We start from the raw sequence: 56,128 nt of genomic DNA on the forward strand, positions 1-56,128 counted from the left end.
CGCGGTCCGCTACTGGCCCATCCTCACGAGCACGTCATTGATGACAAAGGCCGTCGCGGCCGACGCGTCGCAGCTCCCGCCGCGCGCATAGATGCAGGCATCGCTGAAGCCGACGCGGGCACAGCTTTGCTGCGAAAAATCCGCCGGCAGATCGCCTGCGGCCTCGGGCCGCGCAAGGATGCGATTGAAGGCCGGCCTGGTCGCCTGCAGCAGCAGCGGCGGCAGGATCATCTCGGCAACCGGATCGGCGGGCTGCAACGCATAGAGCGGCACCGGGCCGACCAATCGTTCCCGCCCCGGCAGCTGCTGGAAGCGAACGTTGTAAAGCGCAAGGCCGCACATCTGCGGATCGCTGCGCAGTTCGGCGGCGAGCCGCGCAGCGCCGACGCCGCGCGTCCAGTATTCGCGCATGCCTTCGCTGGCACCGGCCAGCGCCACGGACAGCAGCGCCCAGCCGCCGAGGACGGTCGGCAATGCAAAGCGGCGCCACGTGGCTTTCGCGCGCAGCCATTGCACCCAATCGGCCGACCCCATCGCCGCGACGATGGTGAACAGCACCACCGACAGGAAGACGAAGCGGTATTCCTTGTGCACGATCAGGCTGTGGAAGACGAGGTTGACCAGCGCGACGCTCAGCAGCAGCGGCGCGTGCCGCCAGCCGCGCCAGATCGCGGCGAGCGGCAGCAGGATCGCCACCGACCACACGGTCAGGAAGTCGATCAGATAGGCCGAGGGCGGCGAGACGCCGAATTCGACGGCCCGATCGTGGACGAGGTTTGCCTTGATGTTCGCGATCAGCCAGGCGAACGGCACGGCGCCATGTGCAAGATCGATCGCAGCGGCAAGCAACAGCGCAACGAGCCCGCCGGCGAGCAGCGGGACGAGGTTTCGCCAGCGCATCCAGCACGCCCCGAGGGTCAGCACGGCGATCGCCGGCGCATACTGGAAGCGGCAGACAAAGGCGAAAGCGAGCAAGGCACCGCCGATCGCGAGACGCCGCTGTGACGGACCATCGGTGATCAAGAGCGCCGCCGGCAGGATCAGCGCCGTCGCCAGCGGCTCGCCCAATGTGTGTGGCGCGAGCATGACCAGTTCGAACCACGTCGCGGCGGCAAACGCCGCCACGACGGCGTGGGTTCGCGAGACCCGCGCGCCAAAGAACCAGGCGCTGACCACGATCGACAGCGAGGCGCATGCGGCGATCAGACGCGGCACCAGGAAGGCGCCCGCGCCACCTGGCGCGATCGCGTCACCCAGCGCAACCGGCCCTGCCATCAATGTCGGCAGGAACCAGCCGCGAATGCCCTCGCGCCATTCCCACGTCAAAACGCCGTCATGGCCGAGCATCCGCCACGCCGGCTCGAGATACTGAAACACCTCGTCGGGATAGATCACGTTGGGCCAGACGGCGGCCGCGAGGCGGATCGCCAGCGCCAGCAGCAGCAACGCAAACAGCGGATGCAAGCGCCCGCTCGCGAGCCCGACCATGCCGGCGCTGCCAGGCGCGGCTTCGGCGCTCGTGCTGGTCATCGTTCCGTCGATCGTCTTCTGGAGCAGCATGCCGGCGACCAGATAGCGGGCAAAGCCTTTAAGATGCGTGACCGGAAGATGCGTGACCGGACGTTGCCGAGGTCACACAGCGCCGGCCGCAACATGCTTAACTAAACCTTAAGATTCCGGATGCGCCGGACCGCGACGATGGTATGCTCGCTCGTGGGGGTTGGTGGCGTCATGGCGGGGCGTGGGTACACCATTTTCGACACGGCAGTCGGCCGATGCGGCATCGCATGGGGCGAAGCCGGCGTCGCCGGTGTCCAGCTTCCCGAGCTCCGCGAGATCGAAACCCGCAAGCGGCTGTTCCAGCTCTATCCCGATGCGCGCGAGATGCGGCCGCCCGAGGAGATCGAGGCCGTGGTCGAGGGGATCGCAGCGACCCTGCGTGGCGGCGATGGTGACCTTGCAGGGGTTGCGCTCGACATGAGCGGCATCCCCGCCTTCAACCAGCGCGTCTACCAGACCGTGCGCGCCATTCCCCGCGGCGAGACCCGGACCTATGACGAGGTCGCCAGCGCGCTGCGTGCAACCGGCGCGGTCTACTCGGTGGCGCAGGCGCTCGGCCGCAATCCCTTCATGATCATCGTGCCCTGCCATCGGGTGCTCGAGGCAGGCCACTATCCGGACCGGATCTCGCCGAACGGCGGCAGCGTCTCCAAGCGGCGGCTGCTCTCGATCGAAGGCGGCCAGCCGGCCGCCAGCAAGACCCTGTTCGACGTGCTGCTGCCCGTTGCGCGGCCCCGGCCGCAAGCCTAAATCTGGGATATGACCCGGACCACACTGTTGCAGCGCGATCGCATCACCGTGAACGAGTTTCGCTGCACGGCGGAGCCCGGCGACAAGCCGTTCGTCGAGCAATTCGCCTGCCACTCGGTGTCCTATGTGCGCAGCGGCAGCTTCGGCTGCCATTGCCGCGGCCGCTTCCATGAACTGGTGGCAGGCTCGATCCTGGTCGGCCATCCCGGCGATGAATATACCTGCACGCACGACCATGTGGTCGGCGACGAATGCCTGTCGTTCTTCCTCGACCCGGAGCTGGTCGAGACGATCGGCGACCGCACGGACGTCTGGCAGGTCGGCTCGGTGCCGCCGCTGCCGGAATTGATGGTGATCGGCGAGCTCGCCCAAACGGCGGCAGGTGGCAACAGCGATGTCGGCCTCGACGAGGTCGGCCACATCCTCGCCAGCCGCCTTGTCGAGCTCGTATCCGACCGCAAGGCAAAGCCGCTCACCGCCGGCCTGCGCGATCGCCGCCGCGCCGTCGAGGCGGCGCTGTGGATCGACGCCAACTCGCATCACCAGATCGATCTCGACGATGCCGCCGAACAGGCCGGGCTGAGCAGCTTCCATTTCCTGCGGCTGTTTTCCGCCGTGCTCGGCGTGACGCCGCATCAATATCTGGTGCGCTCGCGGCTGCGTCATGCGGCGCGACGGCTGGTGGATGACGACAGCCCGGTCACCGACATCGCCTACGACGTCGGCTTCGGCGATCTCTCCAATTTCGTGCGCAGCTTTCACCGCGCGGCCGGCGCCTCGCCGCTGAAGTTCCGGCAGGCCTCCCGCGGCGACCGCAAGATTCTCCAAGAACGCCTTGCGCTGCAATAGCTAGGTTGCTCCGGTCCGCGCGTCCGTCGACGCGCGCAATGACTGGAGACCTCATCATGTACGACCACATCGGATTGCGCGTCGCCGACCTCGACGCCAGCGTGCGCTTCTACACCGCGGTGCTGGCGCCGCTCGGCTTCGTGCTGTGCTCGCGCGACGACAGCGGCGCCGGCTTCGGCCCGAAGGGTGAACCCGCGCTCTGGCTGCATCTGCACAAGGGCAAGGCGCAAGGCGGCGCGCACATCGCGTTCCGCGCGCCGAGCCACGAGGCGATCAAGACATTCCACGGCGAAGGCCTGAAGGCCGGCGGCAAGGACAATGGCGCGGCAGGCCACCGCAAGGACTACAGCCCGACCTATTACGCGGCGTTCCTGCTCGACCCCGACGGCAACAATGTCGAGGCGGTGTCGACCTGAGATCAATTCATAAAAGGACCCAATCCCCATGGCTTCGATTCACAAGGACATTCCGATCGACGCGCCGGCAGATCACGTCTGGGACGCGCTGCGCGATTTCGGCGCGTTGCATACGCGGCTGGTGCCGGGCTTCGTCACCGACACGCAGCTCGACGGCGACGTCCGCACCGTCACTTTCAGTAACGGCACCGTGGCGCGCGAGACGCTGGTCGATTGCGACGACAAGCGGCAACGGCTGGTCTATGCGATCACGAGCGAACGGCTGAAGCAGCATTCCGCCTCGGTCCAGGTGTTCGCCGAGGGCGATGCGCGATGCCTTGTGGTGTGGATCGCCGACGTGCTGCCGCACGAGATCGCGCCCTACATGTCCGCGCAGATGGACCTCGGCGCAGCAGCGATGCAGGCCGCGCAGGCGAAATCTGCCAGGGAGAAGAGCGCGGCGTGACGCTGCCGTTCGCGCGTTCTACGACAGCGCCGGCTGCGCCTCGGCGACCGGCGCGGACTTGCCCCAGCGCGTCAGGATCACGCTGAGGCAGGAGAGCACGCCGAGCACACCCATCGAGGCGGCGGCGAGTGCGAAGAAGTTTTGCGCACTCGCCTCGTGGGTCGACAGCCACCAGCCGCCGGTGCCGATGAAGATCAGCCGCGCGGTCTGTGCCAGCACCGGGCCCAGCACTTTGGCGGCGCCCTGCGAGGAGAAATACATCGACATCGCCAGACCAATGAAGGCGTACATCGGCGCGGCGGTCGAAAGATATTGATGGCTGGTCGCCCGCACATGCGGATCGCTGGTGAACAAGTTGACCCAGAGGTCGGGGAACACGGCGATGAAGCTGCCGACCACGCCGACCGAAAGGAACGACACCGTTCCTGCGGTCCAGGCGATGCGCCGGGCGCGCGCGACGCGCTCGGCGCCGACCGCCATTCCGATCATCGGCACCGAGGCGATGCCGACCGCGAAGGCCACCGACGTCAGCATGAATTCGAGCCGCGCGCCGATACCGTAGCCCGCAAGCACCGCGGTGCCGAACTGCGCCAGCATGTGGGTGAAGATCGAGATCGTCAGCACCGATTGCAGCGGCGAGAAGCAGGAGACGGCGCCGACCTTGAGGATGTCGATGAACATCGCCCACTGCACGCGCAGCCCCTTGAGCCTCGGCTTGACGCGGGCGCGGCCCGAGAACAGGTACCAGCCCATCACGCTGATGCTGATCGAATAGGCGATCAGCGAGCCCGCGGCGACGCCGCGCATGCCGAATTGCGGCACCGGGCCGAGGCCGAGCCCGAGCGTGCCGCCGAGGATGATCTGACACACCGCCGAGGACAGGATCATGGTCGACGGCAGCTTCATGTTGCCGGTGCCGCGCAGGATGCCGGCCATCGTGTTCATCAGCCAGGGCAGGATCGCACCACCGAAGAAGACCTGCGTATAGGCGATCGCCTGGGCCAGCACATTGCCGCGGCCGCCGAGCAGTTCGAGCAGGCGCGGACCGAAGATCAGCATGCCCAGCATGAACGTGACGCCGAAGGTGAGGCCGATCAGCAGCGCATGCATCGCCAGCGTCGAGGCGCGCTCGATCTGGCCGGCGCCGAGCGCACGCGCGATCGCGGACGCGACGCCGCCGCCCATCGCGCCGCCGGACATCGTCATGGTCAGGATCACGCAGGGAAACACCAGCGCCATCGCCGCCAGCGACTCGACGCCGAGCCGGCCGATATAGGAGGTCTCGGCAATGACGACGCAGGTGCCCGCGGAGAGCGCGATCACGTTCGGCCAGGCCAGCCACAACAGCGTGCGCAGAATCGGCCCGTCGAGCAGCGCGTTGCGCGCAGGCTTGGTCACCGGCGGCGGCAGCGGCCGTTCTTGTTCGTCGACAGGTATTTCGGCGAGGCCGAGGTCGGACATTTCAACTCCCACGCGCGATCTGGGGAGCCGCGCCATGGTGTTTCCCTACCATGGCAGCGGCGGATTCCACGTGCGCAGGACGCAAGGGGGGCCTGCGCGATTGCAGGTGAAGCTTGATGAACCTCTGAGCTAGCCGATCGACCAGACGAACGGCGCGCCGGCGGCGCTGTTCGGCTTCAGATGCACCGGAATGTGCCGTCCGCAGCCGGCCGCCAGCCCCTCGAACAGCCCGGTCAGCACGCTGGCGCAGGCCGGATGATAATCGGCGACATCGGCCATCAGCTTCCAGCCCTGCTGGCGGATCTCGAACTGGCCTTCGGACGCGCTGATCTCGGCGACATCATCCTGCGACGCGAAGAGCGTGCGCAGGAATGCGGCAAATTCCGTGGCACGGCCACGGCTGCCGCCGAGCGCCTGCGCGACCTCGTCGAAATACTGCATGCCGATCAGCTTGCCGGTCAGATGCAGCAGATAGCTCGCATCCTCGGGGCCGAACACCTGCACGATGACCGGCGCAGCCGTCTTCACATATTCCATCGCGTAGTTGCGATAGGCCTTCTCCAGCCGCTGACGCGGCCAGCTGTCGACCGGCAGCGCCGGCGCGGTGCTCGGATCAAACAGCGGCGCCTCGAGATGGCGTGCGAACACCAGGCGCTGGTCCAGTTCGAGCGGATGATCGTACTCGCAGTAATAGCCCTCGAGGCCATCTTGCCCGTCGACGCTCTGCTTGGTGCAGACGAAGCCGAGCCTGAGATCGCCGAGCGCGACACCATTGTTGGCGTGCCAGCCGCGCAGCATCGCGCGCGAGACCTCGCCGGGCACGCCGCAGATCGCAGTGCCCTTCCAGATCCAGCGCGGCGGCGGATAGCGGATCCAGGCCTTGCGGTCGGTCTCGTACATGTATTCGACGTGCACGCCGCCGATCCAGTTGGAGAGATAGTGATATTGCGCGGCCGCGACCGCCGGCGGCAGGCCGTCAAGGCCGAGCTTCTTCAGGCCGGGCAGGAAGCGCTCCTGCTGCTGGCGGCGAAACACCCGGAAGACGAACTCGGCGGCGTCGGCAGTGCCGCGCCGCGTGACCACGGTGAGGATCAGCCCGGTGAAGAAGGCGTGATAGAGATCGGCGACGCTGCGCCACTTCCGCCACTGCGCTTCGCGCGCGTCTTGCTCTCCGGTCATGCTTGCTCCCGCTTGTTGTTTTACGCGACTGTGTCATCGCCGACGATGCGATGCAACCAACACACACTCGGTGTCATCGCCCGACTTGATCGGGCGATCCAGTATTCCAGAGACGGTTGTAGTCAATCGGAGAGGCCGCGGCGTACTGGATTCCCCGCTTTCGCGGGGAATGACGGCGGACAATGACGCGAAATCCGACTCGCGGAATTACACGCGAAAATGCTTGGAGAGCTTGAGGCCCTGCGCCTGATAGTTCGAGCCGATGCGCTGGCCGTAGAGCGCGTCGGGGCGCTCGAGCATGCGTTCATAGACGAGACGGCCGACGATCTGGCCATGCTCGAGAATGAACGGCACCTCGCGCGAGCGCACTTCGAGCACGGCGCGCGCGCCCTTGCCGCCGGCGCCGGCATAGCCGAAGCCCGGATCGAAGAAGCCGGCATAGTGGACGCGGAATTCACCGACCAGCGGATCGAACGGCACCATCTCCGCGGCGTAGTCAGGCGGCACCTGCACCGCTTCCTTCGACGCCAGGATGTAGAATTCGCCGGGATCGAGGATCAGGCTGCCGTCGGGCCGCGCCTTGATCGGCTCCCAGAAATCGTCGACCGCATAGCCGCCGCGGCGATCGACATCGACCACGCCGGTGTGGCGCTTGGCGCGATAGCCGACGAAGCCGCCCGAGTTCTCGCCGGAGAGATCGACCGAGAGCGCCACGCCATGACTGAGATCGGCCTCGTCGGCGTCGACCAGGCGTTCGGCAGCATGCAGCGCATCGAGCTCGTCGGCGGAGAGCGTCGCCTCGCCGATCCGGAAGCGGACCTGGCTGAGCCGCGAGCCCTCGCGCAGCAGCACCGGAAACGTCTTCGGTGAGATCTCGGCATAAAGCGGACCGTGATAGCCGGCACCGATCATGTCGAAGCGGCGGGTGCCGTCGGCGATCACACGGGTGAAGACGTCGAGCCGTCCGGTCGAGCTCTTCGGGTTGGCGGCAGCGACGATCTCCGGCGGCAGCGCGAGGCTCTCCAGCAGCGGCACGATGTAGACGCAATTGGTCTCCAGCACCGCGCCGTCGGACAGATCGATCTCGTGCAGCTTCAGTTGGTCGATCCGCTCGGCGACGGTGGCATCGGGCCCCGGCAGGAAGCTGGCGCGGACGCGGTAGGCGATGTCGCCGAGGCGCAGATCGAGGCTCGCCGGCTGAATCTGGCTCTCGACAAAGTCATAGGCGGGCAGAATGAGGCCGGCCTCCGCCATCTCCGCGATCATGCGGTCGGGCAGAATTCCGTTGGATTCATCTTCCAGCGTGAACGACACGGCAGGGTCCCTCAGGATGGCCCAAAATCATACTCCAGGCGGCCATCAAGCCCCAAAACATGGGCTTTTACGGTTATCCGATGACCGTCTTGACGGAAAGGGCGCGAGGGAATATCAGCTGCACTTATCCCGTGGTGATTTGAGCCGGCCGGCTTGCAGCCACGTTAAATAAGTCGCTAAACAGGCCGGGGACAGTGTGATCCCGGCTTGTGGAGGTTTCTCCAGGCCGGTTTTTTTGTGTCCATTTCCGAGGGAAATGGCCACTTCGGAGGTCACATGTCTGAATCTGAAGGTACCGCCCGCTTCCGTCCCGAAACCCGCCTCGTCCATGGCGGCACGCTCCGCTCGCAATTCGGGGAGACGTCGGAGGGACTGTTTCTCACCCAGGGTTACGTCTACGACAGCGCCGAGCAGTGCGAGGCGCGCTTCAAGGGCCAGGATCCCGGTTTCATCTATTCGCGCTACTCCAACCCGACCATTGCGATGTTCGAGCGCCGCATGATCGAGCTCGAGGGCGCAGAAGCCGCGCGCTCGACCGCGACCGGCATGGCGGCAGTGACCACCGCGATCCTCGCGCCGCTGAAGGCCGGCGACCACGTGGTGGCGTCGAAGGCGCTGTTCGGCTCCTGCCTCTATGTCGTGCAGGATCTGCTGCCGCGCTACGGCATCGAGACGACGCTGGTCGACGGACTCGATCTCGACCAGTGGCGGCGCGCCTTGCGGCCGAATACCAAGACCTTCTTCCTGGAGAGCCCGACCAACCCGACGCTCGACGTGCTCGACATCAGCGCCATCGCCAAGATCGCGCACAGCGGGGGCGCCCGGCTGATCGTCGACAACGTGTTCGCGACCCCGATCTGGCAGAGCCCGCTGTCGCTCGGCGCCGACGTCGTGGTCTATTCCGCGACCAAGCATATCGACGGCCAGGGCCGCTGCCTCGGCGGCGTCATCCTGTCGTCGGAAGCGTTCATCGCCGAGCACATCCATAATTTCATGCGCCAGACCGGCCCGTCGCTGTCGCCGTTCAACGCCTGGGTGCTGCTGAAGGGACTGGAGACGCTCGGCGTCCGCGTCCGTGCGCAGACCGAGAACGCGGCGAAGATCGCCGAGGCACTGGCCAACCATCCGAAGGTCACCCGGCTGGTCTATCCCGGCCGCGCGGATCATCCGCAGGCTGCGACGGTGAAGAAGCAGATGGGCGCCGGCTCGACGCTGGTCGGCTTCGAGGTCAAGGACGGCAAGGCCGGCGCGTTCCGCTGCCTCAACGCGCTGAAGATCTCGCGGATCTCCAACAATCTCGGCGATGCCAAGAGCTTGGTCACGCATCCCGCCACCACGACGCATCAGCGCCTGGCGCCGGAAGCGCGCGCCGAACTCGGCATCAGCGAAGGCTTCATTCGCTTCTCGGCCGGGCTCGAGCATCCCGACGATCTGATCGAGGATTTCCAGCGCGCGCTGGAGCAGGTTTGAGGCGAGGCCTTAAAAGCATCATGGCCGGGCTTGGGGCCCGGCCATGATTGAATCCTGTACGTAGAAACTAGGTCGCCGCCGTGGTCACGCCGCCGTCGACCACGATGGTCTGGCCGGTCATGAAGGTCGAGGCGTCGGAGGCGAGATAGGCCACCGCGCCCGCGATCTCGTCGGGCTCACCGATGCGGCGCAGCGGCGTCGACGCGGTGCGGCGCTTCAGATTGTCCGGATCCTCCCACAGCGCGCGGGCGAAATCGGTCTTCACCAGGCCCGGCGCGACGCAATTGACCCGCACGCCCTTCGGCCCCCATTCGCCGGCGAGGCTGCGGCACAGCGCGAAGTCGGCGGCCTTGGAGATGCCGTAGGCGCCGATCACGGTCGAGCCGCGCAAGCCGCCGATCGAGGAGATGATGATGACCGAGCCCTTGCCGCGTTCGGCCATCTGCGGGATCGCCAGCGCGGAAAGCCAGATGTTGCTCTTGACGTTCGAGCCCATGATTTTGTCGAAGGCTTCGTCCGTGATGTCGAGCAGCGGGCCGTAATAGGGGTTCACCGCGGCGTTGCAGACCAGGATATCGATCTTGCCGTAGTGCTTGATCGTGCCGGAGACCAGCGCCTCGACCTCGTTGCGGCGTGCGATGTTGCAGGGGATCACGAGCGCATCGCCGCCGGCCTTCTTGATGCCGTCGGCGACCTTCTGGCAGGCGTCCGCCTTGCGCGAGGAGATCACGACCTTGGCGCCGAGCTTCGCCAGCAGTTCCGCCGAAGAGCGGCCGATGCCGCGGCTCGAGCCGGTGACGACCGCGACCTGGCCGGTGAGATCGAACGGGGTGTTCTTCATTGTTGTTGCCTCCCGGATGGGCCGTCATTCCGGGGCGCGACGCAGTCGCGAACCCGGAATCCATTGGGCCGCATCATTGGTGATGAAATGGATTCCGGGTTCGCCGCGATGCGGCGCCCCGGAATGACGTTTGTGAGATCAGGCCAGCAGCCCGCCGCCCTCGCTGACGCGACGGAGGTGGTAGTCGGTGTCGCCGAGCGTGTTCTCGATCATGGTCAGCCGCTTGAAGTAATGGCCGATCTTGGCTTCCATGGTCATGCCGATGCCGCCATGCAGCTGGATCGACTGCTGGCCTACGAACTTGAGCGACTTGCCGACCTGCACCTTGGCGGCCGCGACTGCGGACGAACGCTCCTTGGCATCGCTGAAATCCGACGCCATGGTCGCGAACATCGACATGCTGCGGGCCTGCTCCAGCGCCACGAACATGTCGGCGGCGCGATGCTGCAGGCTCTGGAACGTGCCGATCGCAACGCCGAACTGCTTGCGGGTCTTGATGTACTCGACGGTGTCCTTCAGCGACTGATCCATCGCGCCGACCGCCTCCGCGCACAGCGCGGTGCGGGCTTCGTCGGCGACGCGCTCGATCAGCGGCAGGCCGTTCTCGGGATCGCCGATGGCAGCGTCCGCGCCGACCTCGACATTGGTGAAGGTGATGTCGGCCGCATGCAGGCCGTCCTGGGTCGGATAGCCCTTTTTGGTGACGCCCTTGGCATCCGCCGGAACCAGGAACACGCCGATACCGGTCTTGTCGCGCTGGCCACCCTTGGTGCGCGCGGTCACGACAAGCGTGTCGGCATTCTCGCCGTTGAGCACGACGAACTTCTCACCGTCGATCACCCAGCCGTCGCCCTTCTTCTTCGCCGTGGTCACGACGTCGAACAGGTCGTAGCGCGAGTTCTTCTCGAGCTGGGCAAAGCCGAAGGTCTTGCTGCCGTCGATGATGCCCGGGATGTGCTTGGCCTTCTGCTCGGCCGAGCCGCCATGGCGCAGGAAGCCGCCGGCGACCACGACGGTCGCGAGATAGGGCTCGACCACCAGCGCCTTGCCGAGCGCTTCCATCACGATCATGGTCTCGACCGCACCAGCGCCGAAGCCGCCGTCGGTCTCCGCGAAAGGCAGACCAAGCAGGCCCTGCTCGGCGAGCTTGCCCCAGAGCGCTTTGCTCCAGCCGCCCTTCTCCTTCATGTACTTCTTGCGCGCATCGAAGTCGTAGGCATCCGCCAGCAACCCGTCGACGCTTTCCTTGAGAAGCCGCTGCTCCTCGGACAGATCAAAATCCATGTTCGTTCCCTTAAACTGAAAGTCGTTACCGAAACCGGGACCTCGTCACCTCTCCCCGCAAATGCGGGGAGAGGGAGAGAAAATCAAAGCCCCAGCACGGCCTTGCTGATGATGTTGCGCTGGATCTCGTTGGAGCCGCCGTAGATCGAGACCTTGCGGTTGTTGAAGTAGCTCGGCGCGATCTGCGCGGTCCAATCCATGCTCTCGTTCGAGCCGGCATCGCCGTGCTCGTCATAGGGCGCGGCGAACGGGCCGATGATCTCCATCAGCAGCTCGGTGGTGGTCTGCTGGATCTCCGAGCCCTTGATCTTGAGCACCGAGGAGGCCGGATTCGGCTTGCCCTTGCCGTGCTTGCCTTCGTCGGCGACGACGCGGAGCTGGGTCAGCTCGAGCGCCTTCAGCTCGATCTCGCAGGCGGTGAGCTTTTCGCGGAACGCCGGATCCTCGATGACGGGACGGCCGCCGGACTCGACCTTGGAGGCCAGCGCGCGGATGCGGCGCAGCCGCTCCTTCGAGACGCCGACCCGGGCGATGCCGGTGCGCTCATTGCCGAGCAGGAATTTGGCGTAATCCCAGCCCTTGTTCTCTTCGCCGATCAGGTTTTCGTAGGGCACCTCGACGTCATCGAAGAACACCTCGTTGACCTCGTGGCCGCCGTCGATGGTCTGGATCGGGCGCACGGTGACGCCCTTCGACTTCATCGAGAACACGATGAAGGAGATGCCCATCTGCTTCTTCGCGTTCTTGTCGGTGCGGCAGAGACAGAAGATCATGTCGGCGTGCTGGGCCAGCGTGGTCCAGGTCTTCTGGCCGTTGATGATCCACTTGTCGCCCTTGCGCTCGGCCGTGGTTTTCAGCGAGGCGAGGTCCGAACCGGAGCCCGGCTCCGAGAAGCCCTGGCACCACCAGTCGTCGACACTGGCGATGCGCGGCAGGTATTCCTTCTTCTGCTTCTCATTGCCGAAGGTGTAGATGACAGGGCCGACCATGCTGACGCCGAAGGCAAGCGGCTGCGGCGCGGGATAGGACTGCAGCTCCTCGTTGAAGATGTAGTGCTGCACGGTGGTCCAGCCGGTGCCGCCATATTCCTTCGGCCAGTGGGTGACGCCCCAGCCCTTCTTGTTGAGGATGCGCCACCAGGTGACCATCTCGTCCTTCGACAGATGGCGGCCTTCCTGCAGCTTGCGCCTTGTCTCCGGCGGCACGTTGTTCTTGAAGAACTCCCGCACCTCCTCACGAAACGCTATCTCTTCCTTGGTGAAAGCGAGATCCATCGGATCCTCCTTTTGAAGTTCAATTACTCTTCTAACTCTCTCTCGCTGTCGTCCCTGCGAAAGCAGGGACCCATAACCACCGGCCATAGTAACTGGCAAAGCCGGCTGCCGCTCTGCCACTTACAAAGGCCGCGGCGTATGAGTCCCGGCTCGCGCTTCGCTTGGCCGGGACGACAATCTTACTGCAACACCTCGAACAGGCCGGCCGCGCCCATGCCGCCACCGACGCACATGGTGACGACGGCGTACTTGGCCTTGCGGCGGCGGCCTTCGATCAGCGCGTGGCCGGTGAGCCGCGCACCCGACATGCCGTAGGGATGGCCGACCGAAATGGCGCCGCCGTTGACGTTGATCTTCTCCGGATCGATGCCGAGCTTGTCGCGGCAGTACAGCACCTGCACCGCGAACGCCTCGTTGAGCTCCCAGAGATCGATGTCGTCGACCTTGAGGCCGTGGCGCTTCAAGAGCCGCGGCACCGCGAACACCGGGCCGATGCCCATCTCGTCCGGCTCGCAGCCGGCAGAGACGAAGCCGCGGAAGATGCCGAGCGGCTGCAGCCCGCGCCGGGCCGCTTCCTTGTCGCTCATGATCACCGAAGCGCTGGCGCCGTCGGAAAGCTGGCTGGCATTGCCGGCGGTGATGGTGAAGCCCTCGCCGCGCACCGCCTTGAGGCTCGCAAGCCCCTCGGCCGTGGTCTCGGGCCGCGGGCCTTCGTCCTGCGACAGCGTCACTTCCTTCATCGTGACCGCGCCGGTCGCCTTGTCGGTTACCGCCATCATGGTGGTGATCGGCGTGAGCTCTTCCTTGAACTTGCCGCCCTGCTGCGCGGCCGCGGTGCGGCGCTGGCTTTCCAGCCCGTACTCGTCCTGCTTCTCGCGCGAGATGTTGTAACGTTTGGCGACGATCTCGGCGGTGTCGATCATGGGCATGTAGACCTCGCCCTTGATCTTGAGCAGCGCCGGATCCTGGGCGTGAAACGCGTTCATCTTGTCGTTCTGCACCAGCGAGATCGATTCACCGCCGCCGCCGACCGCGATCTCGACACCGTCGAAGATCACCGAGCGGGCGGCGAGCGCGATCGCCTGCAAACCGGAGGCGCACTGGCGGTCGATGGTGGTGCCGGCAACCGTCACCGGCAGCCCGGCGCGGAGCAGCGCCTTGCGCGCGATGTTGCCGCCGGTCGCACCCTGCTGCATCGCCGCGCCCATCACGACGTCCTCGATCTCCTTCGGATCGACCTTGGCCCGCACCACCGCTTCGCCGATCGCGTGACCGAGCAGCGTCGCGCCTTCGGTGGCGTTGAGCGCGCCGCGATAGGCCTTGCCGATCGGCGTGCGGGCGGTGGAGACGATTACGGCGTCGGTCATGAACGGGATCCTGCAGTCTGTTGTTGAGTGGCTTGGGATGTTTTCGGCTGTTGCTGGCGCAATTCGTGACGCGACAGCTTGCCGACCGGCGTGCGCGGCAGCTCGTCGACGAATTCGACCGCGGCCGGCAGCTCATGCTTGCCGACCTTGCCGGTGAGGAAGGCGCGCAATTCATCGATCGAGAACGGCTTCTCGCCGTCGCGCAGCTTGATGAAGGCCTTGGCCGCCTCGCCGCGGTAATCGTCGGGAATCCCGATCACGATCACCTCCTGCACGGCGGGATGGGTGTAGATCGCCTGCTCGATCATCTGCGGATAGACGTTGAAGCCGCCGGAGATGATCATGTCCTTCTTGCGGTCGACCAGGTAGAAATAGCCGTCGGCGTCCATATAGCCGATGTCGCCGGTGAGGAAGCGGTCGCCGACGAAGGCCTCCGCGGTCTCCGCGGGCCTGTTCCAGTAGCCCTTGGTGACGTTCGGGCCGCGGATGCGGATTTCGCCGACCTCGCCGACCGGCATCACCTTGGTGGAATCCTCCAGCGACACCACGTCCATCTCGATGCCGGGCAGCATCAGCCCGATCGAGCCCGGCTTCTCCGGCCCTTCCTTGGGATGGCCGGTGCCGGGCGAGCAGGTCTCGGTCATGCCCCAGCCGCTCTTCAACTTCATGCCGACGCGGCGCTCGAAGATCTTGGCGACCTCGACCGGCAGCGGCGCGCCGCCGGAGCCGGCGACCACCAGCGAGGAGAGATCGCGCTTGTCGAGATCGGGCAGCGAGGCGATCGCGATCCACATCGTCGGCACGCCGGGAAACACCGTCGCGCGTTTGACCTCGATGTCGCGCATCACGGCCTCGACGTCGAAGCGCTGGTGCAGCGAGATCAGATGGCCGCGCCGGATCACCGACAGCAGCACGACGGTCAGCGCATAGATGTGGAACAGCGGCAGCACGCAGATCACGCGCTCGATCGCGTTGCGTTCGAGCCGTCCGGGCTTGCCCCAGACGTCGTAGATCGAGACCGCCGCGGTGAGATTGCCGTGGCTGAGCATGGCGCCCTTCGGCAGGCCGGTGGTGCCGCCGGTATATTGCAGCAGCGCGACGTCCTCGACGTCGACCGCGGGCCATTGCGCCGGCCTGGTCGCGCCTTCGATGAACTGCTTGTGGGTGATGATCTTGGGATTATCGGGCAGCGCGGTCTGCGGCGTACCGACCTTGCCCCAATTGTCGTCCTCGCAAACGATCAGACGATCAAGCAAGCCCTTGTCGAGAAACTTCAGCGCGGTCGGCAACAGCGCCGAGAGATTGCTGGTGACCAGCACGCGCGCGCCGGAGTCCGAGAGCTTGTGCGACAGCGCGATCTCGCCGTCGAGCGGCGACAGATGCACGATGCGGGCGCCGGCCTTCAGCGCGCCGAAGAAATTGATCGGATGATCGGGCGAATTGCCGAGGAACAGGGCGACCGAGGTGCCCTTGCCGTAGCCCGCCCGCATGAAGGCGGCAGCCGCGGTCTCGACCAGGGACTCAAGTTCGCTGTAGCTGATCTGGCGGTCGCGGAATTCAAGTACCGGGCGTGCGCCGAACTCGGCGGCAGCGTTGGAGAGCAGATCCGGCAGCGTGCCGCGCGTGATCTCGTCGCTCCACTTCACGCCGGGTGGATAATATTGTTCGCCGGGATAGGTCATCGATGCCTTCGCTGGGACTCCAGATCATGATGCAAACCGCATCATGATCTCATCTCCTTGTTTGAGCATGATCTTTTCGGAAAACCGGTTTCCACCCTTCCGGATCATGCTCTAGACGTCGTCATTCCGGGACGGCCCGAAGGGCCAGGCCCGGAATCCATCAGGCGGCACGCGCCGGGGCACCATGGGTTCCGGGTTCATCGCTTACGCGATGCCCCCGGAACGACACATGGTGAGGCCTTCGACCAATCACGCCGCCTTCGACGCCGCGGCGAGCGAAGCGAAAGTCTTGCCTTCGTCGGCGAGCTTCTTGAGCAGCGGCGCCGGCTCGAGCGAGGGATCGTTGGTCTCCTTGGCGTAGAACGCCAGGCGATCGGCGATGTGCTTGAGGCCGACGCTGTCGGCCCAGAACATCGGGCCGCCGCGATAGATCGGCCAGCCATAGCCATAGAGCCAGACCACGTCGATATCCGACGGACGCGCCGCGATGCCCTCGGCGAGGATCTTCGCGCCTTCGTTGATCATCGGGTACATCATGCGCTCGAGGATCTCGTCGTCGGTGACGACGCGCTTCTTGCGGCCGAGGCGCGCCAGCGTCTCGTCGATCAGCTTCTCGACTTCCGGATCGGGCAGCGCCGCGCGCGAGCCCTGCTCATACTTGTAGTAGCCCTTGCCGGTCTTCTGGCCGAAACGGCCGGCTTCGCAGAGCGCGTCGGCGATCTCCGACTTGATGCCGCGGTCCTTACGCGAGCGCCAGCCGATATCGAGGCCGGCGAGATCGCCCATCGCGAACGGGCCCATCGGCATGCCGAATTTGGTGACGACCGCGTCGACCTGCTGCGGCAGCGCGCCTTCGAACAGCAACTTCTCGGACTGCTTGCCGCGCTGCGCCAGCATGCGATTGCCGACGAAGCCGTCGCAGACGCCGACCACGGCCGGCACCTTGGCGATCTTGCGGGCGATAGACACCGCGGTCACCAGCGCATCGGGCGCGGTCTTGTCGGCGCGCACGATCTCGCACAGCTTCATGACGTTGGCCGGCGAGAAGAAGTGCATGCCGAGCACGTCCTGCGGACGCTTGGTCGACTGCGCGATCTCGTCGATGTTGAGATAGGAGGTGTTGGAGGCCAGCACGGCGCCCGGCTTGGCGTACTGATCGAGCTTGCCGAACACTTCCTTCTTGACCGCCATGGTCTCGAACACCGCCTCGATCACGAGATCGGCGTCGCCGACGTTCTCGATGCCGACGACACCGTTGATCAGCGCCATGCGCTTGGCGGGGGCGTCCGCCGGGATGCCACCGCGCGCGGCGGTCGCCTCGTAGTTCTTCTGCATGATGCCCATGCCGCGCTTGAGCTGCTCCTCGCCGGTCTCGATCAGGGTGACCGGGATGCCCGCATTGGCGAACGACATCGCGATGCCGCCGCCCATGGTGCCGGCGCCGAGGATGGCGACGCGCGCGACGTTACGGCCCTTGGTGCCTTCGGGCACGCCAGAGACCTTGGCCGCCTCGCGCTCGGCGAAGAAGGCGTAGCGCTGCGCCTTGGACTGGTCGCCGTTCATCAGCTTGAGGAAGCCCTCGCGCTCCTTCTTCAGGCCCTCGTCGAACGGCAGGTCGATCGCGGCGCCGACGGCGTCGGCGGCGGCGAACGGAGCCTCGAGGCCGCGCGACTTCTTGGTCAGCGCAGCGACCGCATTGGTGAAGATCGAACGATCGGCCTTGGCCGCGGCGAGCTTGCTGTCGTCATCGCGCAGCTTGCGCAGCGGACGCTTCTCGGCGACCACCTTGCGCGCAAATGCCTCACCGCCCGACGCCGGACCTTCTACGATCTCCTCGATCAGGCCGGCCTTCAGCGCCGCGTCCGCGCTGATCGGATCGCCGCCGACGATCATCTTGACCGCGAGCTCGGGACCGACCGCACGCGGCAGGCGCTGGGTGCCGCCGGCGCCCGGCAGCAGGCCGAGCTTTACTTCGGGCAGACCGAGCTTGGCGTCCTTGGTGGCGACCCGATAGTGGCAGGCCAGCGCAACCTCGAGGCCGCCGCCGAGCGCGGTGCCGTGGATCGCGGCAATGATCGGCTTCGGCGAGCTCTCCATCAGGCTCAGCACTTCGGCGAGACCGGGCGGCTTCGGCGGCTTGCCGAATTCGGTGATGTCGGCGCCGGCGATGAAGGTGCGGCCGGCGCAGGTCAGCACGATGCCCTGGACCTGCGCGTCATCGATCGCAGCCTTGATGCACTCGAAGATGCCGCCGCGCACCGCAGCGCTGAGCGCATTCACGGGCGGACTGTTAACCGTGACGACGGCAATATTGTCATGACGTTCGAGCTTGACGACTTCACTCACCGGGACTCTCCCTGGATGCTTGTTCTTGAACTTGTGTTGAGTAGCTGCACGACTTGCGTTGAGCCGCTACGATTAGACCAATTTCGCACTGCGAAATTTAATTCCACATCTTGACACGGAGGGTTATTTTGAAGCACGAGCCTTGTCAACGAGCATAACAAGGGCAGGACAAGGATAGGGATGAAGCGCGCTGGCAAGAAGGTAGCGACCGATCGCAATTTCGTCGTCGCGCTTTCCCGCGGACTGGACGTCCTGCGCGCATTTCAACCCAACGACGGGCTGCTCGGCAATCAGGAGATTGCCGCCCGCACCAAGTTACCGAAGCCAACCATTTCCCGGCTCACCTACACGCTGACCAAGCTGGGATACCTTACACCTGTACCGAAATTCGAGAAGTACCAGCTCGCGCCGTCGGCGATGGCGCTCGGCTATGCCGCGCTCGCCAATCTCGGCGTTCGGCATTTGTCCGAGCCCTATCGAGAAGAAGTGATGCGCGCGACCGGCGGCGCCGTCGCGGTCGGCGGCCGCGATCGGCACAGCATGATCTATTTCGGTCAGAGCCGGAACGGCCTGGCGCTCGGCGTGCAACTCGACGTCGGCTCGCGGGTGCCGATCGCAACCACCGCAATGGGACGTGCCTATATTTGGGCATTGCCACCCGAAGAGCGTGCGGCTTTATTACGCGAGCTGCGCGATCACTATGGCAGCCGCTGGGCCAAGATGCGCGACGGCATCGAGCGCTCCGGCGAGACGGTGGCGAAGCACGGCTTCACCATGTCGACCGGCGACTGGCAGAACGACGTCGCCGCGGTTGGCGTTGCATTGAGATTGAACGACGGAACCGGTCCTTACGCCTTTAATTGCGGCGCGCCGGCATTCCGCTTCACGGAAGATAGATTGCTCAACGACATTGGACCTCGTCTTGTCGCGATGGTAAGGAACATCGAGCAGGCGCTCGGTGGAATGGCGCCGCAATCCAAAAAAGAAGAACGCAAAAAGACCAGAGTAGGAGGGAAAGTTGCACGTTTGGCCGAGGGGATCAGATAGCCTCCATCACGTCCAGCGAAACGCATCGCAGGACCGCTCGCACCGCTCGAAGACGGCGGGCGAGACGAGATGACGCAGGCACAGCTCGCGCAGGGGAATGATCCCCTGCTCGCGGTTCGCGACGTCAGCGTCGTGTTCGGCGGCATCATCGCACTGAATGGCGTGTCGTTCGACATGCGCCATGGACAGATCCTCGGCCTGATCGGGCCGAACGGCGCCGGCAAGACGACGCTGTTCAATTGCCTGTCGCGGCTCTACCAGCCGTCGTCCGGCGACATCCTGATGGAAGGCAAGAGCATCCTTTCGCGGCCGCCGCACAGGATCGCCGAGATCGGCATCGGCCGCACCTTCCAGAACGTCGCACTGTTTCCCAACCTGTCCGTGATCGACAATGTGCGCGTCGGCGCGCATGCCCGCACCTCGAGCGACATCGTCAGCGACTCGCTGCGCCTCGCCTGGGTTCGCCGCGGCGAGAACGACATGAACAAGAAGGTGCACGACATCCTCGGCTATCTCGATCTCGAGGACGTCGCCCACACCGTGGTTTCGGGGCTTCCGTTCGGCACCCAGAAGCGCGTCGAGCTGGCGCGCGCCCTGGCCGCAGATCCGAAGATCCTGCTGCTCGACGAGCCGGCCGGCGGCCTCAATCACGAGGAAGTCTATGTGCTCGGCGATTTGATCCGCAAAATCCGCGATGACCGTAAAATTACGGTGCTGCTGGTCGAGCATCACATGGGTCTCGTGATGTCGATCGCCGACCACGTCGTCGCGCTCAATTTCGGCCGCAAGCTGGCCGAAGGCACGCCGGCCCAGGTCCAGGCCGACCCCGACGTCATCAAGGCCTATCTGGGGAGCAAGGACCAATGACCGCGATGCTCAACGTCAAGGACCTGCGCGCCTATTACGGCCAGGTCCAGGCCCTGCACGGCCTCAGCTTCTCCCTCAACGAGGGCTCGCTGACCACGCTGCTCGGCGCCAACGGCGCCGGCAAGACCACCACGCTGCGGGCGATCTGCAACATGGTGCGCTCGACCGGCGCGATCGAGTTCGAGGGCAAGCCGATCGGCACGCGCTCGACCGAGAACGTGGTCCGCCTCGGCATTGCCCACGTGCCGCAGGGCCGCGGCACCTTCACCAACATGACGGTGGAGGAGAATTTGCAGCTCGGCGCCATCAGCCGCTCCGACACCAAGGCGATCGGCTCCGACATCGAGCGGATGTACGAGCACTTCCCGGTGCTGAAGCAGCGCTACACCCAGCAGGCCGGCACGCTGTCCGGCGGCGAGCAGCAGATGCTCGCGGTGGCGCGTGCGCTGATGCTACGGCCGCGCCTGATGCTGCTCGACGAGCCGTCATTCGGCCTCGCGCCGCTGATCGTGCGCGACCTGTTCCGCATCCTCGGCAAAATCAATCGCGAGGAGAAGGTGACCATCCTGGTGGTCGAGCAGAACGCGCAGCTCGCGCTCGAGCTCGCCGACCAGGCCTATGTGATCGAAACCGGACGGATCGTGATGTCGGGCAATGCCAAGGACATCGCGAACAACGAAGACGTCCGTAAATCCTATCTCGGCTACTGAGGAGCTGGCACAATGGAGCTTTTTGCCAACCAGGTCCTGGCCGGCATCGCCACGGGTGCGATCTATGCCTGCATGGCGCTCGCGGTCGTGATGATCTACCAGGCCATCGACCATCTGAACTTCGCCCAGGGCGAAATGGCGATGTTCTCGACCTTCGTGTCCTGGCAGCTGATGCAATGGGGCGTGCCGTATTGGGGCGCCTTCGTGCTCACCGTCGCCTTTTCGTTCGCAGCCGGCATCGTCATCGAGCGGCTGTTGTTCAAGCCGCTGGCCAAGGCGCCGATCCTGACCAACGTCGCCGGGTTCATCGCGCTGTATGCGATCATCAACTCGGTCGCCGGTCTGATCTGGGACTTCACCATCAAGCAGTACCCGACGCCGTTCGGCTCCTCGCCGTTCCTCGGCAGCCAGCTGATCTCGACCCACCAGGCCGGCATGATCGGCATCACGCTCCTGATGCTGCTCCTGCTGTTCTTCTTCTTCCGCTTCACCCGGGTCGGTCTTGCGATGCGCGCAGCCGCCTCGCTGCCTGAATCGGCCCGGCTGGTCGGCATCAATACCTCGTGGATGATCGCGCTCGGCTGGGGCATGGCGTCCGCGATCGGCTCGATCGCCGGCATGATGATCGCCCCGGTGGTGTTCCTCGAGCCCAACATGATGCTCGGCGTGCTGATCTACGGCTTTGCCGCAGCCGTGCTCGGCGGCCTGACCTCGCCGTTCGGCGCCGTGATGGGCGGCTTCCTGGTCGGCATCTTCGAGAACCTGGTCGGCACCTACATCCCCGGTGTCGGCAATGAGCTGAAACTTCCGATCGCGCTTGCGCTGATCATCGTCGTCCTGGTCGTGAAACCGGCAGGCCTGTTCGGCCGCGCCATCGTCAAGCGAGTTTGATCATGAGCGCCGCTGAAGAAATCGTCACAGAAGCCCCCGCCGTCGAGGCCGTGCCCAAGCGTGCCATGACGCTCGGCTACGGCACCTCGCTCGCCGTGCTCGCCGCGCTGATCATCATCCCGCTGTTCGTGAAGAACTTCATCATCTTCCAGATGACGATGCTTCTGATCTACGCGCTCGCGGTAATGGCGCTCAACATCCTGACCGGCGGAAGCGGCCAGTTCTCGCTCGGCCAGAGCGCGTTCTACGCCGTCGGCGCCTATACGTCGGCGATCCTGATGGAGCATGCGGGCATGAACTATGCCCTCACGCTGCCGATCGCCGGCATCATCTGCTTCGGCTTCGGCTTCCTGTTCGGCCAGCCGGCGCTGCGGCTAAGCGGCGTCTATCTGGCGCTCGCGACCTTCGCGCTCGCCACGGCAATGCCGCAGCTGCTCAAGCTTGGCTATTTCGAGCACTGGACCGGCGGCGTGCAGGGTCTCGTGGTGACCAAGCCGGACGCCCCGTTCGGGCTGCCGCTGTCGCAGGACATGTGGCTCTACTACTTCACACTGGCGGTCTCGATCGCGATCTACCTCGCCTCGGTGAACCTGCTGCGCTCGCGCTCCGGCCGCGCCTTCATGGCGATCCGCGACAACGAGATCGCGGCGTCCGCGATGGGCGTCGACGTCGCGCTGTACAAGACGCTGGCGTTCGGCGTCTCGGCCGGCATCACCGGCGTTGCCGGCGGTCTCGGCGCCATCGCGGTGCAGTTCGTGGCGCCCGACGGCTACACCATCCAGCTCGCGATCTCGCTGTTCCTCGGCATGGTGGTCGGCGGAGTCGGCTGGCTGCCCGGCTCGATCGTAGGCTCCGCCTTCATCATCTTCGTGCCCAACATTGCCGAAGGCATTTCCAAGGGCCTCTCCGGCGCTGTGTTCGGCGTGCTGCTGTTCCTCGTCATCTTCCTCGTGCCGCACGGCGCCAGGCAGGTTGCGATCGTTGCCCAGCAACTGGCCGCAAAGCTCAAGAAAAACTAAGAATCTTTAGAACCAAACCAGGAGACATTATGCTTTCTACCGTACGGATCGCCGCGATTTCCGCGGCGATCACGGCTGTTGCCGTGACGTCCACCGCCGCATTCGCCCAGAAGAAATACGACACCGGCGCAAGCGATACCGAGATCAAGGTCGGCAACATCATTCCCTATTCGGGACCAGCCTCCGCTTACGGCGTGATCGGCAAGACCGAAGAAGCCTATTTCAAGATGATCAACGACCGCGGCGGCATCAACGGCCGCAAGGTCAATTTCGTCAGCTATGACGACGCCTATTCACCGCCCAAGGCGGTCGAGCAGGTGCGCAAGCTGGTCGAGAGCGACGAGGTGCTGCTGGTCTTTAATCCGCTCGGCACGCCGTCCAACACCGCGATCCAGAAATACCTGAACTCCAAGAAGATTCCGCAGCTGTTCGTCGCCACCGGCGCCACCAAGTGGAACGATCCGAAGAACTTCCCGTGGACCATGGGCTGGCAGCCGAGCTACCAGAGCGAAGCGCAGATCTACGCCAAGTGGCTGATCAAGGAGAAGCCCGACGCCAAGGTCGCGATCCTCTATCAGAACGACGACTTCGGCAAAGACTACCTCAAGGGCACCAAGGACGGCTTTGGCGCCAAGGCCGCCACGAGCATCATCATGGAGGAGAGCTACGAGATATCCGAGCCGTCGATCGACAGCCACATCGTCAAGATCAAGGCCGCCAATCCGGACGTGCTGCTGATCTACACGACGCCGAAATTCGGCGCCCAGACCATCAAGAAGACCGCCGAGCTCGGCTGGAAGCCGCTGCAGATCATCACCAACGTGTCGGCCTCGGTCGGCAGCGTGATGCAGCCGGCCGGCTTCGACAACGCCCAGGGCGTGCTGTCGGCAGCCTACGCCAAGGACGGCGCCGATCCGCAGTGGGCGAACGATCCGAACATGAAGAAGTGGGCCGAGTTTCTCGACAAGTACATGCCGGGCGCCGACAAGACCGACGGCGGCTACGTCTACGGCTATGGCGCCGCGCAGACGCTCGCCAAGGTGCTCGAAATGTGCGGCGATGATCTCACCCGCGCCAACGTCATGAAGCAGGCGGCGAGCCTGAAGGACTTCACGCCCGATACCCTGCTGCCCGGCGTCAAGATCAACACCTCGGCCACCGACTTCGCCCCGATCGCCCAGCTGCAAATGCAGCGCTTCAAGGGCCAGAAGTGGGAATTGTTCGGCGACATCATTTCCGGCGATGTCCCCTCAGAGTGACGTTGCACTGCGGGAATAAACGACAGGCCTCCGCGATCCCCATCGCGGGGGCTTTTTGTTGACGCCCTGCGCCGATGGTATTGAATACTGCAGACGAAGAACCCGAGGTGGGGAAGCCATGACTGCCGCACGTCCGTCCCTGACGGCGCTCCTGACCGCATTCGCTCTGATCCTGACGAGCTGCAACGTCGCGCTGGCGCAGAAGACCTACGACACCGGGGCCAGCGACACCGAGATCAAGATCGGCAACATCGTGCCCTACAGCGGTCCTGCCTCGGCCTATGGCGTGATCGGCAAGACCGAGGCGGCCTACTTCAAGATGATCAACGAGGCCGGCGGCATCCGCGGCCGCAAGATCACGTTCATCACCTATGACGATGGCTATTCGCCGCCCAAGACGGTGGAGCAGGCGCGCAAGCTGGTCGAGAGCGACGGGGTGCTTCTGCTGTTCGGCTCGGTCGGGACCGCAAGCAATGCGGCGATCCGGAAATACATGAACGAGAAGCAGGTGCCGCAGCTGTTCATCGCCTCCGGCGCCTCCAAGTGGAACGACCCCAAGAACTATCCATGGACCATGGGCTGGCAGCCGTCCTACCAGGACGAGGCGCGGGTCTACGCAAAGTACATCATGAAGCACAAGCCCGATGCCAAGGTCGCCGTGCTCTACCAGAATGACGATTTCGGCAAGGATTACCTCAAGGGATTGAAGGACGCCTTCGGCGACAAGGCATCGATGATCGTCGCCGAGGAGGCTTATGAAACCTCCGAACCCGCGATCGACAGTCACATCGTCAAGCTGAAGGCGGCCGGAGCCGACACCTTCATCAGCATCACGTCGCCGAAATTCGCGGCGCAGGCGATCAAGAAGGCCGCCGAGATCGCCTGGACGCCATTGCAGATCCTCACCAACGTCTCGGCTTCGGTCGGCGGCGTGATCCAGCCGGCCGGCTTCGAGAATTCGCAGGGCATACTGTCCGCGGCCTACCTCAAGGACGGCGCCGACCCGCAATGGGACAAGGATCCCGGCATGCAGAAATTCCTCGCTTTCCTCAAGCAGGATTATCCTGACGCCAACAAGCTCGATGGCGCCACCTCGTTCGGTTACGCCGCCGCGCAGACCATGGCGAAGGTGCTGGAGATGTGCGGCGACGACCTCACCCGCGCCAATGTGATGAAGCAGGCCGCGAACCTCAGGGACTATGTCCCCGATACGCTGCTGCCGGGCATCAGCATCAACACCTCGGCGACCGACTTCGCGCCGATCAAGCAATTGCGCTTGATGCGGTTCAAGGGCGAGAAGTGGGAGCTGTTCGGCGACATCATTTCGAGCAATCTGAGCAACTGATCTTCGCGGATTGCCGTCGGCATCCGCGCGCTCAACTCAACAGCGTTGCCAGAACTCGCCGCAATCTCCACGGTTGTCTCGGACGGATCGGCGAGCGCGACTAAAGACGCAGCCCCTGCGGCCACGCCGCGGGGGCTTTTCGTTGAGACGCCCCGGGTAAGATGATAGCCTTCGCAGACAACAATGAGCCCTCGAAACAGGGGGCCGCGACACATCATCTGCTATCAGGGAGAGAAACCGCATGTCTGCAATACGACATCTGGCGGCAACTGCCGTTGCGCTCGCGCTCGTCTCCGCATCCTGCAGCACGGCGCTTGCCCAGAAGAAATACGACACCGGCGCCAGCGACACCGAAATCAAGATCGGCAACATCATGCCCTATAGCGGCGCGGCGTCCGCCTATGGCGTGATCGGCAAGACCGAGGACGCCTATTTCCGCAAGATCAACGCCGAGGGCGGCATCAACGGCCGCAAGATCACCTTCATCAGCTACGACGACGCCTACACGCCGCCGAAGACCGTCGAGCAGGCGCGCAAGCTGGTCGAGAGCGACGAAGTGCTGATGATCTTCAATCCGCTCGGCACGCCGCCGAACTCGGCGATCCAGAAATACATGAACCAGAAGAAGGTGCCGCAACTGTTCGTCGCGACCGGCGCCACCAAATGGAACGACCCGAAGGAGTTTCCCTGGACGATGGGCTGGCAGCCCAACTACCAGAGCGAGTCGATCATCTATGCGAAGTACATCCTGAAGAACAAGCCGAACGCGAAGATCGCCGTGCTCTACCAGAACGACGATTACGGCAAGGACTATCTGAAGGGCTTCAAGGACGGGCTCGGCAGCAAGGCGGCGTCGATGATCGTCGCCGAGGACAGTTACGAGGTGACGGAGCCGACCATCGATTCCCACATCGTCAGGCTCAAAGCCTCCGGCGCCGACGTGTTCTTCAACATCACGACGCCGAAATTCGCGGCGCAGGCGATCAAGAAGAACGCCGAGCTCGACTGGCATCCGCTGCACTTCCTCAACAACGTCTCGTCATCGATCGGCAGCGTGATCAAGCCGGCCGGCTTCGAGGCCGCCCAGGGCATCATCTCGTCGCAGTACATCAAGGACCCGACCGATCCGCAGTGGAAGACCGACAAGGGAATGATCGCCTGGAACAAATTCCTCGATAAGTACTATCCTGACGCAAACCGCGCCGACGCGTCGGTGATGTACGCCTACACCGTTGCGCAGGGCCTCGAGCACGTGCTGCGGGCGTGCGGCGACAATCTGACGCGCGAGAACATCATGAAGCAGGCCGCCAGCATCCGCGACCTCGAGCTCGACGGGTTGCTGCCGGGCGTCAAGGTCAACACCTCGGCAACCGACTTCGCGCCGCTTTCGCAACTGCAACTGATGCGCTTCAAGGGCGAGACCTGGGATCGCTTTGGTGAAATTTTGAGCGGCGACGTCGGCGGTTAACCCCGAATTGTCGACTAAAGACGCGGCCCCTGCGGCGTTGTCGCAGGGGCTTTTCATTGAGACGGCCCGGCTAAGATGGTATTTTCACCGAATAACAAGAGAGCCCCCGAAACAGGGGGCCGCGACACATTCGTCTGACAACAGGGAGAGAAATATAGATGTCCGTTACCACCAGACTTGCGGTCCTCGGGGCCGCGCTCGCGCTCGTCGCGACATCGGGCAGCGCTGCGCTGGCACAGAAGAAATACGACACCGGCGCGAGCGATACCGAGATCAAGATCGGCAACATCATGCCCTACAGCGGACCCGCCTCCGCCTACGGCATCATCGGCCGCACCGAGGCCGCCTATTTCAAGAAGATCAACGACGCCGGCGGCATCAACGGCCGCAAGATCAACTTCATCTCCTATGACGACGCCTACTCGCCGCCGAAGGCCGTGGAGCAGGCCCGCAAGCTGGTCGAAAGCGACGAGGTGCTGCTGATCTTCAACTCGCTCGGCACGCCGTCGAACTCGGCGATCCAGAAATACATGAACTCCAAGAAGGTGCCGCAGCTGTTCGTCGCCACCGGCGCCACCAAGTGGAACGACCCGAAGGACTTCCCCTGGACCATGGGCTGGCAGCCCAACTACCAGAGCGAGACCCAGATCTACGCAAAATACATCCTGAAGAACATGCCGAACGCCAAGATCGCGGTGCTCTATCAGAATGACGATTACGGCAAGGACTACCTGAAGGGTCTGAAGGACGGCCTCGGCCAGAAGGCCGCCAGCATGATCGTCGCCGAGGAGAGCTTCGAGACCTCCCAGCCGACCATCGACAGCAACATCGTCAAGCTGAAGGCCAGCAACGCCGACGTGTTCGTCAACATTGCGACGCCGAAATTCGCGGCGCAGGCGATCAAGAAGGTCGCCGAGATCGGCTGGAAGCCGACGCACTTCCTCAACAATGTGTCGGCCTCGGTCGGCAGCGTGATCAAGCCGGCCGGCTACGAGAACGCGCAGGACATCATCTCCGCCGCTTATCTGAAGGACGCCTCCGACAAGCAGTGGGACAACGATCCCGGCATGAAGGAATTCTACGCTTTCATGGCCAAGGACTTCCCCGAGGGCGACAAGCTCGACGGTGGCACCGTGGTCGGCTTCGGCGTGGCGCAGACGCTGGTCCAGGTGCTCAAGCAGTGCGGCGACAACCTCACGCGCGAGAACATCATGAAGCAGGCCGCGAGCCTGCAGGACTTCCGCACCGAAGTGCTGCTGCCCGGAGTCAAGATCAATACCGCTCCGAACGATTTCGCCCCGATCAGCCAGCTGCAGCTGATGAAGTTCAAGGGCGAAAAATGGGAACTGTTCGGCGACGTCATCAGCGCCGACGTCGGCGGCTGAGAACTTTCCCGCATCGTGAAAAATCTGGCCCCTGCGACCCGATCGCAGGGGTTTTTCTTTGCCTTTCGTTCGCCATCGCTCTATCCGGAAAACCGAAGGACACGGGCCGTTTACACTTCGGCGGACGATACGCTAGGTATCGAGGCGGCAGAGCCAACAAGAAGCCGAGCGCCCCCGCTGGGCGCGCAAGAACAGGAGATCCGCAAATTGTCCATGCCCGTCCTTCACCGTGCCGCGACCGCCCTCTTCGGCCTGGCCCTGCTCGCGGCAAGCGGCAGCGCCGCGCTGGCGCAGAAGAAATACGACACCGGAGCGAGCGATACCGAGATCAAGATCGGCAATATCGTGCCCTATAGCGGCCCGGCGTCGGCCTATGGCGTGGTCGGCAAGGCGATGGCGGCGGTGTTCAAGAAGGTGAACGACGACGGCGGCATCAACGGCCGCAAGATCAACTTCGTCTCCTATGACGATGCCTATTCGCCGCCGAAGGCCGTCGAGCAGGCCCGCAAGCTGGTCGAGAGCGATGAGGTGCTGTTCCTGTTCGGCACGCTCGGCACCGCCTCCAACACCGCGATCCAGAAATATCTCAACGCCAAGAAGGTGCCGCAGCTGTTCGTCGCGACCGGCGCCACCAAGTGGAACGACCCGAAGACCTTCCCGTGGACCATGGGCTGGCTGCCGAGCTACCAGAGCGAGTCGCGAATCTACGCGAAATACCTGCTCAAGGAGAAGCCCACGGCCAAGGTCGCGGTGCTCTACCAGAACGACGATATGGGCAAGGACTACCTGAAGGGCCTGGAAGACGGCTTCGCCGGCGATCCCGCCCGGATCGCCGCCAAGGAGAGCTACGAGGTCGCCGAACCCACCATCGATTCCCATGTGGTGCGGCTGAAGTCCTCCAACCCCGACGTCATCATCTTCTTCACCACGCCGAAGTTCGGCGCCCAGGCGATCAAGAAGCTCGGCGAGATGAACTGGAAGCCGGTGACCATCGTGTCCAACGTCTCGGCCTCCACCGCGACGGTGATGCGCCCGGCCGGGCTCGACAATGCGCAGGGCGTGATCTCGGCGGCCTACGCCAAGGACGCCAGCGATCCGCAGTGGAAGGACGACGCCGGCATGAAGGCGTTCGACGAGCTGCTCGCCAAATACATGCCCGACACCAACCGCGTCGATGCCTCGGCGATGACCGGCTACAACATGGCGACCACCATGGTCGAGGTGCTGCGCCGCTGCGGCGACGACCTCACCCGCGCCAATGTGATGAAGCAGGCGGCGAGCCTGAAGCAGTTTGCGCAGGGCGGCCTGCTGCCCGGCGTGACGCTGTCGACCGGGCCCAACGACTTCCAGCCGATCGAGCAACTACAGCTGATGCAGTTCAAGGGCGAGCGCTGGCAATTGTTCGGCGACGTCATCAGCGGCGAAACTGGCGGCAACTGATCCGTCTCACAAAGGTACAGCCATGACCGACCGTCGTCCCTTCCTGCGTTCGATTTTCGATGCCGCGGTGGCGGCTGCGCATCCCGATGTCGTGCTGGCGTCGCGGCTGCGGCCGGCACCGAAGGGCCGCGTGATCTGCCTCGCGGCCGGCAAGGGCGCCGGCGCCATGGCCGCGGCGGCGGAGCGGCACTATCTCGACACACTCGGCCTTGAGCCACAGCGGCTGGTCGGCATCGCCACCACCCGCCACGGCCACGGCGTGCCGACCCGCCGCATCAAGGTGGTCGAGGCCGGCCACCCCGTGCCCGATGAAGCCGGCCTGCGCGCGGCCGACGATACGCTGCGGCTGGCAGCGGAAGCCACGCCCGACGACCTGCTGCTGGTGCTGCTGACCGGCGGCGGCTCGGCAAACTGGATCGCGCCGGTCGAGGGCGTCAGCTTTGCCCAGAAGCAGCAGGTCAACCGCGCGCTGCTGCGATCGGGCGCGCCGATCGGCGAGATGAACATCGTCCGCAAGCACCTGTCGCGGATCAAGGGCGGGCGGCTGGCACGCGCCGGCCAGCGCGCCGCCGAAATCGTCACGCTGGCGATCTCGGACGTGCCGCATGACGATCCCTCCGCAATTGCCTCGGGACCGACTGTGCCGGATCCGACCACGCTGGCGGATGCCCGCGCTTTGGTCGCCAAATACAATCTCTCCGTCGATGACGCAGTGCGCCTCGCGCTCGACGATCCCAGGAATGAGAGCTGCAAGCCCGGCGATCCCGCCTTTGCGCGGGCGACATTCGAACTGCTGGCGAAGCCGAAGGCCTCGATCGACGCCGCGGTGAAGGTCGCGCAGGACGCCGGCTACGAGACGATCGCGCTCGGCGCCGATCTCGAAGGCGAGGCGCGCGAGGTCGCGGCCGCGCACGCACGGCTTGCGCTCAAGGCGCGCAGCGAGGGCAAACGCGTTGCGATCATATCCGGCGGCGAGCTCACGGTGACCGTACGCGGCAACGGCCGCGGCGGCCCCAACCAGGAATACGCGCTGGCGCTGGCCGACCTGCTCAAGGACACACCCGACGTCTCTGCGCTCGCCGCCGACACCGATGGGGCCGATGGCGGCGCCGGCAGCGCGAGCGACCCCGCAGGCGCGGTGATCGACCAGGCGACCTTCGCGAAGATGAAATCGCTCGGCCTCGATCCCAAGGCCTATCTCGAGAATAACGATGCCACGGGGTTCTTCGCGCAGACCGGGGATTTGCTGCTGACCGGGCCGACGCTGACCAACGTCAACGATGTCAGGGTGATTTTGGTGGATTGACGCTCCGCCCTCGCCTCGTCAATGCGCGGAGCGTAGCGACGAAGCAATCATTACGCCCGCGTACGCCGCACGATGGATTGCTTCGCGGAGCCTGTCATCGGGCGCGCGTACGCGCGACCCGTTGGCTCGCAATGATGTGGAAGGCCCGTGGCCAGGCGCTCAAAACTCCTGCGCGAGCTTGGCCAGCATCTCCAGCAGCGCAGCGTGATTGGCCGGGCCGAGCACCTCGATCAGCCGCGCCTCGTGCTTGTTGGCGACCAGCTTCTTGGCGCGCGCCAGCACGGCGCGGCCCCGGTCGGTCAGGACCAGGATGTGGGAGCGGCGGTCGTTGGTCGAGCGCATCCGCGCGCAAAGGTCGCGGCTCTCCAGCGCGTCCAGCATGGCGACGAAATTCGGCCTGAGGATGCCGAGCGTATTGGCGATCTCGGTCTGGTTGCGGCCCGGATTCTTGTCGAGCAAGAGCAGCACCGAGAATTGCGCCGGCGTCAGCTGCAGCGGCGCGACGCAGCGCAGGAAGTCCTCGAATACCCTGAGCTGCGCGCGCTTGAGCGAATAGCCGAGCAACCCGGACAGTTCGCCCAGTTGCAGCATGCTGTCGTCCCCGGCAGGATCGACGGGTTCCCTGCGCAGCGCGCGCGACGAACGGACGGCATCGGAGGCGGTCTTGGAAACAGTCATCGCTCCAGGCTCGCAATCCCGGTACAAAACCCCGCGGGACACTCGGGGACCTTGAGATTATATCTAATAATTGTTATACGCCATATCTAATATCGGCGGCTATCAACAGCCGATATCGGCCGACCCGACCGGCGCAGCCGGCTGTGGCGGCCCGACGCTTGAGGGGGAGCGCTGGGCCTTGAACACGACGATCATGCTGTTCCTGCTGCAGGACGGCATCACCAATGGCGCGATCTACGCACTGCTGGGGCTGGCCCTGGTGCTGGTGTTCGCGGTGACGCGGGTGATCCTGATCCCGCAGGGCGAATTCGTCACCTACGGCGCGCTGAGCTACGCCATGCTGGCGACCGGCCAGGTGCCCGGCACCGCGCGGCTTGCGGTCGCGATGGGGCTGGTCGCCTTCGCACTCGACCTGTTCTTCGCGCGCAAGGCGCTGCACGCGCGGCTGGTGATCCGCTCGGTCGCGCTCAACATCGTCTTTCCCACCGCGTTGCTCGGCCTCGTCTATGCGCTGGTCAGTCCGCACACGCCGATCGCCGTCAACATCGCGCTCGCGCTCTTGATCGTGGCGGCGATCGGGCTGTTCCTCTACCGCATCGCGTTCCAGCCGATCGCGCACACCTCGGTGCTGGTGCTCCTGATCGCCTCGGTCGGCTGCCATCTGGCGCTGCAAGGCCTCGGCCTCGTGTTCTTCGGCGCCGAAGGCCTGCGCGGCCCGGCACTGTCGAATGCCGCGGTGACCGCAGGTCCGCTGCGCTTCACCGGCCAGAGCCTTGCCGTCTACGGCCTGACGGTCGGCTTCATCGTCGCCCTGTGGCTGTTCTTCGGCTACACCAAGACCGGCAAGGCGCTGCGCGCCACCGCGGTCAATCGACTCGGCGCCCGCCTGGTCGGCATCCGCACCACGCTGTCGGGCCAGATCGCATTCCTGCTCGCCTCCGTCATCGGCGCGATCTCCGGCATCCTGATCGTACCGATCACCACGCTCTATTACGACACCGGCTTCCTGATCGGCCTGAAGGGCTTCATCGCCGCCATCATCGGCGGCCTGGTCAGCTATCCGCTGACCGCGGTCGCGGCCATCGTGGTCGGCATCGTCGAGGCCTTCTCGTCGTTCTACGCCAGCAACTTCAAGGAAGTCATCGTGTTCACGCTGATCCTTCCCGTCCTGGTGCTGCGCTCGCTCGCGGCGCCCCAGGTCGAAGAAGAGAAGGACTGAGCGCGATGACGCAGCGGCTTCCCCTCATCATCTTCGCGCTCGTGATGGCGGTGATCCCGCTGCTCCCGGGCATCCCGCCGTTCTGGATCGTGCTGCTCGACAATATCGGCCTCGCCGCGCTGGTCGCGATGGGGCTGGTGTTGCTGACTGGCGTCGGCGGCCTCACCTCGTTCGGACAGGCCGCGTTCTGCGGCTTCGGCGCCTACACCACCGCGGTGCTGACCACCGCCTACGGCGTCTCACCATGGCTGACGCTGCCGGCCTCGCTGCTGGTCAGCGGCATTGCAGCGGTGCTGCTCGGCCTCGTCACGGTGCGGCTGTCAGGCCACTACCTGCCGCTCGGCACCATCGCCTGGGGCATCGGCTTGTTCTATCTATTCAGCAAGCTGGAATTCCTCGGCCGCAACGACGGCATTTCGGGCATTCCGCCGCTCTCGATCGGCGCGTTCAAGATGCTGAGCCCGGACACGATCTACTACGCGATCTGGGTCGCGGTGCTGCTCGCGGCGCTATTGACCATGAACCTCTTGGACTCCCGCACCGGGCGCGCCATCCGCGCGTTGCGGCGCGGCCATGTCGCGGCCGAAGCCTTCGGCGTGCAGACGCCGCGCGCCAAGCTCCTGGTGTTCATCTATGCCGCGGTTCTGGCCGGCCTCTCCGGCTGGCTCTATGCACATTTCCAGCGCGCCGCCAACCCGACACCGTTCGGCGCACAGGCAGGCATCGAGTATCTGTTCATCGCCGTGGTCGGCGGCGCCGGTTACGTCTGGGGCGGCGTGCTCGGCGCCGCTATCGTCGTGATCCTGAAAGAGGTGCTGCAGAGCTATTTGCCCTACATCTTCGGCGGTCAGAGCCAGCTCGAGACCATCGTGTTCGGCATCATGCTGGTGCTGCTGCTCCAGCTCGCGCCGCAGGGCGTCTGGCCCTGGCTGATGTCGAAGCTGCCGTTCAAGCCGACCCGCAAGACGCCGGACACATCGGTGAAACTGGAGCACCGCGAGCGGGCACCGGGATCGTCACCGGTGCTGCTGCACATCGAGAAGGCGCGCAAGCAGTTCGGCGGCGTGCTCGCGGTGAACGACGTCTCGTTCGACGTCAATGCCCGCGAGATCGTCGCGCTGATCGGTCCCAACGGCGCCGGCAAGAGCACGACCTTCAACCTGATCACCGGCGTGCTGGCCGCAACCAGCGGCAAGATCGCCGTGCTCGGCAACGAGGTCGCGAACGCGCCTCCGCAGGAGGTGGTCAAGCTCGGCGTCAGCAGGACGTTCCAGCACGTCAAGCTGGTGCCCGACATGACCGTACTGGAGAACGTTGCGATCGGCGCGCATCTGCGCGGCAATTCCGGCGCGATCTCCAGCATGCTGCGGCTCGACCGCGCTGATGAGACGAAGCTGCTGGCGGAAGCCGCGCGGCAGATCGAGCGCGTCGGCCTGTCCGAGCAGATCGATCAGCTCGCCGGCTCGCTGTCGCTCGGGCAGCAGCGCATCGTCGAGATCGCGCGTGCGCTGTGCGTCGATCCGATGCTGCTGCTGCTCGACGAGCCGGCCGCCGGGCTGCGCCACATGGAGAAGCAGCGGCTCGCCGCGCTGCTCCGGCAGTTGCGCGACGGCGGCATGTCAGTGCTGCTGGTCGAGCACGACATGGGATTCGTGATGGATCTCGCCGACCGCATCGTGGTGCTCGATTTCGGCACCAAGATCGCCGAGGGCACGCCGGCCGCGATCAAGCGCAATCCTGATGTGATCAAGGCCTATCTCGGAGCCGCCGCATGAGCGCGCTATTGACGGTGACCGACGTCCATATTGCCTACGGCAAGGTCGAGGCCGTGCGCGGCGTCTCGCTCGACGTCGCCGACAACGAGATCGTCACCATCATCGGCGCCAACGGCGCCGGCAAGACCACGTTGCTGAACGCCATCATGGGCGTGCTGCCGCTGAGGGGCCGCACCACCTTTGCCGGCATCGACATGGCCCCGCTCGACATCGAGGACCGCGTCGCGACAGGCCTGAGCCTGGTGCCCGAGCATCGCGAGCTGTTCGGCACGATGAATGTCGAGGACAATCTCGAGCTCGGCGCCTTCAGGATCGCGAAGGCGGTCGCGGCCACCTCGCTGGAACGGGTCTACACGCTGTTTCCGCGGCTCAAGGAGCGCCGCAAACAGCTCGCAGGTACGCTGTCCGGCGGCGAGCAGCAGATGCTGGCGATGGGCCGCGCGCTGATGGGCGCGCCGAAACTCCTGATGCTCGACGAGCCGAGCCTCGGCCTCGCGCCGATCATCGTCGCCGACATCTTCCGCATCGTCGGCGAGCTTCGCGCAGCCGGCGTCTCCGTGCTCTTGGTCGAGCAGAACGCCCAGGCCGCACTGCAGATCGCCGACCGCGCCTATGTGATGGAGCTCGGCGAGTTCGCGCTGTCAGGCACGGCCAAGGACATCGCCGCCAACAAGGGCGTCGCCGCGAGCTATCTCGGCTTCCAGCACGAGGGCGAGAGCGCGATTTAGTGTCGCTGACGCGTGTGGCTAACGAAAAAGCCGGCCCCTATCGGGACCGGCTTGTTCATTTCGCGGGAACGCGACCGGCTCACATCGCCGGGACGTACTTCCCGTCCTTGACCGTCAGCAGGATGCGCGAGCGGTCGTCGAGGCCGTAGCGGTCCTTTTCGGTCCAGTTGTAGACGCCCTGGGACGCGACGATCTCCTTCTCGGAGAGGAAGGCCTGGCGGATCGCCTCGCGGAATTCCGGCGTGCCGGGCTTGGCGGTCTTCAGCGCGGTCGGGATGATGCGCTTCAGCACCTCGAAGGCGTCGTAGGAGTGGCCGGCGAACTGGCTGCGGCTGTTGGCGCCATACTTGGCTTCATAGGCCGCGTTCAGCGTGAGCCCGGGCTTCTTGGTCAGCGCGCTGTCCGGTTGGGTTTCCGGCGACATGACCGGACCAGCCGACATGATGACGCCTTCCGCCGACGCGCCCGCGATGCGGATGAAGTCCATCGTGGCGGCACCGTGGGTCTGGTAGATCAGGCCCTTGTAGCCGCGCTCGCGCAGCGCGGTCTGCGGCAGCGCCGCGGCGGTGCCGGAGGCACCGACCAGGATGGCGTCTGGATTGGCAGCGACGAGCTTCAGCACCTGGCCCGCCACCGAAGTATCCGGACGCGCGAAGCGCTCCTCGTCGGTCATGGTCAGGCCCATCGGCACGGCCTGCGCCTTGAAGTCGTTGACCCAGAGATCGCCGTAGGAATCCGAATAGCCGATATAGCCGACAGTCTTGATGTTGTGCGCCTTCATGTGCTCGTAGAGCACCTTGCCCATGATCGGGATCGACTGCGGCAGGTCGACCGACCATTTCGCGCGGGCGTCGTTGATCGGGAACGGCGCGAGGCCGAGATGCGGGATGCCGGCCTCGTTGGCGACCGTCGACACGGCGATCGTGGTCGGCGTGATGCAGGAGCCCATGATGATGTCGGCCTTGGACTCGGTGACGAAGCGCCGCGTGTTGGTGGTTGCCGCCGTCGGATCACCGGCGTCGTCGAGCACGATCAGCTTCAGCGGTACGCCGCCGATCTCCTTCGGCACGAAATCGAGCGCGTTGCGCTCGGGGATGCCGAGCGCCGCGGCGGGGCCGGTGGTCGAGATCGAGATGCCGATGGTGATTTCATTGGTCTGCGCCAGTGCGGGCGCGCCCGGCAGCGCGATAACGGCTGCAAGCGCTGCTGCGGCGAGAGTGGCCTTCCTCATTCATTCCTCCCTGCGGATAAGTTTTTTGGTTTAATCCGGTTTTGCGGGCCAATTCAGCCCCTTCTTTAGAGCATGATCCGGAAAAGTGGAAACCGGTTTTCCGAGAAGATCATGCTCCAAAAGTCGAGTCATGAGGGGTCGCAAGTCAGCCCTTCATGAAGCGGTCGATGACCTCCTGCGGGAATGGCGCCGATTTCAGCCGGGCCGGATCGTCCGGATGGCGGCCGACCAGCACCCTGGTCTCGAACGCCTCGATCGCCAGCGCCTCGCCCTTGAACACGCGGTGCACCACCTCGAAGCTCGAGCGCTTGATGCTCTCGATCCGGCTCTCGATGGTAATCCAGTCGCCGTGGGTCGACGGGATGTGAAATTTCGCCCGCGTGTCGACCATGGGAATGCCGACCAGGCCGTATTTGTGAACCAGGTCCTGCTTCGAGCAACCGGCCGCTTCGAACATGATCGAGGTCGAGTCGTCGAACATCGCGAAGTAGCGCGGGTAGTAGACGATGTTGGCGGGGTCGCAATCGCCCCACTGGATCTGCACGTCACGCCGGTTGACGAACATGGTTTGTCCTCGAGTGAGCATGGGCCATCCGGAGGCGCCTCATGCGCCTCCGGATCATGCGTCAGCGCGGCGCCATCCGGAGCGCGGCATCGAGCCGCACCACTTCGCCGTTCAGATAGGGATTGTCGATCATGTGCAACGCCAGCGAGGCGAACTCGTCGGCTTGGCCAAGCCGGCGCGGGAACGGGATCGCGGCAGCGAGCGAGTCCTGTGCTTCCTGCGGCAGGCCGGCCAGCAAGGGCGTCATGAACAGGCCGGGCGCGATCGTCAGCACGCGGATGCCGAATTGCGCGAGCTCGCGCGCGATCGGCAGGGTCATCGCGACAATGCCGCCCTTCGAGGCCGAATACGCCGCCTGCCCGATCTGGCCGTCATAGGCCGCGACCGAAGCCGTCGAGATCACGACGCCGCGTTCGCCGGTCGCGAGCGGTTCGAGCTTCGACATCTCGGCAGTCGCAAGCCGCAGCATGTTGAAGGAGCCGATCAGATTGACCTTGATCACCTTGTCGAAGTCGGCGAGCGCCATCGGCCCCTCACGGCCGATCACGCGCTTTGCAACGCCGATGCCGGCGCAATTCACCAGCACGCGCGCAGGGCCGTGCGCCTTGGCGGCGGCCGCGACGGCAGCCTCGGCGGCCGCGGCATCGGCGACGTCGCAGACAACGGCAATGCCGCCGATCTCGGCCGCGACGCTCTCGGCAAGCTTGGCGTTGAGGTCGCAGACCGCGACCTTGGCGCCCTGCGCGGCCAGAAGGCGCGCGGTCGCCGCGCCCAATCCCGATGCACCGCCGGTGACGATGGCGGCCTGATCCTTCAATTGCATGACGTGCTCCTCTTCGAGAGTCAGACTGACGTGATCACCGATGCCGGCGGCACCGGCGCATAAAGCGCTTCGATTGTTTCAGTGCGATGCTCCAGCACCGCGCGCTGGTTGATTGAGCCCTTGTCGGTGACCTCGCCGCGATCGATCGACAGCGGCGTGTCGAGCAGGATTGCCCGCGCGATCCGGTTCGACGAGCCGGTGGCGCTCGCTAGCACACGTGCGAAGCGCTCGCGGAAGGCAGCACGCACCAGTGGATCGTTGGCCGCGGCCGCGATGTCGTTGCCAGCAAGCTGCGGATTGATCAGGCGGCAGCCATCGAGATCGAGGATCACGATCGCCGCGAGCTCGTCGCGATTGATTCCTGCGATCACGACGTCGCGCACCAGCGGCGCGCAGGTGCCGACGAAGCGCGCCCGCAACGGCCCGACGCTGACCCAGGTGCCGCTCGCCAGCTTGAAATCCTCGGCGATGCGGCCATCGAAATCAAAGCCGGCATCAAGATCACCGGGGTTGGCGGGCTTCAACGCATCGCCGAACTTGTAGAAGCCCTCCTCGTCGAACGCCTTGGCGGTCAGCTCGGGCTGCCGCCAGTAGCCGGGCGTCACGTTCGGGCCCCTGGCGCGGACCTCAAGCTTGCCGTTGTTGGGCACCAGCTTCGCGTCATTGCCCGACACCGGCAGGCCGACATGGCCGGAGCGGCTGGTATCGGGACGTACCGACATGAAGAACGGCGAGGTCTCGGTGGCGCCGAGCCCGGTCAGCATGGGGACGCGATAGCCCTTCTCCTGCACCGCGAGCGCGTCGAGGCTGTTCCAGACGAATGGCGACAGCGCGGCGCCGGAGAAGAACATGGCGTGCAGCCGGTGGAAGAATTTCGCGCGCAAGTCGGCGTCGTCACGCAGATAGGGCAGCAGCGATTCATAGCCCTTGGGCACGTTGAAATAGACCGTCGGCGATATCTCGCGCAGGTTTCGCACGGTCTCCTCGATGCCGCCGGGCATTGGCTTGCCCTCATCGAGATACATCGAGCCGCCGTTGAACAGCGTCAGCCCGACATTGTGGTTGCCGCCGAAGGTGTGATTCCACGGCAGCCAGTCGACGATGACAGGCGGCTCGTCCTTGAGGAACGCCAGCGTCTCGCGCAGCATCACCTGGTTGGCGCAGATCATGCGCTGGGTATTGATGACGGCTTTGGGATTGCCCGTCGATCCCGAGGTCAGCAGGAATTTCGCGATCGTATCCGGACCGACGGCCGCGTGGGTCGCGTCGAGGCCGCCGTCTTCCGGCGTCGCCATGAGATCGGCGAGCCGCGTCACGTCGCGGCCAGGCACCGCGCCGCGGCTTGCCGCGATCTCGACATCGGGTCCGACGTTGGCGCGCAGTGCTTCGGCGAATCTGTCGGCGTCGTCGACGAAGACGAGGCCGGGCGTCAGCAGCTTGATGACGAAGCTGAGCTTGCCATAGTCGCGCGACACCAGCGAGTAGGCCGGCGAGACCGGGCAGAACGGAATGCCGGCATAGAGCGCGCCGAGCGCGATCAGCGCGTGATCGATCGAATTGCCCGACAGGATCACGATCGGCCGCTCGCTCGACAATCCGCGCGCGAGCAGCGCGGAGGCGATGCGCCGCGTGGCCTCGAACAGCTGCGCGTAGGTGATCTGGCGCCAGCCGCCATCGGCAGCACGCTCGGCCATGAACACGCGGTTCGGCTCGGTCGCCGCCCAGTGATGCAGCCGGTCGGTGAGGCGCACAGGAAAGTCGGCGAGCCTGAGCTTGGGACGGAGATAGATGGTGCCGTCGGCGCGGCGCTCGACGGTGACGTCGGGATTGCCGAACGAGATCGGACGCAGCGGATGCGCATTCGCAGCTGATGCAGACGTCGTGACGCTCATGTCGGCTTCACCTTGGCGGTCTTGCGATCCAGAAAGGCGCGGATCCGCTTTTTGGCTTCCTTGTCGCTCTGCGCCACCGTCGCCATCAGCGATTCCATCAGGAGGCCGGTCTGCGGATTGGCCTCGGCGATCATCGGCAGCGCCTGCAACACCGCGAAATTGGTCAACGGCGCGTTGGCGGCAACGCGCTCGGCGAGCTCCAGCGCCTTGGGCAATGCGCCGTCTGCTTCGGTGAGGTATTGCGAGAAGCCGTAGGCCGCACCTTCGGTCGCCGAGTAGACCCGGCCGGTCAGCATCATGTCCGCCATCCGCGGCACCCCGATCAGGCGCGGCAGCCGCACCGACCCGCCGCCGCCGACGAAGATGCCGCGCTGCCCCTCCGGCAGCGCGAAATAGGCCGACGGCTCGGCAACCCGGATATGCGCCGCGCAGGCCAGCTCCAGCCCGCCGCCGATCACCGCGCCCTTCAGCGCGGCGATGACAGGCACTCGGCAATACTGGATGCGGTCGAACACGCGGTGCCACATCTGGGAATGCACCAGCCCCTCGGTGGCGTCGCGCTCGGTGAGTTCGGAGAGATCGAGGCCGGACGAGAAATGGTCGCCGACGCCGTGGATGACCACCGCGCCGATTTCCTCAGGGATGGCAGAAAAACAGTCCCGCAGCGCCAGGATAATGCCATCGTTCAGCGCATTGCGCTTGGCGGGCCGGTTCAGCCCGACGGTCAGCACCGCCCCTCGCGTCTCGATCCTGAGCAGCGAGGCGTCACCCGCGTCGGCAGCGTTTCCCATGGCGTTATTGTTTCCTGTTCAGAATAGTTATGTTTTATAACTATCATCGCAGGAGTCAATATGGGTTCACGATCGTCGTCCTGGCGAAGCCAGGACGACGTGAAAATGGCGCTCGATTCAAGATGTCCAACAACGCGGTGTCATCACCAGCGAAAGCGGGTTTCCGGTATTCCAGAGGCAGCAGTGCTTGCGCCGAGAGGCCGCGGCGTACCGGATCGCCCGGTCGAGCCGGGCGATGACGGTGTGGGTGGGCCACGCCTCGCAATCTCGCGACGTGAATAGTCCGAGCTTTGCTTTCGTCTCGTGCGGGCGCGACGAACCTGCCTAAAGCCTCACAACACCTGATGCACGTCGATCACGACGCGGTCGGCGTGGCGAGCGGCGGAACCGATGAAGATGCGCTCCATCAGCCAGCGGTATTTTTCGGCGCCGGTTTCGAATTTCGGCACGGTGCGGAAATAGATCAGCTTCGGATCGACCGGCTCGCCGCGCTTCAGCTTCTGCAGAAGTTCGACCGGCCCGAAGCGGATTCCCTTGTTCTCGACATAGACGACGGCGCCGTCGTCGGTCTCGAAGGCGTATTTGGCCTCGAGGTCGATAAGCTCATTGGGCCGGATGATCTGGAAGTCGGCGCCGAAGGGAAGCACCTTGCCGTTGATCCCCTCGCCTTTCACGTCGCCGCCGATGATCGGAATGATGCGGCGGACGCCGGTGCCGATATCGCCGGCGGACGTCACTTCCGCGATCCGGGCGGTGATGGTGAAGACATACTTGGTGTGGAGTTCCGGGTTCATCCGCCTAGCCTATCATGCGCTGCGGCAGCCAGGTCGCGAGCAGCGGGAACAGGATCAGGATCACCAGCCGGATCAGGTCGGTGATCACGAACGGCAGCACGCCGACGAAGATCGTCGACATGTTGACGTCCTTGATCACGCTCTTGATCACGAACACGTTCATGCCGACCGGCGGATGGATCAACCCGAGCTCGACCGTCATGACGATGATGATGCCGAACCAGATCGGGTCGAAGCCGAGCGCGGTCACCACCGGAAACACGATCGGCACGGTGAGGATCACCATCGCCATCGCGTCCATCAGGCAGCCGAGCACCAGATACATCATCAGGATCAGTGCCAGCACGCCATAGGGTCCGATGCCGAGCCCGGTGAGGAATTCGGTGACGTGCTGCGGCGTCTGGGTGATGGTCAGGAAATAGCCGAAGCAGAGCGCGCCGATCAGCACGGTGAACACGGCAGCCGCGGTGCGCGTCGCCTGCAGCAGCGATTGCAGGATGCCGTCCCTGGTCAGCTTGCCACGGAGGAGGCCGATGATAAAGGCGCCGACCGCGCCGACCGCGCCGGCTTCGGTCGGGACAAAGAAGCCACCATAGAGGCCGCCGATTACGAACAGGAACAGCAGCAGCGGCGACCAGACGTCGCGCAGCGCCATCAAGCGTTCGTGCCACGATGCCTTCTTTCCCGCCGGCAGGAAGCCCGGCCGCGTCACGCCGATGATGCCGATCGTGACCATGTGCATCAGGATCGCGAGCAGGCCCGGCACCACGCCAGCGATGAACAGCTTGCCGATATCCTGCTGGGTGATGATGCCGTAGACCGCGAGCACGGTGGACGGCGGCAGCATCGCCCCTAGCGTGCCGCCGACCGCGATCACGCCGGTCGCGAACGACTGCGGATAACCGAAGCGGCGCATCTCGGGATAGGCCACCGCCGAGAAGGTCGCAGCGGTAGCGACCGACGAGCCCGAGATCGCGGCGAATCCGCCGCAGGCCGCAATGGTCGCGATGCCGAGCCCGCCCTTCCAGTGGCCGACGAAGGTGTTGGCGGCGCGGAACAGCTCGCGGCTGATGCCCGAGACGGACACGAAAGCGCCCATCAGCAGGAACATCGGGATCACGCCGAACGAATAATCCGTCACCGTGCGCATCGTGGTCTGGCCGACCAGCTTCAGCGCGGGGGCAAAGCCGGTGAGATAGCCGAAGCCGGTGATGCCGACGAGGCCCATCGCCATGCCGACGGGCACGCGCAGCAGCATCAGCGCAAACAGGCAGACAAAGCCGATGACGGCGACGGCCTCGGGACTGAGGTCAAGACTCATGGCCGTCTACTCCGCCGTCTTGATCTTGGCATCGTGGATATCTTCCGGATGGAAGATCAGGCGGTAGGTGCGGATCGCGATAAGCAGCACGGCCGAGACGTCGCCGATCCACGACACCAGGAAGAACGGCCAGACCGGGACGCCGAGGTCCATCGTCACGATATGGCTGTTCCTGGTGTCGATCACCTTATCGACCAGCGTGTAGGTCTGCACGCTCACTACGAACAGCAGCACCAACGTCGCGAAGATGTCGATCCAGCGCTGATAGCGCGGTGAGGCATTGGCCCAGACCAGGTCCACGGTGATGTGGGTGCCGCGATAGCTCGTCGCCGCGATGCCCCAGAAGATCAGGATGCCGAGCAGGAACTGGCCGAAATTGTAGTAGTCAGGGATCGTCACCGCGAAGAACTTGCGCATGAACACCGCGGTGAAGGTGTTGAGCGCTACGACGCCGACGAAGAAGGCCGCGACCCATTCGATCGAATCGATGAAACGGTCCATGAAATTCTTGCGCACCGGCTCGGGTGGACCAGTGATCGCGCCGTCCGGGGTGACTTCGGCAGATTGCGTCATGCGCTGCTTCGATTGGCTCCCTCGCCCCGCTCTTGCGGGGAGAGGGTCGGGGTGAGGGGGCTGTTTCCACGAATAGTGAATGCGGTGAGAACTGTCCCCCCTCACCCGGATCGCATCTGACGATGCGATCCGACCTCTCCCCGCAAGCGGGGAGAGGTAAAGGGGAGCGAGATCAGATCCCCGCCTCGTACTTCTTCAGCGTGGCCTGCAGATCGGCCTCGATCTTCTCCGGATCGCCGCCGGCTTTCTTCACCGCCTCGGCCCAGCTGTCGCGCAGCGGCTTGACCGCCTTCTTCCACTCGGCGAGCTGATCAGGAGTCAGGGGATAGACCTCGTGGCCTTGCAGTGCCTTCATCTTGGTGCGGCCGTTGGCTTCGAAATCGGTCCAGGGATCGGTGACCTTGGAGGCCCATTCCGGCGTGCAGTGATCGTCGATCACCTTCTTCTGGGCGTCCGACATCGAATTGTATTTGGCGAGATTGATGTTGTAGGTGAACACCGTCGTATAGAGCGGCACGTCCATGTGGTACTTCACCACCTTGTCGATGCCGAACAGGAAGATCGAGCCCCAGGGGAAGGTGATCTCGTCGGCCACGCCCCGCTCGATCGCGTCACGCGATTCCGGCGCGGAGGCCTGCACATTGGTGCCGCCGAACATCTTCACCATCTCGCCGATGGTGCTCTGCGCGGGCCGCACCTTGACGCCGGAGAGGTCGCTCGGCAGCACGATCTTCTTCTTGCCGTGCAGCGCGCCCGGATCATGGATGAAGGCGAAGCAGAGCTTGGTGTCCTTCATCTCGGTCGGTGCGTATTTGTGGTACCATTCGTTCAGCGCCAGCGTGCCCTTCTTGCCGTCCGAGAACACGAACGGGAGCTGGCCCGCAGCCGCGATCGGGAAGCGGCCGGGCTGATAGCCGGGATTGACATAGGTGACGTCGGCGATGCCGTCGCGCGCCATGTCGTAATGGTCGAACGCCTTGCCGAGCTGCTCGGACGGAAACACGGTGACCTTGATGGTGCCGCCCGATGCCTTCTCGATGTCGGCGGCCCAGGCCTGCGTCGCCGGCACCAGCGGATGCGCCGGCGGCACCCAGAGCGACACCTTGAGATTGACGGTCTTGTCCTGCGCCAGGGCAGGTCCAATGGCGGGACCCGCGGCCGGTATGACGGCGGCTGCCATCAGCAGCGCCAGCACTGTTTTCCTCATCACGCCTCCTCCTCTCCATGACGGCGGGCTTCTTGCCCGGTCTCGTTACTTAACATGTTATCTAATTCGCCCGCATATTCAAGACGGAATATGCGGGGCGGACGCCTCGTCGCACCCGGCCGCTCCGGCATCTTGCGATGCGGCGAAAGCAGTCCGCGGCAAATCGGCCTTGCCAAACCTGTTATATGATATAGTTGCCATGGCAAGTTGACGGTGTCCGCCCGGCGCGGGGCGCCCGACTTAAGCCTATCCGATCGGGAGGAGCAGGTATTGCGGACAAAAGTAGCAATCATAGGCGCAGGTCCGGCCGGACTGTTGCTTGGGCAACTACTTCATACTTTCGGCGTAGACAACGTCATTCTCGAGCGGCAGACCCCGGACTACGTGCTGGGGCGGATTCGCGCCGGCCTGCTCGAGGAAGGCACGGTGTCATTGCTCGACAGCGTCGGCGCGGGCGCCCGGCTGCACCAGGAAGGCCTGGTGCATCACGGCGTCGAGCTGGCCTTCGGCGGCGCGCGGCACCGCATCGACATGCATGCGGCGACCGGCAAGACCGTCACGATCTACGGCCAGACCGAAGTCACGCTCGACCTGATGAACGCCCGCAAGGCCGCGGGCCTGACCACGATCTACTCCGCCGGCGACGTCAAACCGCACGACTTCGACACCGATCATCCGCGCGTCAGCTACGTCAAGGACGGCGTCGCCCATGAAATCGCCTGTGATTTCATCGCCGGCTGCGACGGTTTCCATGGCATCAGCCGGGCCAGCGTTCCGGCCTCGGCGATCACCAGCTATGAGCGGGTGTATCCGTTCGGTTGGCTCGGCATCCTCTCGGAAACGCCGCCGGTCGCGCCGGAACTGATCTACAACAACCACGAGCGCGGCTTCGCGCTCTGCACGATGCGCTCGACCCATCGCAGCCGCTACTACGTGCAGTGCCCGCTCGACGATCAGGTCGACCAATGGTCGGACGAGCGGTTCTGGGACGAACTGAAGCGGCGGCTCGACCAGAAGGCCGCCGATGAGATCATCACCGGCCCCTCGATCGAAAAGAGCATCGCGCCGCTGCGCAGCTTCGTCGCCGAACCGATGCGGTTCGGCCGCATGTTCCTGGCCGGCGACGCCTCGCATATCGTGCCGCCGACCGGCGCCAAGGGCCTGAACCTCGCGGCCAGCGACGTGCACTATCTCTCGCAGGCGCTGCGCGAATATTACGACGAGAAATCCTCCGCCGGCCTCGACGGCTATTCGGCCAGGGCGCTGGCGCGGGTCTGGAAGGCGGTGCGCTTCTCCTGGTGGATGACCTCGATGCTGCACAAATTCCCCGACGAGGGCGAATTCGCCGCGCGCATCCAGATCGCCGAACTCGACTACCTCGTCAGCTCGAAGGCGGCGTCGACCTCGCTGTCGGAGAACTATGTAGGGCTGCCGTTCTAGGCGATGATGGAATAGGCTGGCGTCTCAAGGTTCCGGGAGCAGCCACCATGTTCACACTGTACTTCGCACCGGGCGCCAGCTCGATGGCGGTGCACATCGCCTTGCACGAGATCGGTACGGGTTTCGAAGCCCGGCCGATGTCGTTCAAGCGCAACGACATGCAGGCGCCCGACTATCTCGCACTCAATCCGGAGGGCAAGGTCCCGACGCTCGTGATCGACGGCCGGCCGCTGACCGAGGTGGCGGCGATCCTGTTCTATCTCGCCCGGCGCTTTCCTGAGGCCAACCTGCTGCCGCGCGACAATCTCGAGGCCGAGGCGCAGGCGCTGTCGTGGATGTCGTTCATCGCTTCTACGCTGCATCCCGCAAGGGCGCGCGGGCTCGATTACGCGAAGACCGTCTGGGGCATCGCCGACCGCCGTCTCGGTCACGGCTGGGCGATCGGCAGCTATTCGGTCGCCGACATCCATCTGTTCCGCCTGTACTGGCGGCTCGCCAATTCGCTCAAGCTGTCGCCGGAGACGTTTCCAAACCTCACGGCGCATTACGAGAGAATGATGGCGCGACCGGCGGTGCAGAAGACAATCGAGATCGAGAGCGAAGTCGGCTACGAATTGCCGGCGTGACCGCCCGCGCGTCGGTGCTTTCAAACACCCACGCAAATGCCGTTTAAAACTTTGTAGGCGGTGAAACCGTCATCGACATACCCAACGTCATAAGCGAGATTCAGATGACCACCGAAACGCAACTTGCCCCCGACATTCCCCAAGACATCCCGCAAGGCTTCGAGCCGCTGTTCCGCAAGAGCCCGCTCACCGAGCCGTGGGAGCCGCTTTACCAGAAGAAGACCGAGCGGTCCGTCATCATCGGCCTGCGGCTGGCCCGGCCGCACACCAACGGCCGCGGCCTGATCCATGGCGGACTGATCGCGGCACTTTCCGATAATGCGATGGGCTATAGCTGCGGCCAGGCGACCGGCTGGACCACCTCGTATGTGACGGTCTCGCTGACGGTCGATTTCGTCGGCTCGGCCAATGTCGGGCAGTGGCTCGCGATCGAGAGCGACGTGATCAAGACCGGCAGCACGATCTGCTTCGCGCAGAGCCTGATCAAGGCCGATGGCGTGACGATCGCGCGCGCCAGCGGCACCTTCCGCGTGGTGCCGAAGAAGCCGCCGGTGAGCTAGCTGAAATGCCAGTCGGTGATCTCGGTGACGAGATCGATGAAGGTCCGCACCTTCGCCGACAGCAGCCGGGATGTCGGATAGACGACATGGATCGGCACCGGCGGCTGCTCGAACGCGGCGAGCACGATTCGGACCCGCTTCGCCTTCAGCGATTCGGCGGCCTGGTAGGCCATCACCCGGGTCAGCCCGCCATCCTGCTCGGCGAATTGGATGGCGGAATCCGAGCTGTTGCTGGTGAAGCGCGGCGTCGGGGTGATGCGGATCTCCTGGCCGTCCTCCACGAAGCGCCAGTCAGGCGTCGCGGTCATGGCGCCGAACTGGATCGTGTCATGGGAGGTCAAGTCTGCCGGCCGCTTCGGCTCGCCGCGGAGCTTGAGATAGCCGTGTGAGGCCACCACGATGCGGCGCATCTGGCCGACATGCCGCGCCACCAGGGTCGAATCCGGCAGGTGCCCGAGCCTGACCGCGAGGTCGACGCCGTCCTCGACGAGGTTGATCCGGCGGTCCGACAGCCGCAGGTCGACGCCGACATCGGGATAGCGCTTCAGGTAGGCGGAGACGACCGGGCTGACATGCAGCCGGCCGAAGCCGAACGGCGCCGAGATCACGAGGCGCCCTTCGGGGCGGGTGCGCTCGCTCTCCACCGCGTCCTCAGCCTCCTCGACATCGGCGAGGATCCGCCGCGCCCGCTCCAGATAGCGCGAGCCGGCGTCGGTCAGCGTCACCTGCCGCGTCGTCCGTTGCAGCAGCCGCGCGCCGAGCCGCTCCTCCAGCGCCGCGATCAGCCGGGTGATGGCGGATGGCGACAGGCCGAGCTTGCGGGCGGCAGGGGCAAACCCCTCGAGGTCCGCCACCGCGACGAAGGCCTGCATGGCATCGATCCGGTCCATGGAACTATTGCATAATCGGCAACAGTGAAGTGTCAATTCACAAGATTGCTTACGATACGAAAACGTCCATGTTGTGGTGGCAGGACGCCCGTTTCGGGAGGCCAAGATGTCCGATGCCCACACCTATCCCAGCGACGTCGCCTTCACCCCGGCGGTCAAGGCGATCCAGACCCGCAAGGGGTCGCGCGATACCTATGCCGAGGTCGAGGCGCACGGCGGCTGGCGCACCGAGATCGACGAGAACCTCGCAGGCTTCCTCGGCGAGGTGAACAGCTTCTATTTCGCGACCGCCTCGGCGGACGGACAGCCTTATATCCAGCATCGCGGCGGGCCGAAGGGCTTCATCAAGGTGCTCGACAAGCACACCATCGCGTTCACCGATTACAGCGGCAACCGGCAATTCATCACGCAAGGCAATCTCTCGGAGAATCCTAAGGCCTATATCTTCGTGATGGACTATGCGCATCGCCGCCGCGTCAAGCTGTGGGGCGAGGCGCGGGTCGTGGAGGACGATCCGGCGCTGACACGCGCGCTGATGCCGCAGGGCTATCGCGCGCGTCCCGAGCAGGTGATCATGTTCAAGGTCGCGGCGTGGGACACCAACTGCCCGCAACACATTCCGCAGAAGTTTGACGCCGCCGATGTGGCACAAGCCCTCGCCGCGCGCGATCAGCGCATCGCCGAGCTCGAGGCGGAGCTCGCCGCATTAAAGGGCCAGCCCGCGCCTGCTGTGCCGACCTAAGCTGCCTGCTGCTGCAGCGGCGCCCAGGCGAACTCCGGATAGTACTGCTGCATCATCCGGCCGACATAGGCGGTGAGATTGTCGAACTTCTCGGTACGCTCGCGCAGCGGCGAATCGAAGAACGGCGTCAGGATCCCCGCGAGCGCCCCGAATGCAGTGGCGTCCGAGCCGCAAGGTGCGTTGCCCATCAGATAGGGCTTGTCGCCGAGTTGCACCGAGAGCGCAAACAGCGAGCGCATGGCGACATCGACGTCCTCGTCGGGGCCGTGGCGGCCAAGCCCGCTCAACAGATAGTTCTCGGCGACGCGGAACTGGGCGTCCTCGCGCATCTTGTCGCGCAGATGATCGGGCGCGCCGTCGAAGAAATGCGCGGGTCCCTTGGCGAAATTGGTATCGTCGACCCAGCGCGCGCCGACCAGCGCCCAGTAGACGTGATGCTCGATCATGCGCTCGAAAGCCCAGGCCTGGGCGCGCGCCTGCAGGCTCAGCGGCGCATCGAAATCGAAACCGTATTTGCCCTCGATATGGGCGCGGATGAAGGTCGAATCGGCGATCGTCTCGCCGTCGTCGACGATGAACGGCAGCTGGCCCTTGGGAGAGGCCGGCGGCATCGCCTTTTCCTTGGTGTAGGCAAGCCCGGCCATCTTGAGCTGGACCTCGGTCTTGGTCACGAAGGGGCTGATTTCCGGCAGACCGAAGCCCGTGCCAAAGCCAAAAAGCGTAATCATATGAAGCTCCCGATCGCCTGTGGTCGTGAATTGAAGCTAGCTGTCCCCTGCTGCCAGCATGGTGTCAGCAGTAGTGGCATTCACTGCCGAGCGGGGTTGCGGGCGCGAGGCGGCGAACCGCCTCGCGAACCCGCTTGACCAGCCGTGCCCGCCCGTAGGACCAGACCGTGCTGACCGACCGTGCGATCAGCGCGACCAGGGCCCAGCGCAGGTCGCCGGAGGTGGAGTAGACCGTGACCAGTTGTTCCAGTGCGAAGCTCTGCGCTTGCCGGAAACCGAGTTCATCAAGATTCGTCATGGACAAATTCCCTTCACTTGAGGTGTTGTCCTGATATAGCCCCCACCTGCTGCCAACATGCTGTCAGCAGCAGTGACAGGGGGCGCGAAAAGGCGACGCGTCGAGACACCGCGAGATCCGTCAAGACAGTCGTCAAGACCGCTGCAAGAGAGCGACCAAAGAGAACTGCCATGAGACGCGCCGACCGGCTGTTTCAGATCATCCAGGTGCTCCGCCGCACCCGCAAACCGTTGACTGCGGACGCGATCGCAGCCGAGCTCGAGACCTCGAAGCGGACGATCTATCGCGACATCGCGAGCCTGATCGAGCAGCGGGTACCGATCCGCGGCGAGGCCGGCATGGGCTACATCCTCGAGAAGGGTTTTGACCTGCCGCCCTTGATGCTGACACCCGACGAGATCGAGGCCTGCGTGCTCGGCGCACAATGGGTGATCGGCCACGCCGATCCGGCATTGGCGCGCGCGGCCGAGGACCTGATGGCCAAGATCGCGGAGACCGTGCCCGACCGGCTGCGGCCGTTCGTGCTGGAGCCGGCGAGCCGCGCTCGCTCCGCCTGGAACCGCGAGCCCGACCGTATCGACATGGTCAGGACCCGCAGCCAGATCCACGAGGGCAAGAAGATCACGCTGAACTATCGCGACGAGCATGGCCGCGACAGCGAGCGCACGATCTGGCCGATCGCGGTCGGCTATCACGAGGCGGTGCGGCTGCTCGCCGCCTGGTGCGAACTGCGCAGGGATTTCCGCAGCTTCCGCACCGACCGCGTGGTCACCGCTGTTTACCACGACGAGAAGTATCCGGAGCGGCGCGACCTGCTCAGGGCGCGCTGGCGGCGCAGCCTGGTCTGGGAAGCACCGAGGGACACCTGATGGAGGATGACGCGATCGATACGGCCGGCGCAAGCCCCTGCCAGTCCTGCGGCGCCTGCTGCAGCTATTCGGAGAACTGGCCGCGCTTCACGACCGAGGACGATGCAGAGCTCGAGCTGATCCCGGCGCAATTCGTCAACGCGCGACAATCAGGGATGCGCTGCGAAGGCGATCGCTGCTCGGCGTTGTCGGGGAAGATTGGAGAGGCGACGCGCTGCGTCGTCTATGCGGTGCGGCCGGAGGTGTGCCGAACTTGTCTGCCGGGCGACGCGGAATGCGCGATGGCGCGCCGCCGGCACGGGCTGCCGCTCATTCCGGGCGCGCAACCGACTTGAGCAGGGCTTAAGCCGTGACCCTGTCGCTGACATCCTCGTCGTCGAGCTCGTCATCGACAACGGGCGCGAAGGTCGACAGCGGCTTGGTCGACAGCGTGATCGGCTTGCGGCCACCATGCGACACGGTCGCAGTGCGAGCCGGCTCGCGCGACAGCGCATAGAGCGTCGACCCGACACGGCCGCCGGAATTGACCAGCTCCCATTCGCTGCAGCTCGACGCGATCGCCACCGCGAGCGCGTGCAGATGGCTGCGCCGATAGCAGAACAGCGCCAGCCTCGCCCGGACATCAGGCGCGACATTGGCGACCAGCAGTGAAAGCCCGTTGGGATTGGCGCGGTACATCTGGCCGAGCAGGTCGTCCGCAACTGGGCAGGCATCGTTCTCGAAGGCGTCGCGGCTTGAAAACATTTGCAAATCCCCCTCGATCGGGAAGATGCCGCGCAATCCTCTAACGAAAGGTTAACCACGGCCTCCGGTCGTCTCCGGAGAGGCTTGCCCGTTGCACGCGAATCACATCCGCCCACGGCCGGCGGATGGTCGATTGCCTGAAATGAAGGAAGAGGCGTCCGTCAGCCGCTCAGTTCGCGGCCATGTAGATCGACAGCGCGAAGCCGGTGAGGTGGTGCAGCGCCTGGTCGACCCCGATCAGGGTCCAGAACCAGGGATGGTGCGCTTCCAGCGTCACGCCGAAATGCGAGGCGCAGTATCCCTTGCAGCGATCGACGATGACGTGGATCACGAAGTCGACGAAGGCGACGTACCAGAACCGCGGCGCCACCACCAGGATCAGTGCCAGCGCGACCGCGAGATGGACCAGGCAATGCGCGAGCAGCGGCATGGCCCAGCCGGTCTTCTGGTCCTTGCCGATCGCCATCCAGGCGTTCTGCAGCATGAAGTCGGCGATGATGTGCTTCGCCGTGAGAAGCAACATCCATCCCACCAGGGCACCAACCGACACCGACGATGACATGGCAGGAAACAACAAGCTGACGCCCTTTACTTCGATGAATGTGATTGCAAGAAATCCGGGTCAGGCCGTCAGCATAATTCCGCAAACCGAAGCGTGTCTCATTTATGACATCTCCGGCGGCGGAATGCACCTGCGGCCCGTCGAAAATCACATCTGGGTTCGGCCGTCGACAGTGGCGATGGTCATGTCGCAGCGCGGCGCAGGCGAGCCGGGATCAAGATTACGGCCGGCGGCCGGTTTGCATTCCGCCCGGGGAAGTATATCGTCGCCTGCGTAGGAAATTTTCTTTCTTTTATAGTGATTTACGGATTCACCGGGCAGCGCGGCGCCGTTCCGGCAACGGGCCGTCCCGGACGGGTGATCAGCCATGAGTGCCGAAGCCCCCTCGCCTGCGCCAACGCCGCCGCGGCCGCGCGCTCCGGTCGCCAAGAGCAACCGCGCGCAGATCGTCGTCTTCACCCTGCTGACACTGCTGCTCAGCGCCGTCACCGTGGTCGGTGGCCGGCTCTGGCTGCGCAACTCCGAGACGCTGGTGTTCGCGGTCGGCGATGCCAACGGACCGGAGGCGAAGTTCGCCGCCCGCCTTGCGACCGTGCTGAAGACCAATTCGTCGCGGCTGCGGCTGAAGATTGCGCCGAACCCCGACAATGCCAAGGCGCTGGCACAGTTCGATCGCCGCGACGCCTCGCTTGCCATCCTGCGCACCGACGCCAAGGTGCCGCCGCGCGCCCGCGCCATCGCGATCCTCGAGCATGACGTGGTGCTGGTGCTCAGCCCCGGCGGCAAGAAGATCAAGTCGCTGCCCGAGCTAAAGCGGAAGAAGATCGCGGTCGTCGGCGACGGCGAGAACAGCGTCAATTTTGTCCGCAGCGCGCTCGAGATTTCCGACAGCCCGGATGCCGCGCAGCGGGTGCAGCAGGCGCCGCCGAACACGCCGCTGGACAAGCTGTTCGCCTCGGGCTTTGCCGCCGTGGTCGTGATCGAGCACGCCTCGAAGATCATCAAGGACAAGACCTACGAGCAATATGCCAAGCGCTCCGGCGGGTTCACGTTGAACGCAATCGACGAAGCAAAGGCGCTGGCGCGCAAATATCCGGCGATCTCGGAGGAGACGATCTCCGCCGGCATGCTGTCGTCCTCGCCGGCGATCCCAGATGACGAGGTCGACACTATCGGGCTGCAATGGCTGCTGGTGGCCCAATCCTGGATGCCCACGACGACGGCCGCCGAGCTCGCGCGCATCGTCTATGAGAACAAGTCCGAGCTCGCGCTCGACAACGGCTTCGCCTCCAGGATCGAGCCGGCAGCGACCGACAAGGACGCCTTCATCGTCGCCCATCAGGGCGCCGCCGAATACATCAACGACGACACCAAGTCGTTCATGGATCGCTACAGCGACGTGATGTATCTCGGCGCCGCCGCGCTCAGCATCATCGGCTCGATCTTCGCCGCGATCTACACCAAGATCACCCGCGTCGCGCCGGCGAAGGCCAGCGAGCTGGCGGGCCAGATCCTCGATATCGGTGAACGCGTCGCGCGCACCACCTGCACCGAAGACCTCGACGAACTGCAGGACGAGCTCGAGGCGATCCTGCGCGGCGCGGTGATCGGCCTGCGCGACGGCACGGTTTCCGGCGACGGCCTCGACACCTTCAGGCTCGGCTACGAGCTGGTCCGCGACGAAATCGCCCTGCGCCGCGATCACCTCAAGCGCCATCCCCCGGCCGTCGACGACAACTTCGTGGTGGTGAAGAGCGCGAACGGGTGAGTTCTGTTTCAACCGTCGAGCAACTCGTTTGGCGTCATCACGTCGCGCATGCGGGTGATCCGGTGCGTGAGTCCACGGCTCTTCCCGTGAGTCGTCCCTGCGAAAGCAGGGACCCATGTTCCGCGGCGGGCGTAATGAATCGGACCTGTCGTCCCAGCGTCGCTCAACAATGACAGTCGGTGGTTATGGGTCCCTGCTTTCGCAGGGACGACATCGAATATGCGGCACGCTTGCGAAGCTTGTTTGGTGTCGTCACCCGCGACGACGGGTGGATCCAGTATTCCAGAGGTAGTCGCTATTGAATTGATGGGTCGCGGCGGACTGGATCGCCCGGTCGAGCGGGGCGATGACCGCTGAGGATGGGAATATTGGAGCAAGAAACGTCAATGCCCGGCGCAAGGCCGGGCATGACGAACCAGTGGAGACAAGCGCGTCAGGCAGCGCCGCAACACCCTTGCTTCAATCGGTGTCGCGGCAGTCGCCGTCGCCCCTGCCGTGGCCGCACGAGCTGCGGTCATGGGCTTCTTCATCGCGGCCGAGGTCGGTGCCGGGCGTGAACGACACGCCGCGCAGCGCTTCGCCGGCGTTCGCGGTACGCAGCGTGGCAAAATGCTCGCCGGCCGGAAGCGTAGTGGCGGACAGCTTGTCGGTGATCGACACAAGCCGGTTCGGATCCGCACCCTGGTCGCCGCTGCCGCTTACGGTCGCGGTGATCGCAAAGATCGTCGCGGTGCCGTCGCGGTTGACGCGGCCGGTGATATTGCGCAGGCCGTCGGTTGCCGGCGACCACGGCAGCTTGGTCGCCGCATTGTTGCCGGTCGGATAGCCCTTGACCGTATAGGGCACGCCGAGGCCAAGTCCCGCCTGCAACGTGTAGGCAAGCGTCCAGGTCGTGCCGTTGAACACCCACTTCTGCAATCCCGCGCCGGTCTGCGACGCCGCCGCAGTGTAGGTGTTCGAGGCCGCGTCATAGGTCGTGGTGCCGTTGCCCTCATCCGCCACATAGAGCGTCTTGGCGTCGGCGAACCACACGCCGAACGGGAACAAGGTCGCGGTCTTGGCCGGATTGGTCGGGAAACCGCTCAGCACGCACATGTTGTAGGGCGTGACGCCGGTCGTCTGCACCGTCGCGGCGTTGTAGAAGATCGGCGTCGTCGGCAGCGTCGCCGACGGGTTCGGCACGCCGGTGCCGTTCGGGCACGCCTTCGGATTGCCGTTGGCGGCGTTGCCGGAGGTGTCGATGAAGTACAGCGTGTTGACGCCGTTGCCGCCGCTGCCCTTGGTCAGGTAGACCACGTTGTCGAACACGGTCAGACCACGGAAGTTGGTGTCCTTGCCGATCTTATCGATCGGCTGGCCGAGCTCGGTGACATTGAAGCTGCCGACCGGCGTCGGCTGGGCCGGATCGGGCTGCTGGGCAAGCGCCGCATCGGCCTCGGTCATGATCTGGGTGCCGGTGCCGACGATCACGCCGACCGGCTGCGTTTTGCCGCCGTTGCCGGCGTTGCCCACCGTGTAGAAAACCCTGCCGCCATGGCGATCGTTGAGGATCGCGGCGCGGCCGTTGTTGCCGCTATAGGCGTTGGTCTTGGTGAAGTGGAAGCGGCCATGCTCGTCGACTTCAGCGACCAGGCGATAATAGGTGCTGGTCACCGGGTTGGTGGGATCGACCACGAACGGGGTGTTGGAGTTGGAGACATCGATCGCGCCGATCGGGGCGAGGTAACCCATGAACGACACGGTGCGGTGATCGAGCGACAGATTGAGCGCGAGCTCGGATTTCGACGAGAAGCTCGTGACCATCTGGTCCTTGCCCGGCGAGACGCCGCGCGAGGCGCTGTTCGGCACCTCGAGCGAGCGCACATGGTCACCGTCGAGCCGCAACTCGTCGAGCACGATCTTTGCGGTCAGGCCGAACGAGCCGTCGACGAGATCGTTGTTGAACACGGTCGGATAAGTGCCATCCGCCGTGGCGGTCACGCAGTTGGGCGACACGCAGTTCGGAGGCAGCTGGGTGACGCCGGGCGTGATGGTCACGGCGTTATTGGCGAACACGGCGCGGCTCAACAGCAAATGGCCCGGCCGGAAATGAATGTCATCCTCATCGGCGCGCGCGAAGCTGCCGGCAAGCGCGGTCGAGGCGAGCGTGAGTGCAAGAACGGATTTGGAAAGCGGAAGCCCGACAAACAGGCGTGATCCTCTGGCGATCATTGTCATTCTCCCAATGTAAGATTTTTGCAGAGCGAGTGCCGTAATTGCCCACCGCGTCGAGGGGATCGACGCGCGCAATCTGCGGGCGGATTGTTACAGGAGTGCGAACGCGACGACG

General features: G+C 64.8%; 52 protein-coding genes and 1 riboswitch. Of the genes, 26 read left to right on the forward strand and 26 right to left on the reverse strand.

Going from position 1 to position 56,128, the window contains the following annotated elements; translation table 11 throughout:
• Positions 1-9: 9 nt before the first annotated feature.
• A complete protein-coding gene (locus CK489_RS04910) occupies positions 10-1,560 on the reverse strand; it encodes a glycosyltransferase family protein (protein WP_095731489.1) in 1,551 nt (516 codons plus the stop codon).
• 171 nt (positions 1,561-1,731) lie between these two features.
• On the opposite strand from CK489_RS04910, the gene CK489_RS04915 reads away from it, so the two are divergent.
• Genes CK489_RS04915 through CK489_RS04930 form a run of 4 tightly spaced genes read left to right on the forward strand, consistent with a single transcriptional unit; the run spans position 1,732 to position 4,020 of the window.
• Positions 1,732-2,310, forward strand: coding sequence for a methylated-DNA--[protein]-cysteine S-methyltransferase (locus CK489_RS04915; RefSeq protein WP_095731914.1), 579 nt, complete (start codon positions 1,732-1,734; stop codon positions 2,308-2,310).
• 9 nt (positions 2,311-2,319) lie between these two features.
• Positions 2,320-3,159, forward strand: coding sequence for a helix-turn-helix transcriptional regulator (locus tag CK489_RS04920; protein WP_095731490.1), 840 nt, complete (start codon positions 2,320-2,322; stop codon positions 3,157-3,159).
• A 56-nt stretch (positions 3,160-3,215) separates the two neighbouring features.
• The gene (locus CK489_RS04925) at positions 3,216-3,575 is read left to right on the forward strand and encodes a VOC family protein (protein ID WP_050629590.1); all 360 of its coding nucleotides are present in this window, start codon (positions 3,216-3,218) and stop codon (positions 3,573-3,575) included.
• A 28-nt stretch (positions 3,576-3,603) separates the two neighbouring features.
• Complete coding sequence (locus tag CK489_RS04930; RefSeq protein ID WP_050629589.1) at positions 3,604-4,020, forward strand: SRPBCC family protein; 417 nt, start codon at positions 3,604-3,606, stop codon at positions 4,018-4,020.
• Between the two features lie 18 nt (positions 4,021-4,038).
• On the opposite strand, the gene CK489_RS04935 is transcribed toward CK489_RS04930, so the two are convergent.
• From CK489_RS04935 to CK489_RS04945, 3 genes are all read right to left on the reverse strand, one after another.
• A complete protein-coding gene (locus CK489_RS04935) occupies positions 4,039-5,481 on the reverse strand; it encodes an MATE family efflux transporter (RefSeq protein WP_095731491.1) in 1,443 nt (480 codons plus the stop codon).
• Between the two features lie 129 nt (positions 5,482-5,610).
• Positions 5,611-6,660 (reverse strand): hypothetical protein, encoded by a 1,050-nt coding sequence (locus tag CK489_RS04940; RefSeq protein ID WP_050629587.1) that lies wholly within the window; start codon positions 6,658-6,660, stop codon positions 5,611-5,613.
• Between the two features lie 207 nt (positions 6,661-6,867).
• Positions 6,868-7,974 carry a 2'-deoxycytidine 5'-triphosphate deaminase gene (locus tag CK489_RS04945; protein WP_050629586.1) on the reverse strand — a complete coding sequence of 369 codons (1,107 nt, stop codon included), beginning with the start codon at positions 7,972-7,974 and terminating at the stop codon, positions 6,868-6,870.
• Between the two features lie 121 nt (positions 7,975-8,095).
• A riboswitch (SAM riboswitch) is annotated at positions 8,096-8,175 on the forward strand.
• A gap of 75 nt (positions 8,176-8,250) precedes the next feature.
• Between CK489_RS04945 and CK489_RS04950 the strand changes: the two genes are divergently transcribed.
• Positions 8,251-9,444: an O-succinylhomoserine sulfhydrylase gene (locus CK489_RS04950; protein ID WP_095731492.1), complete on the forward strand. Its 1,194-nt coding sequence runs from the start codon at positions 8,251-8,253 to the stop codon at positions 9,442-9,444.
• 67 nt (positions 9,445-9,511) lie between these two features.
• Here CK489_RS04950 and CK489_RS04955 read toward each other — a convergent pair whose 3' ends face one another.
• The 6 genes from CK489_RS04955 to CK489_RS04980 form a co-directional block, all read right to left on the reverse strand.
• Positions 9,512-10,285 carry an SDR family NAD(P)-dependent oxidoreductase gene (locus tag CK489_RS04955; RefSeq protein WP_095731493.1) on the reverse strand — a complete coding sequence of 258 codons (774 nt, stop codon included), beginning with the start codon at positions 10,283-10,285 and terminating at the stop codon, positions 9,512-9,514.
• Positions 10,286-10,423: 138 nt separating this feature from the next.
• Positions 10,424-11,569 (reverse strand): pimeloyl-CoA dehydrogenase small subunit, encoded by a 1,146-nt coding sequence (gene pimD, locus CK489_RS04960; RefSeq protein ID WP_095731494.1) that lies wholly within the window; start codon positions 11,567-11,569, stop codon positions 10,424-10,426.
• 83 nt (positions 11,570-11,652) lie between these two features.
• On the reverse strand, positions 11,653-12,843 hold the full coding sequence (gene pimC, locus CK489_RS04965) for a pimeloyl-CoA dehydrogenase large subunit (RefSeq protein WP_095731495.1): 1,191 nt from the start codon (positions 12,841-12,843) through the stop codon (positions 11,653-11,655).
• Positions 12,844-13,022: 179 nt separating this feature from the next.
• Positions 13,023-14,210, reverse strand: a complete 1,188-nt coding sequence (locus tag CK489_RS04970; RefSeq protein WP_095731496.1) for an acetyl-CoA C-acyltransferase — start codon at positions 14,208-14,210, stop codon at positions 13,023-13,025.
• The gene (gene pimA / locus CK489_RS04975) at positions 14,207-15,892 is read right to left on the reverse strand and encodes a dicarboxylate--CoA ligase PimA (protein ID WP_095731497.1); all 1,686 of its coding nucleotides are present in this window, start codon (positions 15,890-15,892) and stop codon (positions 14,207-14,209) included. The genes CK489_RS04970 and pimA overlap by 4 nt, the downstream gene beginning before the upstream one ends.
• A 249-nt stretch (positions 15,893-16,141) precedes the next feature.
• Positions 16,142-18,238 carry a 3-hydroxyacyl-CoA dehydrogenase NAD-binding domain-containing protein gene (locus CK489_RS04980; protein ID WP_095731498.1) on the reverse strand — a complete coding sequence of 699 codons (2,097 nt, stop codon included), beginning with the start codon at positions 18,236-18,238 and terminating at the stop codon, positions 16,142-16,144.
• 180 nt (positions 18,239-18,418) lie between these two features.
• On the opposite strand from CK489_RS04980, the gene CK489_RS04985 reads away from it, so the two are divergent.
• The 11 genes from CK489_RS04985 (at position 18,419) to CK489_RS05035 (ending at position 30,975) form a co-directional block, all read left to right on the forward strand.
• A complete protein-coding gene (locus tag CK489_RS04985) occupies positions 18,419-19,285 on the forward strand; it encodes an IclR family transcriptional regulator (RefSeq protein ID WP_050629579.1) in 867 nt (288 codons plus the stop codon).
• 69 nt (positions 19,286-19,354) lie between these two features.
• On the forward strand, positions 19,355-20,152 hold the full coding sequence (locus CK489_RS04990) for an ABC transporter ATP-binding protein (protein ID WP_095731499.1): 798 nt from the start codon (positions 19,355-19,357) through the stop codon (positions 20,150-20,152).
• Entirely contained in the window at positions 20,149-20,862 is a 714-nt protein-coding gene (locus CK489_RS04995) for an ABC transporter ATP-binding protein (protein WP_050406253.1), read from the forward strand. The genes CK489_RS04990 and CK489_RS04995 overlap by 4 nt, the downstream gene beginning before the upstream one ends.
• Before the next feature lie 12 nt (positions 20,863-20,874).
• Positions 20,875-21,753 carry a branched-chain amino acid ABC transporter permease gene (locus tag CK489_RS05000; RefSeq protein ID WP_021076976.1) on the forward strand — a complete coding sequence of 293 codons (879 nt, stop codon included), beginning with the start codon at positions 20,875-20,877 and terminating at the stop codon, positions 21,751-21,753.
• A 2-nt stretch (positions 21,754-21,755) separates the two neighbouring features.
• On the forward strand, positions 21,756-22,772 hold the full coding sequence (locus CK489_RS05005) for a branched-chain amino acid ABC transporter permease (RefSeq protein ID WP_050629577.1): 1,017 nt from the start codon (positions 21,756-21,758) through the stop codon (positions 22,770-22,772).
• Positions 22,773-22,801: 29 nt separating this feature from the next.
• Complete coding sequence (locus CK489_RS05010; protein WP_095731500.1) at positions 22,802-24,031, forward strand: ABC transporter substrate-binding protein; 1,230 nt, start codon at positions 22,802-22,804, stop codon at positions 24,029-24,031.
• A gap of 118 nt (positions 24,032-24,149) precedes the next feature.
• Positions 24,150-25,376 (forward strand): ABC transporter substrate-binding protein, encoded by a 1,227-nt coding sequence (locus CK489_RS05015; protein WP_095731501.1) that lies wholly within the window; start codon positions 24,150-24,152, stop codon positions 25,374-25,376.
• Positions 25,377-25,617: 241 nt separating this feature from the next.
• On the forward strand, positions 25,618-26,844 hold the full coding sequence (locus tag CK489_RS05020; protein WP_050629575.1) for an ABC transporter substrate-binding protein: 1,227 nt from the start codon (positions 25,618-25,620) through the stop codon (positions 26,842-26,844).
• 158 nt (positions 26,845-27,002) lie between these two features.
• On the forward strand, positions 27,003-28,229 hold the full coding sequence (locus tag CK489_RS05025; RefSeq protein WP_050629574.1) for an ABC transporter substrate-binding protein: 1,227 nt from the start codon (positions 27,003-27,005) through the stop codon (positions 28,227-28,229).
• A 213-nt stretch (positions 28,230-28,442) separates the two neighbouring features.
• Positions 28,443-29,669 (forward strand): ABC transporter substrate-binding protein, encoded by a 1,227-nt coding sequence (locus CK489_RS05030; RefSeq protein ID WP_095731502.1) that lies wholly within the window; start codon positions 28,443-28,445, stop codon positions 29,667-29,669.
• A gap of 22 nt (positions 29,670-29,691) precedes the next feature.
• Positions 29,692-30,975: a glycerate kinase type-2 family protein gene (locus CK489_RS05035; RefSeq protein ID WP_095731503.1), complete on the forward strand. Its 1,284-nt coding sequence runs from the start codon at positions 29,692-29,694 to the stop codon at positions 30,973-30,975.
• A gap of 159 nt (positions 30,976-31,134) precedes the next feature.
• Here the strand turns inward: CK489_RS05035 and CK489_RS05040 are convergent, their stop codons facing one another.
• Positions 31,135-31,653, reverse strand: coding sequence for a MarR family winged helix-turn-helix transcriptional regulator (locus CK489_RS05040; RefSeq protein WP_050629571.1), 519 nt, complete (start codon positions 31,651-31,653; stop codon positions 31,135-31,137).
• 178 nt (positions 31,654-31,831) lie between these two features.
• Between CK489_RS05040 and CK489_RS05045 the strand changes: the two genes are divergently transcribed.
• From CK489_RS05045 to CK489_RS05055, 3 genes are read left to right on the forward strand one after another with little or no spacing between them, the layout of a single operon-like run.
• A complete protein-coding gene (locus CK489_RS05045; protein WP_050629570.1) occupies positions 31,832-32,872 on the forward strand; it encodes a branched-chain amino acid ABC transporter permease in 1,041 nt (346 codons plus the stop codon).
• 5 nt (positions 32,873-32,877) lie between these two features.
• Complete coding sequence (locus CK489_RS05050; RefSeq protein WP_095731504.1) at positions 32,878-34,647, forward strand: branched-chain amino acid ABC transporter ATP-binding protein/permease; 1,770 nt, start codon at positions 32,878-32,880, stop codon at positions 34,645-34,647.
• Positions 34,644-35,375: an ABC transporter ATP-binding protein gene (locus CK489_RS05055; RefSeq protein ID WP_095731505.1), complete on the forward strand. Its 732-nt coding sequence runs from the start codon at positions 34,644-34,646 to the stop codon at positions 35,373-35,375. The genes CK489_RS05050 and CK489_RS05055 overlap by 4 nt, the downstream gene beginning before the upstream one ends.
• Before the next feature lie 79 nt (positions 35,376-35,454).
• Here the strand turns inward: CK489_RS05055 and CK489_RS05060 are convergent, their stop codons facing one another.
• The 9 genes from CK489_RS05060 to CK489_RS05100 all read right to left on the reverse strand — a co-directional run bounded on the left by CK489_RS05060 (position 35,455) and on the right by CK489_RS05100 (position 44,572).
• Positions 35,455-36,606 (reverse strand): ABC transporter substrate-binding protein, encoded by a 1,152-nt coding sequence (locus tag CK489_RS05060; RefSeq protein ID WP_095731506.1) that lies wholly within the window; start codon positions 36,604-36,606, stop codon positions 35,455-35,457.
• 145 nt (positions 36,607-36,751) lie between these two features.
• Positions 36,752-37,171 (reverse strand): acyl-CoA thioesterase, encoded by a 420-nt coding sequence (locus CK489_RS05065; RefSeq protein ID WP_095731507.1) that lies wholly within the window; start codon positions 37,169-37,171, stop codon positions 36,752-36,754.
• Between the two features lie 61 nt (positions 37,172-37,232).
• Positions 37,233-37,994: an SDR family NAD(P)-dependent oxidoreductase gene (locus CK489_RS05070; RefSeq protein ID WP_095731508.1), complete on the reverse strand. Its 762-nt coding sequence runs from the start codon at positions 37,992-37,994 to the stop codon at positions 37,233-37,235.
• Positions 37,995-38,014: 20 nt separating this feature from the next.
• Positions 38,015-39,886, reverse strand: a complete 1,872-nt coding sequence (locus CK489_RS05075) for a feruloyl-CoA synthase (RefSeq protein WP_095731509.1) — start codon at positions 39,884-39,886, stop codon at positions 38,015-38,017.
• A complete protein-coding gene (locus CK489_RS05080; RefSeq protein WP_050629564.1) occupies positions 39,883-40,677 on the reverse strand; it encodes a crotonase/enoyl-CoA hydratase family protein in 795 nt (264 codons plus the stop codon). The genes CK489_RS05075 and CK489_RS05080 overlap by 4 nt, the downstream gene beginning before the upstream one ends.
• Positions 40,678-41,009: 332 nt before the next feature.
• Positions 41,010-41,471 carry a DUF3237 domain-containing protein gene (locus CK489_RS05085; protein ID WP_095731510.1) on the reverse strand — a complete coding sequence of 154 codons (462 nt, stop codon included), beginning with the start codon at positions 41,469-41,471 and terminating at the stop codon, positions 41,010-41,012.
• Between the two features lie 4 nt (positions 41,472-41,475).
• Entirely contained in the window at positions 41,476-42,792 is a 1,317-nt protein-coding gene (locus CK489_RS05090; protein ID WP_095731511.1) for a TRAP transporter large permease, read from the reverse strand.
• Positions 42,793-42,798: 6 nt separating this feature from the next.
• Positions 42,799-43,308: a TRAP transporter small permease gene (locus CK489_RS05095; protein WP_035652977.1), complete on the reverse strand. Its 510-nt coding sequence runs from the start codon at positions 43,306-43,308 to the stop codon at positions 42,799-42,801.
• Positions 43,309-43,537: 229 nt separating this feature from the next.
• Positions 43,538-44,572: a TRAP transporter substrate-binding protein gene (locus tag CK489_RS05100; RefSeq protein WP_050629561.1), complete on the reverse strand. Its 1,035-nt coding sequence runs from the start codon at positions 44,570-44,572 to the stop codon at positions 43,538-43,540.
• 270 nt (positions 44,573-44,842) lie between these two features.
• Here CK489_RS05100 and pobA point away from each other — a divergent pair, with 270 nt between their 5' ends.
• The 3 genes from pobA to CK489_RS05115 all read left to right on the forward strand — a co-directional run bounded on the left by pobA (position 44,843) and on the right by CK489_RS05115 (position 47,198).
• Positions 44,843-46,012 (forward strand): 4-hydroxybenzoate 3-monooxygenase, encoded by a 1,170-nt coding sequence (gene pobA, locus CK489_RS05105; RefSeq protein WP_095731512.1) that lies wholly within the window; start codon positions 44,843-44,845, stop codon positions 46,010-46,012.
• Between the two features lie 47 nt (positions 46,013-46,059).
• Positions 46,060-46,638 carry a glutathione S-transferase family protein gene (locus tag CK489_RS05110; protein WP_095731513.1) on the forward strand — a complete coding sequence of 193 codons (579 nt, stop codon included), beginning with the start codon at positions 46,060-46,062 and terminating at the stop codon, positions 46,636-46,638.
• A gap of 104 nt (positions 46,639-46,742) precedes the next feature.
• Entirely contained in the window at positions 46,743-47,198 is a 456-nt protein-coding gene (locus CK489_RS05115; protein WP_095731514.1) for a PaaI family thioesterase, read from the forward strand.
• On the opposite strand, the gene CK489_RS05120 is transcribed toward CK489_RS05115, so the two are convergent.
• Positions 47,195-48,088, reverse strand: a complete 894-nt coding sequence (locus CK489_RS05120; RefSeq protein WP_050629557.1) for a LysR family transcriptional regulator — start codon at positions 48,086-48,088, stop codon at positions 47,195-47,197. The genes CK489_RS05115 and CK489_RS05120 overlap by 4 nt on opposite strands.
• Before the next feature lie 106 nt (positions 48,089-48,194).
• Here CK489_RS05120 and CK489_RS05125 point away from each other — a divergent pair, with 106 nt between their 5' ends.
• Positions 48,195-48,830 carry a pyridoxamine 5'-phosphate oxidase family protein gene (locus CK489_RS05125; RefSeq protein WP_050629556.1) on the forward strand — a complete coding sequence of 212 codons (636 nt, stop codon included), beginning with the start codon at positions 48,195-48,197 and terminating at the stop codon, positions 48,828-48,830.
• On the opposite strand, the gene CK489_RS05130 is transcribed toward CK489_RS05125, so the two are convergent.
• Positions 48,827-49,558 (reverse strand): glutathione S-transferase family protein, encoded by a 732-nt coding sequence (locus tag CK489_RS05130; RefSeq protein ID WP_095731515.1) that lies wholly within the window; start codon positions 49,556-49,558, stop codon positions 48,827-48,829. The genes CK489_RS05125 and CK489_RS05130 overlap by 4 nt on opposite strands.
• Positions 49,559-49,622: 64 nt before the next feature.
• The gene (locus CK489_RS05135) at positions 49,623-49,856 is read right to left on the reverse strand and encodes a hypothetical protein (protein ID WP_095731516.1); all 234 of its coding nucleotides are present in this window, start codon (positions 49,854-49,856) and stop codon (positions 49,623-49,625) included.
• Between the two features lie 170 nt (positions 49,857-50,026).
• Here CK489_RS05135 and CK489_RS05140 point away from each other — a divergent pair, with 170 nt between their 5' ends.
• Together CK489_RS05140 and CK489_RS05145 are read left to right on the forward strand one after the other, a co-directional pair.
• Positions 50,027-50,725 carry a helix-turn-helix transcriptional regulator gene (locus CK489_RS05140; protein ID WP_050629554.1) on the forward strand — a complete coding sequence of 233 codons (699 nt, stop codon included), beginning with the start codon at positions 50,027-50,029 and terminating at the stop codon, positions 50,723-50,725.
• The gene (locus CK489_RS05145; RefSeq protein ID WP_095731517.1) at positions 50,725-51,060 is read left to right on the forward strand and encodes a YkgJ family cysteine cluster protein; all 336 of its coding nucleotides are present in this window, start codon (positions 50,725-50,727) and stop codon (positions 51,058-51,060) included. The genes CK489_RS05140 and CK489_RS05145 overlap by 1 nt, the downstream gene beginning before the upstream one ends.
• A 7-nt stretch (positions 51,061-51,067) precedes the next feature.
• On the opposite strand, the gene CK489_RS05150 is transcribed toward CK489_RS05145, so the two are convergent.
• Both CK489_RS05150 and CK489_RS05155 read right to left on the reverse strand, forming a co-directional pair.
• Complete coding sequence (locus CK489_RS05150) at positions 51,068-51,469, reverse strand: hypothetical protein (RefSeq protein ID WP_050629552.1); 402 nt, start codon at positions 51,467-51,469, stop codon at positions 51,068-51,070.
• 169 nt (positions 51,470-51,638) lie between these two features.
• Entirely contained in the window at positions 51,639-51,992 is a 354-nt protein-coding gene (locus tag CK489_RS05155; RefSeq protein ID WP_094194084.1) for a DUF3307 domain-containing protein, read from the reverse strand.
• A 406-nt stretch (positions 51,993-52,398) separates the two neighbouring features.
• Here CK489_RS05155 and CK489_RS05160 point away from each other — a divergent pair, with 406 nt between their 5' ends.
• Positions 52,399-53,799: a TAXI family TRAP transporter solute-binding subunit gene (locus tag CK489_RS05160; protein ID WP_095731518.1), complete on the forward strand. Its 1,401-nt coding sequence runs from the start codon at positions 52,399-52,401 to the stop codon at positions 53,797-53,799.
• A 459-nt stretch (positions 53,800-54,258) separates the two neighbouring features.
• Here the strand turns inward: CK489_RS05160 and CK489_RS05165 are convergent, their stop codons facing one another.
• Positions 54,259-56,010: a hypothetical protein gene (locus CK489_RS05165; RefSeq protein ID WP_198960833.1), complete on the reverse strand. Its 1,752-nt coding sequence runs from the start codon at positions 56,008-56,010 to the stop codon at positions 54,259-54,261.
• Positions 56,011-56,128: the final 118 nt, after the last annotated feature.

The organism is Bradyrhizobium sp. UFLA03-84 (assembly GCF_002289535.1).
GTDB lineage: Bacteria > Pseudomonadota > Alphaproteobacteria > Rhizobiales > Xanthobacteraceae > Bradyrhizobium > Bradyrhizobium viridifuturi.

Excerpts from the sequence above, each read along its gene's own strand:
- CK489_RS05005 (WP_050629577.1), top strand. The coding sequence starts at position 21,756 with ATGAGCGCCGCTGAAGAAATCGTCACAGAAGCCCCCGCCGTCGAGGCC.
- CK489_RS05085 (WP_095731510.1), bottom strand. The coding sequence starts at position 41,471 with ATGAACCCGGAACTCCACACCAAGTATGTCTTCACCATCACCGCCCGG.
- CK489_RS05140 (WP_050629554.1), top strand. The coding sequence starts at position 50,027 with ATGAGACGCGCCGACCGGCTGTTTCAGATCATCCAGGTGCTCCGCCGC.
- CK489_RS04995 (WP_050406253.1), top strand. The coding sequence starts at position 20,149 with ATGACCGCGATGCTCAACGTCAAGGACCTGCGCGCCTATTACGGCCAG.
- CK489_RS04985 (WP_050629579.1), top strand. The coding sequence starts at position 18,419 with ATGAAGCGCGCTGGCAAGAAGGTAGCGACCGATCGCAATTTCGTCGTC.
- CK489_RS04920 (WP_095731490.1), top strand. The coding sequence starts at position 2,320 with ATGACCCGGACCACACTGTTGCAGCGCGATCGCATCACCGTGAACGAG.
- CK489_RS05110 (WP_095731513.1), top strand. The coding sequence starts at position 46,060 with ATGTTCACACTGTACTTCGCACCGGGCGCCAGCTCGATGGCGGTGCAC.
- CK489_RS04925 (WP_050629590.1), top strand. The coding sequence starts at position 3,216 with ATGTACGACCACATCGGATTGCGCGTCGCCGACCTCGACGCCAGCGTG.
- CK489_RS04915 (WP_095731914.1), top strand. The coding sequence starts at position 1,732 with ATGGCGGGGCGTGGGTACACCATTTTCGACACGGCAGTCGGCCGATGC.
- CK489_RS05065 (WP_095731507.1), bottom strand. The coding sequence starts at position 37,171 with ATGTTCGTCAACCGGCGTGACGTGCAGATCCAGTGGGGCGATTGCGAC.
- CK489_RS05050 (WP_095731504.1), top strand. The coding sequence starts at position 32,878 with ATGACGCAGCGGCTTCCCCTCATCATCTTCGCGCTCGTGATGGCGGTG.
- CK489_RS05015 (WP_095731501.1), top strand. The coding sequence starts at position 24,150 with ATGACTGCCGCACGTCCGTCCCTGACGGCGCTCCTGACCGCATTCGCT.
- CK489_RS05035 (WP_095731503.1), top strand. The coding sequence starts at position 29,692 with ATGACCGACCGTCGTCCCTTCCTGCGTTCGATTTTCGATGCCGCGGTG.
- CK489_RS05040 (WP_050629571.1), bottom strand. The coding sequence starts at position 31,653 with ATGACTGTTTCCAAGACCGCCTCCGATGCCGTCCGTTCGTCGCGCGCG.
- CK489_RS05080 (WP_050629564.1), bottom strand. The coding sequence starts at position 40,677 with ATGGGAAACGCTGCCGACGCGGGTGACGCCTCGCTGCTCAGGATCGAG.
- pimD (WP_095731494.1), bottom strand. The coding sequence starts at position 11,569 with ATGGATTTTGATCTGTCCGAGGAGCAGCGGCTTCTCAAGGAAAGCGTC.
- CK489_RS05155 (WP_094194084.1), bottom strand. The coding sequence starts at position 51,992 with ATGTTGCTTCTCACGGCGAAGCACATCATCGCCGACTTCATGCTGCAG.
- CK489_RS05100 (WP_050629561.1), bottom strand. The coding sequence starts at position 44,572 with ATGAGGAAAACAGTGCTGGCGCTGCTGATGGCAGCCGCCGTCATACCG.
- CK489_RS05130 (WP_095731515.1), bottom strand. The coding sequence starts at position 49,558 with ATGATTACGCTTTTTGGCTTTGGCACGGGCTTCGGTCTGCCGGAAATC.
- CK489_RS05020 (WP_050629575.1), top strand. The coding sequence starts at position 25,618 with ATGTCTGCAATACGACATCTGGCGGCAACTGCCGTTGCGCTCGCGCTC.
- CK489_RS05120 (WP_050629557.1), bottom strand. The coding sequence starts at position 48,088 with ATGGACCGGATCGATGCCATGCAGGCCTTCGTCGCGGTGGCGGACCTC.
- CK489_RS04970 (WP_095731496.1), bottom strand. The coding sequence starts at position 14,210 with ATGACCGACGCCGTAATCGTCTCCACCGCCCGCACGCCGATCGGCAAG.
- pimA (WP_095731497.1), bottom strand. The coding sequence starts at position 15,892 with ATGACCTATCCCGGCGAACAATATTATCCACCCGGCGTGAAGTGGAGC.
- CK489_RS05055 (WP_095731505.1), top strand. The coding sequence starts at position 34,644 with ATGAGCGCGCTATTGACGGTGACCGACGTCCATATTGCCTACGGCAAG.
- CK489_RS04935 (WP_095731491.1), bottom strand. The coding sequence starts at position 5,481 with ATGTCCGACCTCGGCCTCGCCGAAATACCTGTCGACGAACAAGAACGG.
- CK489_RS05010 (WP_095731500.1), top strand. The coding sequence starts at position 22,802 with ATGCTTTCTACCGTACGGATCGCCGCGATTTCCGCGGCGATCACGGCT.
- CK489_RS04930 (WP_050629589.1), top strand. The coding sequence starts at position 3,604 with ATGGCTTCGATTCACAAGGACATTCCGATCGACGCGCCGGCAGATCAC.
- CK489_RS05135 (WP_095731516.1), bottom strand. The coding sequence starts at position 49,856 with ATGACGAATCTTGATGAACTCGGTTTCCGGCAAGCGCAGAGCTTCGCA.
- CK489_RS05030 (WP_095731502.1), top strand. The coding sequence starts at position 28,443 with ATGCCCGTCCTTCACCGTGCCGCGACCGCCCTCTTCGGCCTGGCCCTG.
- CK489_RS05160 (WP_095731518.1), top strand. The coding sequence starts at position 52,399 with ATGAGTGCCGAAGCCCCCTCGCCTGCGCCAACGCCGCCGCGGCCGCGC.
- pimC (WP_095731495.1), bottom strand. The coding sequence starts at position 12,843 with ATGGATCTCGCTTTCACCAAGGAAGAGATAGCGTTTCGTGAGGAGGTG.
- CK489_RS04940 (WP_050629587.1), bottom strand. The coding sequence starts at position 6,660 with ATGACCGGAGAGCAAGACGCGCGCGAAGCGCAGTGGCGGAAGTGGCGC.
- CK489_RS05070 (WP_095731508.1), bottom strand. The coding sequence starts at position 37,994 with ATGCAATTGAAGGATCAGGCCGCCATCGTCACCGGCGGTGCATCGGGA.
- CK489_RS05125 (WP_050629556.1), top strand. The coding sequence starts at position 48,195 with ATGTCCGATGCCCACACCTATCCCAGCGACGTCGCCTTCACCCCGGCG.
- CK489_RS05115 (WP_095731514.1), top strand. The coding sequence starts at position 46,743 with ATGACCACCGAAACGCAACTTGCCCCCGACATTCCCCAAGACATCCCG.
- CK489_RS05060 (WP_095731506.1), bottom strand. The coding sequence starts at position 36,606 with ATGAGGAAGGCCACTCTCGCCGCAGCAGCGCTTGCAGCCGTTATCGCG.
- CK489_RS05165 (WP_198960833.1), bottom strand. The coding sequence starts at position 56,010 with ATGATCGCCAGAGGATCACGCCTGTTTGTCGGGCTTCCGCTTTCCAAA.
- CK489_RS05090 (WP_095731511.1), bottom strand. The coding sequence starts at position 42,792 with ATGAGTCTTGACCTCAGTCCCGAGGCCGTCGCCGTCATCGGCTTTGTC.
- CK489_RS05145 (WP_095731517.1), top strand. The coding sequence starts at position 50,725 with ATGGAGGATGACGCGATCGATACGGCCGGCGCAAGCCCCTGCCAGTCC.
- CK489_RS04910 (WP_095731489.1), bottom strand. The coding sequence starts at position 1,560 with ATGCTGCTCCAGAAGACGATCGACGGAACGATGACCAGCACGAGCGCC.
- CK489_RS05025 (WP_050629574.1), top strand. The coding sequence starts at position 27,003 with ATGTCCGTTACCACCAGACTTGCGGTCCTCGGGGCCGCGCTCGCGCTC.
- CK489_RS04955 (WP_095731493.1), bottom strand. The coding sequence starts at position 10,285 with ATGAAGAACACCCCGTTCGATCTCACCGGCCAGGTCGCGGTCGTCACC.
- CK489_RS04990 (WP_095731499.1), top strand. The coding sequence starts at position 19,355 with ATGACGCAGGCACAGCTCGCGCAGGGGAATGATCCCCTGCTCGCGGTT.
- CK489_RS05150 (WP_050629552.1), bottom strand. The coding sequence starts at position 51,469 with ATGTTTTCAAGCCGCGACGCCTTCGAGAACGATGCCTGCCCAGTTGCG.
- CK489_RS05000 (WP_021076976.1), top strand. The coding sequence starts at position 20,875 with ATGGAGCTTTTTGCCAACCAGGTCCTGGCCGGCATCGCCACGGGTGCG.
- CK489_RS04950 (WP_095731492.1), top strand. The coding sequence starts at position 8,251 with ATGTCTGAATCTGAAGGTACCGCCCGCTTCCGTCCCGAAACCCGCCTC.
- CK489_RS05075 (WP_095731509.1), bottom strand. The coding sequence starts at position 39,886 with ATGAGCGTCACGACGTCTGCATCAGCTGCGAATGCGCATCCGCTGCGT.